Here is a 56,979-nt window from a genome sequence, read left to right on the forward strand (position 1 = left end):
ACCAGGAAGAAGCGCTGACGATGAGCGACCGCGTCGGCATTCTGCGAGACGGCAAGCTGGTGCAGGAAGGCCCGCCCGAGGAGATGTACAATCGGCCGAAGAGTGAGTTTGCCGCCACCTTCCTCGGCGATGCCAACATTTTTCGTGGCGAGAGCACAGGCAACGGCATCCGGCTGCCGGACGGCACGGCGATTTTCGCTGGATCTGGCGCCAACCTTGCCCCTGGTGCAAAGGCCAGTTGCGCCGTACGGCCCGAACGGATCCGCATCTTCACCGATGCTGCGGCTTCGGATACGGCCAATGCGAACGTGCTGCGGGGGGAAGTGTCGAAACGCATCTTTGCCGGCAATAGCAGCACCTACTTCGTCGAACGTGGCGGACAGATGCTGAAAGTCATCGTGCAGAACACCGGTGCTGACAAGCTGGCGGAAGGTCAGGATGTCGTGCTGCGTTGGTCGCCGGAAAGCACGGTCTCGATCGTGTCGGGGTAGCAGGCCAAAGATGCACCACTGACCGACTCAGATGGGGAGTGTGGATGGCATGGCTTTTGTGATGGCAAAAAGATTGCAGCATTCCTGGTTGAGGTCGGCGCCTCAATTTCCCTGAGCGATAGGATCGGTCGGTGTATTTGGATGGTGTCAATCCGGCGCCCTCTTCTCTCCCGGATCGTGCATGGTACCCCGAAAACCGTTCTGCATTGCTCCCAACGGCCTGACGATCCTGTGCAGCACTGGGCCAGACCGCTAGCGCCTCTGCGCTAGGTAATTTCCCGTAGGGACATAACCGAATTTCGCGGCCTGCGGATTCGCGCGATTGCCGTGTCACGGACCAACCGGGAAAACAGCCATGCACGCCCAATCGACCTCCAGAATTTCGCTGCCGTCACACTCTTTGCAGTCGAGCCTGCCTGCCCGCGTTCGATCCGACACCGCTACAGCCGGTCAGCTTCTTTCCCTCCGGTTCGGAGATCTATGCCCAAGGTGAAAAGGCCGGAGCCTTCTATCAGGTCGAGTTTGGCGGCGTCCGTATTTACCGCCTGCTTGCGGACGGTCGCAGGCAGATAAGCGTCTTCCATCTGGCGGGAGAGACATTCGGCTTCGAAGCCGACACCACCCATCATTTCTTCGCCGAAGCCATCAATGCCACGGGTGTGCGCGTCATCCGCTTTGCCACTGGTGCAAATATCAGCCGATGGCGGAATTGTTACTTTGTCGACTTCAGCAATGTGTTAGAATCGTTTTTCGGAAAAAGTGGCCTTGTGGCATCAATTTTCATGGAATAGGATCATTTTTCATAGTTTCGGCGGAACTGACCAAAATTCGATAAAAGGATTCGCTTTTCATGCCTGCGGCGCAACAGCACCAATTTTCAGGTCCTGTTACTGTTTTTCAGGAAATCCGCCTTCCTGAAAGGGCCACCCCGGCCGGGTACAGCGCCCTGATAGGAGCCTACAGGCTCGCCGTGCCCTTGCCCCGCACGTTGTTCGCTACTGGCGAGCATCATCGCATTACCGAACGGGATGGCTGGCGGATCATGACTCCCCGCCATGCCCCAAATCCTACCCTCGAAGGTCACCTGACCTTCGCGCTCAAGTACGAGGGACTGGACCTTGCCGTCCTCAAGCGGCTGTTCCAAGTGACCGGTCCCGCGCCGATCGAGGCGCTGGTCCGTGAAAGTCGGACCGGCAGTTATGCCCGCCGCATCTGGTTTTTATATGAATGGCTGAGGGGCGCGCGTATCGATCTGCCGGACGCGGATGCCGGAAGATACGTTCCGGTTGTCGATCCTGAGCTGCAGTGGCCCGGACACGAGAAGACCGCTTCGCGCTACCGTGTAAGGGACAATCTCCCCGGCACGCGTGAGTTCTGCCCTCTGGTGTTCCGCACCAAGATTCTCGAAAAATTCATCGGCCTCGGACTATCGAGGCGCGCGGAGGCAATCGTAGCGGACGTGCCGCGCGACGTCCTTGCTCGGACCGCCGCCTTTCTTTTGCTCAAAGACTCGCGATCAAGTTACGCGATCGAGGGCGAGCGGCCGCCGCAAGATCGCATCCAACGCTGGGGCCGCGCGATCGGCGAAGCCGGCGGCCGGCCAATAGATCGCGATGAGCTGCTGCGTCTGCAAAGAATTGTACTCGGCGACGCCCGTTTCGTCAGACTGGGCTTCCGAAAAGAAGGAGGATTCGTCGGTGGGCATGACCGAGACAACCGCATGCCCCTGCCCGATCACATCAGCGCTCGGCCCGAGGACCTGCCGCAGCTAATTGATGGAATGGTGGCCTTCGATCAAGGCGCGGCGCAAAACCTTGATGCAGTTATAGCCGCCGCAATTCTCGCCTTCGGCTTTGTCTACATCCACCCGTTCGAGGACGGAAACGGCCGCATTCACCGCTACCTAATCCACCACGTTCTTGCCATGCACGGTTTCAATCCGCCGGGAGTGGTCTTTCCCGTCTCAGCGGCGATCCAGGACAAGATCAACGAGTACAGGGGCGTGCTCGAGAGCTATTCGCAACGCCTTCTGCCGTTGGTTGAATGGGAACCGACGCCCGAATTCAACGTCCGGGTTCTGAATGACACCGGTGATTTCTACCGTTTCTTCGATGCAACCCCACACGCCGAATTCCTCTATGCCTGCGTTCAGCGGACGATCGAACGGGACCTTCCGGAGGAAACCGCTTTTTTGCAGCGCTATGACCAATTTCGGCGGCAGGTGGACGCCTCTATCGACATGCCCGAGCGGCTGACGGACCTGCTCTTCCGTTTCCTTCACCAGAATGGTGGCCATCTGTCCAATCGCGCACGCGAAAAGGAATTCGCCGCGCTGACCAATGAGGAGGCAGGGAGAATCGAGGCCATCTACGCGCAAACCTTTGGTGGCAAGTGAAGGCGTAACCTTCACAAGGATCTTCAAGCCCACGGTTGCGATCCTTATCCCGGCCTTCATCACAACTCTTGGTTTGTCGAGTTTTTTCCGCACGGTCTGACCGACCGCCGATCACGGCCTCGGCCCAAATGCGCTTGACAAATCGATGCCGGCCCGTTCAACCTGAGGCATTCACCAGGGGGGTCCCGGCAAGGGGCTGAGATACTGCTGGCTTTCGCGGCGCAGTGACCCGTTGAACCTGATCCAGTTCATACTGGCGTAGGGACGGTGCAAGCGCTTTGCGGGAGTTTACGCCCGAGGTCCTGTTTCGGCAGGTCAACCAAAGCGTCTTTTCATCCTTCCGGCACAGAACTGGGTCTCCAATGCATGAGCAAAGGAGCCTCAAGATGAATGCCCTCACCCCAGCCGTCTCAACGGGACCGCTGCCTGCCTCACGGAAAATTCACAAGCCCGGCACCATCCACCCACAGATTAGGGTGCCGATGCGCGAAGTCTCCGTCCATCCGACGGCCGGCGAGCCGCCCGTCACCGTCTACGATCCGTCCGGCCCCTATACCCACCCGGCTGTCGAAACCAGCATCGAAAAAGGCCTAGCCCGGCTTCGCCACGAATGGATTTTGGCGCGCGGTGATGTCGAGGCCTGTGACGGGCGCCATGTCCGGCCGGAGGACAACGGGTTCGCTACGGGCGAACGCCTGACGCCAGAATTTCCCATTCGCAACCGGCCACTCAGGGCCAGGGCCGGCAAGGCGGTGACACAGCTTGCCTATGCGCGCGCCGGCATCATCACGCCCGAAATGGAGTTCGTCGCCATCCGCGAGAACCTTGGTCGTGAGATCCTGCATGGCAAGCTTGAGCGTGACGGCGAGGCTTTCGGCGCGACGCTGCCCGATTTCGTGACGCCGGAATTCGTCCGAGAGGAGGTGGCGCGCGGACGCGCAATCATTCCCGCCAACATCAACCATCCCGAGAGCGAGCCGATGATCATCGGTCGCAATTTCCTGGTCAAGATCAACGCCAATATCGGTAACTCCGCCGTCACCTCGTCCATGGCCGAAGAGGTCGAAAAGATGGTGTGGGCGATCCGCTGGGGCGCCGATACGGTGATGGACCTGTCGACCGGCCGCAACATCCACAACATCCGCGACTGGATCCTGCGCAACTCGCCGGTGCCGATCGGCACGGTGCCGCTCTACCAGGCGCTCGAGAAGGTTGGCGGCATTGCCGAGGATCTGACCTGGGAGGTCTACCGCGACACGCTGATCGAGCAGGCCGAACAGGGCGTCGACTATTTCACCATCCATGCGGGCGTGCGGCTGCACTACATCCCGCTGACCGTTGACCGGGTCACTGGCATCGTCTCGCGCGGTGGCTCGATCATGGCCAAATGGTGCCTGCATCATCACCGGGAAAGCTTCCTCTACGAACATTTCGCCGAGATCTGCGACATTTGCCGCGGCTATGACGTGTCCTTTTCGCTGGGCGACGGCCTTCGTCCCGGCTCGATCGCCGACGCCAATGACGCAGCACAATTCGCCGAGCTGGAGACGCTCGGCGAGCTGACACAGATCGCCTGGGCGAAGGATTGCCAGGTAATGATCGAAGGCCCCGGCCACGTGCCGATGCACAAGATCAAGGAGAACATGGACAAGCAGCTCGCCGTCTGCGGCGAGGCGCCGTTCTATACGCTTGGGCCGCTGACGACCGACATCGCGCCGGGCTACGACCACATCACCTCCGGCATCGGCGCGGCGATGATCGGTTGGTTCGGCACCGCCATGCTCTGCTACGTCACGCCCAAGGAGCATCTCGGCCTTCCCGATCGCAACGACGTCAAGACGGGCGTCATCACCTACAAGATAGCCGCCCATGCCGCCGACCTGGCAAAAGGTCATCCGGCGGCGAAAGTCAGGGATGATGCCCTTTCCCGCGCGCGCTTCGAATTCCGCTGGGAGGACCAGTTCAACCTGTCGCTCGACCCCGAAACCGCGCGTTCCTTCCACGACGAGACGTTGCCGAAGGAGGCGTACAAGCTGGCGCATTTCTGCTCGATGTGCGGGCCGAAATTCTGCTCGATGCGTATCTCCCACGACATCCGCGCCGAGGCGCAGAAGGAGGGCATGGCGGCGATGGCGGCGAAATACCGCGAGGGCGGCAATCTCTACATACCGGCTGACGAGACCGGCGCACCGGCCATGCCACAGGCGCGTGCGCCATCATGAGGGTGCTGGTCAAAGGGGCCGGCGTTGCCGGCCTCACCGCCGCCTTCGAGCTCGCCGCACGCGGCGCGGCGACCACCGTTGCCGAGACAAGGCCTGCCATCGAGGGCAATGCGTCGTGGTTCGCCGGTGGTATGCTCGCGCCATGGTGCGAGCGTGAAAGCGCCGAGCAGCCGGTGCTGGATCTCGGACGCGACGCCGCCGACTGGTGGGATGCGGTGCTACCGGGTCAGGTGATACGTGCCGGAACGTTGGTCGTGGCCGCGCTGCGTGATACTGGCGAGCTCGACCGGTTCGCCAGCCGCACGTCGGGATATCGGCGGGTCGCCGAAGATGAAATTTCGCTCCTGGAACCCGACCTCGCCGGCCGCTTCTGGCGCGGATTGCTCTTCCCCGATGAGGCTCATCTCGACCCGCGCCAGGCGATGGTAGCACTTCACGACAAGCTCGCGGCCATGGGCGTCGAATTCCGCTTCGGCGCCGACGCCCGGCACTTTTCCGGTTTCGATCGGCAGATCGACTGCACTGGAATCGCAGCAGCCGATGACAGGCTGCGCGGCGTTCGCGGCGAAATGCTGCTCCTGCGCACGCCTGATATCTCGCTGTCGCGCCCGGTCAGGCTGCTGCATCCGCGCTTTCCGCTTTATGCGGTGCCGCGTGCCGACACGCAGTTCATGATCGGCGCGACTATGGTTGAAAGCCAGTCCTCCGGACCGGTGACGGCGCGTTCGATGATGGAACTGCTCGGTGCCGCCTATGCCCTCCACCCGGCTTTTGGCGAGGCCGGGATCGTTGAAACAGGTGTCGGCATCCGTCCAGCCTTTCCCGACAATCTGCCGCGCGTGGAGGCACTTGGAACTGCCGTCGCGATCAATGGACTCTATCGCCATGGTTTTCTTCTCGCCCCTGCCATGGCGCGCCAGGCTGCCGACCTCGTTTTCAATCAAGACGCAACCAAGGAACTTGCTCATGAAACTGATGGTCAACGGCGAAGCGCATGAGGTTGCCGCCGCCACGCTGGCCGAACTGCTTGCCGCGCTCGACTATGAGGGCGATTGGCTGGCGACGGCGGTCAACAGCGACCTCGTGCACAAAGCCAAGCGGGCGGAATTCCAGTTGAGCGACGGCGACCGGATCGAAATCCTCTCGCCCATGCAAGGCGGTTAGACCATGTTAGAGCTTTATGGAACCGAGCTTCCGTCGCGCCTGCTTCTCGGTACCGCTCAATATCCTTCGCCGGCCATCCTTGCCGAGGCCGTCAAGGCGTCGGGAACCTCGGTGGTGACCGTCTCGCTGCGCCGTGAGATGGCAGGCGGCAGGGCTGGCGAAAAATTCTGGTCGTTGATCCGCTCGCTCGGCGTCAGAATCCTGCCCAACACTGCTGGCTGTCACTCCGTCAAGGAAGCGGTCACGACCGCGAAAATGGCGCGCGAGGTCTTCGGCACCAGCTGGATCAAGCTCGAAGTGATCGGCAATCACGACACGCTGCAGCCGGACGTGTTCGGCCTGGTCAAAGCCGCGCGCATCCTGTGCGAGGACGGTTTTGATGTATTCCCTTATACCACCGATGACCTTGTCGTCGCCGAGCGGCTGCTGGAGGCGGGCTGCAAGGTCTTGATGCCATGGTGCGCGCCGATCGGTTCGGCGCTGGGGCCGGTCAACATCACAGCGCTGCGCTCGATGCGCGGCCATTTCCCTGGCGTCCCGCTGATTGTGGATGCGGGGCTGGGACGACCTTCGCACGCGGCCACCGTCATGGAACTTGGCTTTGACGCGGTCCTCCTGAACACGGCGGTCGCCAGGGCGGCTGATCCGGTCGGCATGGCGCGTGCGTTCGGCAAGGCGGTCGACGCCGGCCGTGAGGCTCTCAGTTCGGGAATGCTCGAACCGCGCGACGTCGCCGTGCCATCGACACCGACAATCGGCAGAGCAGTTTTTTCATGACGCTCGATCCCTTCTACCTAATCGTTGACAGCGCTGCCTGGATCGAGCGGTTGGTGCCGCTTGGCGTCAAGCTGGTGCAACTCCGCATCAAGACCATGGATGAGGCCGTGTTGCGCGCGGAGATCCGCAAGGCGAAGGCCTTGTGCGCTCGATACCGGTGCCAGCTCATCATCAATGATTACTTGCGGCTGGCGATCGAGGAAGGCTGCGATTTCGTGCACCTTGGCCAAGAGGATTTGCTGACCGCCGACCTCTCGCGGATACGGGCAGCCGGAGTGAGGCTCGGACTGAGCACTCATGATCATATCGAACTGGAAACGGCGACGGCCGCCGAGCCCGACTATATCGCGCTTGGCCCCATCTACCCGACCATCCTCAAGAAGATGAAATGGGCGCCGCAAGGACTCGAAGCGATCAGCGAGTGGAAGCGCCGGGTGGCGCCGATCCCATTGGTCGCTATCGGGGGCCTCAACCCTGACCGTCTCGACGGTGTTTTCGAGGCTGGCGCGGACAGCGCGGCCGTGGTCACCGACATCACGCTCAACGACGACCCCGAAACGCGCACGCGAGAATGGATCGAAAGGACAGAGAAATGGCGCTGAGGCGAGAAGCGCATGTGCTCCTTGTCAGTGGATCGGACTCCAGCGGTGGGGCTGGAATTGCACGCGATATCGAGACGATCTCCTCCCTTGGTGTGCGCACCTGCCTGGCTGTCACCGCGCTGACGGTGCAAACGCACGAAACCGTCATGGCAGTCCATCCTTCTCAGCCCGGTCTCGTGGCCGATCAGATGCGCGCTGCGCTGCAGGCCAACAATGTGACGGCCATCAAGATCGGCATGCTCGCAACCGCTGAGATCGTGGCTGGCGTTGCCGCCGTGCTGCGCGAAAATCCGCAGGTGCCGGCAGTGCTCGACCCGGTTCTGGTCTCCACTTCAGGTCGAGCGCTACTCGAAACGGACGCCATCGCCGCCATGAAACGTGATCTGATGCCGTTTTGCCGTCTCGTCACACCCAATCTTTTCGAGCTGGCGCTCCTTGTTGGCGCTGAACCGGCGGCGAATGAGAGCGATGTGGTGAGACAGGCACGGAAATTGCTGGCAGCCGGCGCACAGGCCCTGCTGATCAAGGGCGGCCACGCGGCGGGACCCCGATCGACCGATATTCTGTTGCACTTTGATCAAGAACCAATCCGCTTTGACACACCGCGACTTTCCGTATCGATGCGCGGGACGGGCTGCATGCTGGCCAGCGCGATTGCGGCGCATCTGGCGAACGCGAGCCCACTCGAAAACAGCGTGCGCAAAGGCAAGCTGTTTGTGTTCGAGCAGCTTCAGAAGAAGGCAGCCGAATGACCGCGGCATCTCCCGGCCCAGTCAAGCTTAAGTCCGCGTCGCTAGCCGCGAGATTCTCGACGATACGGCTGCCGCTCACATCCTTCGATCATGCGCACGCGCGGTTCGCTGTCGAGAGTGACGCCAGACTCCTCCGGGGCGAGTAAGTTCGTTCGCTGGCGCAGATCGATAGTGCCAATATAGAAAACAATCGTCGCACATGACGGTCGCACCTCGATACGGCTTGATCTGAGCGACGGTCGAGGGCGCTCAAAGCCGCGAGGCCTCGTTTCCGGCCTAAACTCCAATCCACCGCGCCGCTCGCGCGTGCAACGTCCCCGATGTAAATACGGCTCGGTATTTTTCACGTCAATTAATAAATTTACGCATGCAATAATTTTTGTCCACGCGTTGATAATTTGCAAAGCGTCCTGTAAAATTTCAACTTGCAGTCGCGCGCCGGCTCACCGTAGGGAATCATCGGGGACAACGCATGGACCAGGCCGAAATCCATGCTGCGAGGTTTGAATGGCGATGACGCACAAGACGATGGAGGATTTCGCCCGTTCGTGCGGCGTGTCCCGGCCCACGCTCTCCAAGTATTTCGACGATCCGACCAGCGTCAAGCCGGCGACGCGCAAGCGCATCGAGGAAGCGCTGCGCTCGTCCGATTACCAGCCTAATCTGTTTGCGCGGAACCTCAACCGCAAGCGCACGCGCAGCATTGGCATTGTCGTGCCGACTGTGACCGATCCGTTCTATTCGGAGATGGTCAGCCGCATCGAGCTTCGGCTGCGCGACGAAGGCTACTGGCCGATCGTCATCTCCTCGCACGGCTCGACCGAACTCGAAGTCGAGGCGACGCGGACCATCCTGTCGCTCAAGGTCTCGGGCGCGCTCGTCGCGCCGCTCGGGCGGCGCTCCGACCATCGGACGCTCGAGAAGCTGACGCAGGCGATCCCGATCGTCTATTTCGACACTTACCTCGAGGGCAACACGCCCTTCGTCGGCAACAACAACACGCAGAGCGTCGCGACCGTCGTCGACTATCTCTGCCGCTCGGGCGACGCGCCGGTTTATTTCGACATCCCGCACGTCAACCACAATTCACCCGAACGGCTGAGCAGCTATGTCGCCTCGATGAAGCGGCTCGGGCATGAGCCCATCGTGATCGGCAACACCAAGGACTACACTTGGGATTTCGAGCGCATCGGCTACGAGCAGACGGAAAGAATGCTTAGCAATGGCGACCTGCCGGGCAAGACCATCCTGTGCAACAATGACCGTCTGGCCTTCGGCCTGATGGCCGCAGCCTTTGCCCGGGGACTCAAGATCGGCCGCAAGCCCGACTGCGACCTGCGCGTCGCCGCGCATGACGACCATCCGCTTAGCCGCTACGCATGCCCAGGCCTCACCACCATGGCACAGGACTTCGCGTCGATGGCCGGCCGCAGCGTCGAGACGCTGCTTGCCCTGCTCAATGAAGACGAGACGGCGGTCGCGCCCAAGGTCAAACTCGACGCGACGCTAGTGATGCGTCAGTCGGCTTGATCTTCGCGAAAGCGCGATCGAAGCCTTGCCATGCGGCAACCGCCGCCTCGACCGCCTGCCGTGATGCCGGCCCCTGACGGCCCATCGAGACGAAGCCGTGGATCTGGCCCGGCCAGCGCCTGAGCACGACCGGCACACCGGCGTCCTGTAGGCGCCCGGCATAGGCTTCGCCCTCGTCGGCGAGGATGTCATGACCGGCGATGGCGATGAAGGCGGGCGCCACTCCCACAAGGCTTTCGGCTTTGAGCGGCGAGACGCGCCAATCGCCGACATCGGCGGCGTCGCGGACATAGTGGTCGCGGAACCAGGCCATGGTCGTGGCGGTCAGGCCAAAACCTTCGGCAAAACGACGATAGCTGTCCGCCGTCTGCGCGGCATAGGTGTTGGGGTAGAGCAGCAGTTGCGCCGTCAGCGGATGTTTGTCCCCACGCGCAATGAGGCTGAGCACAGTGGCCAGATTGCCGCCGGCGCTGTCGCCTGCGACGGCGATGCGTTTCGGGTTGATGCCGAGATCGGCGGCATGATCCTGCATGAAGGACAGCACGGCGCGGCAGTCTTCCACCGCGGCCGGAAACTTGTGCTCCGGCGCCAGCCGGTAATCCGGCGACACGACGACGCAAGCCGCGACATTGGCGAACCAGCGGCAGATCTCGTCATGCGATTCGAGATTGCCGATTACCCAGCCGCCGCCATGCAGATAGAGCAGCGCCGGAGCATCCGCATTAGGCGCGCCCTGCCCGCGATAGATCCTCAGCGTCAGCGGCCCACCGGGTCCGGCGATTGTGCGCTCGGTGACTGAGCCCACCGGCTCGCGACCGCCTTGTAGATCGGGAAGACCGTCTACATAGGCACGGCGCGCCTGTTCCGGCGTGCCAGCCTCGAAGGGCGGCCTGTTCGCCCGGCGGCCGAGATCGAGAACATGTCGCGCCTGCCGGTCGAGCGCGGACGGGGACGGCGTTGCCATCAGTGGCGTTGTCGTCATCGGCGGACCTCCCGTCAGGCCAGCAGGCTCGCCGCTTCGTCCTCGCCGAGCAGCGGCGGCTGGTCGACCGTGCCGTTGACGGCAACCGAGCCGCGGCTTTCGCCCGAGGCCAGGATGGCTTCCATGATCTCAAGTACATGCAGCGCCAATTCACCGGACGCGCGGGGCTTGCGTCCCTCGACCAACGCTCGCGCCAGATCGGCGACGCCGAGCATGCGGTAGTTGGCACGGTCGGGCGCCGCATAGGGCCAGTTGCGCGCGCCGTAGAGTTGGCTCTCACTCTCGTGATCTTTCCAGTCGGCGCCGCGCGCCGAGAGCGAAACGGTGCCGCCGAAGGTGTCGGGATCGGGCAGCCCCAGCGAGCCCTCGGTGCCGTGCAGTTCGATCGGATGGTTGGAGTGTTTGAAGACGTCCCAGGAGGCGCCGAAGGTGACCGTGGCGCCGGAGCGGAATTCGAGCAGCGACACGATGTTGGTCGGTGTGCCGACCTTGAAGGTGGTGTTCTTGTAAGGCCCGTCGGCGGTGATCAGACGCTCCTCCTGGCCGCGCGTCGCCATCGCCATGACGCGGGCGACCGGGCCCAGCAGGTTGACCAGCATGGTCAGATAGTAAGGACCCATGTCGAAGACCGGGCCACCGCCAGGCTGGTAGTAGAATTGCGGGTTGGGATGCCAGTGCTCCATGCCGCGCCCCATCATGAAAGCGGTGCCGGTCACGGCGCGGCCGATCGCGCCCTCATCTATCAGCCGGCGCGCCCGCCGTCCGGCGGCGCCGAGGAAGGTGTCGGGGGCCGACCCGAGCAGCAGCCCGCGCTTTGCTGCCTCCGCCACCAGCCGGCGGCCATCGGCGACGGACGTCGCCAGCGGCTTTTCGGTGAAGACGTGCTTGCCCGCTGAAAGCGCCGAAAGCGAAATGTCCAAATGCGCCGCCGGTATCGTCAAATTGAGGACAAGGTCGATGTCCGGATCGGCCAGCAGCGCGTCGACCCCGAGCGCGCGGATGCCATATTCCTTGGCACGGAGCGCCGCCATGTCGGCTGAAATGTCGGCACAGGCGCGCAACTCGACCCCGCCGAACAGGCCCGCATTGCGCAGATAGGTCATCGAGATGTTGCCGCATCCGATGATGCCGATGCCGAGCTTTGTCTTTGATGTCCCGTGCATTTCAGATCTACCTCCCCAAGCGGTCATGGCCTGGCTGCACTCTTGCGCCAGCAATGGATCACAGTCGAAAGCCGCTATACAACATTTTAATTCTTGACGCGCGTAAAATTTTTATAGAGCATATGAAAATGATGGCGCAGCAGGATTTTGAAAACAAACGATTGGGGAATTTTGAACTCATGAGCCTAGGAACCAAGGTGCGTCTTGCGCGCCTCTTCTCGCATCCATCGGGGAACCTTTTTGGCGGCGCGGTCGACCACTTCGTCGGTTATGGCGACGTGCGCAAAGGCGGACTTGCCGACCTGCCGGGTGCGCTTGCCCGCGTCATGGCGGGCAAACCCGACTACGTCAGCATCCAGCCTGGCACCGCGCGCCATCTGTGGCCGCAATATGCGGGCAAGGCTTCCCTGGTGATTCAGGCGGGCTGCTTCACTCCGGACGATCGCATCAGCGAGTTGATAGCAACACCCGAGGATGCGGTGCGCGCGGGGGCCGATGCGTTGGCCGTGGCCATTCCGGTGCGCGGCGCGACCGAGGGCAAATACATACGCTGGCTGACCGATTCGGTGAATGCAGCGGCCCGCTACGGCATGCCTGTGGTCGCGCATATCTACCCTCGCGATTTCACCGACGGGGCAACGATAGTCTTCACCCCCGACGAGATCGCCTACGCGGCGCGCATCGGCTACGAATCCGGCGTCGACGTGATCAAGATCGGCTACACGGGCGATTTCGAGTCGTTCCGAGAGACCGTCCGGACCTGCCCGGTGCCGGTTGTGATCGCGGGTGGTCCGAAAACCGATACGCTGCTCGGCGCGCTTAAGCAGACGGCGGACGCCATCCGTGCCGGCGCACGCGGTGCCGTGGTAGGCCGCAATCTCTGGGGACATGGCGATCCGGAGAAGGCTGCGCTTGCCTTTCGGGGCGTCATCCATGACGGCCTTTCGGCGCAAGACGCCCTGGCGAAGGCGGGTGCCTGAACGATGCCCACCGTCCCTTCAATCCTCGGCTTCGGCGCTATTGCGATCGACGACATCGTCTATGTCGATCAGCCGTTGTCGGCGGGCAAGGGGAAGGTTCTGCATAGTACCCGGTCTTTCGGGGGAAATGTCGCGACGGCGCTAGCCGCCGTCGCGCGGCTCGGCGGAAGCGCCGGGTTCGTCGGATGGCTGGGCAGCGCCGCTGACGACGCCGTGCTGCGCGATCTCGTTGCGAGCGGTGTTGAAACCGAATTCGCGCCGCGCCACCCGGACGCGCGCCCGGTGCGCTCGCGCATTACCGTCGGCTCGGACGGGGAACGGTTCATCGCGTATGACGACGACGCGATGCTGGGCACCGCGTCGGACTTCCCGGACGAGGTCCTCAGCCGCGCGACTGTCCTGATCGTCGATAGCTACGCGATCCGGTCGCTGGATGTCGTTGCTCGGGCTCGCGATCTCGGCCTTGCGATCCTCGGCGATATCGAATGGAGCTGCGGCCCAGCCACGGAGCGGCTGATCGCGCTCTGCGACCATCTCATTCTTCCCCTCGGCTTTGGGCGGACTGCCACAGGGCGCCGATCGCCCGCCGAGATGCTCGATGCATTGTGGTCGCCGTCGCGGTCCGCCGTGGTTCTGACCGATGGCGACAGGGGCGTGTACTATCGCGGGCGTCAAGAGACAGGTCTCTGGCATCTGCCCCCGCACCGGGTTGTGGTCGTCGACTCGACCGGCGCGGGTGACTGCTTTCATGGCGCCTACGCGCATGCGTTGATGCGCGGAGCCGACACCGCAGGCCGGGTGGCATTCGCGGCCGCGGCGGCGGCCCTCTCGATAACGGGACGTGGCGGGCGCGAGGCGCTTCCGACCGACGACCAGGTCACGGAACTCCTGGCATCGACGAACGCGCCGTCAGCAGTCGAACTAAAAAATGCGTATGTCGATACTGGAACGTAGCCTGAAACTATCCGAGGAAACATTTCGCCGGTGAACATAGGCCGAGGAAATTATAAGAATCATTGGCTTATGCTTGTGGAGGGAGGAAGATGGCAGAAGTCATTCTTGAGAAGATCTGCAAAACCTACGGGAACAATTTTCGCGCAATCGACCAATTGAACCTATCGGTCGAGGACGGCGAGTTCTTGATTCTCGTCGGGCCGTCCGGCTGCGGCAAATCCACCGCGTTGCGAATGATCGCGGGATTGGAGGACATCACCAGCGGCAGCCTTCGGATCGGCGGAGTCGACGTCGTCGACATGCCGCCCAAGGACCGCGACATCGCGATGGTCTTCCAGAGCTACGCGCTCTACCCGCACATGACGGTGTTCGAAAACATCGCCTTTTCGATGCGGCTGGCAGGCAAGCCGAAGGCCGAGCGCAAGAAGCGCGTCGACGAGATCGCCAAAACCCTTCAGTTGACGTCTTTGCTGGACAGCAAACCCGCGAACCTGTCAGGCGGACAGCGTCAACGGGTTGCCATGGGCCGCGCCATGGTGCGCGAGCCGGCCGCCTTTCTCATGGACGAACCGCTTTCCAACCTGGATGCAAAACTGCGCGTGCAAATGCGTGCCGAAATCACCAGCCTGCAAAAGCAACTCGGCGTCACGACCATATACGTGACCCACGACCAAATCGAAGCGATGACGATGGGCGACAGGGTCGCGGTGTTGAAAGGTGGCGTGCTGCAGCAGGTCGACACACCCAAGAGACTCTATGAATCGCCGGTGAACGCCTTCGTTGCCGGCTTCATCGGCTCTCCTTCGATGAACCTTTTCGAAGCGACCCTGAAGGGCAGCGAGCTCGTTTTTCGCGACTTCGCCATCCGGCTGCAGGATGCAGCCTTCGTACGCAGGCCGGGCTTGCGGTCCTATGCGGGGCGCAAGATCGTGTTCGGGATACGACCGGAGGATCTTTATGACAGCAGCCTCGAATCCGGCCGCAAGTATCAGACTATACCCGCAAAGGTGACTTCGATCGAAGAGCTCGGCTCTGAACATATCGTCCACCTGAACATCGACGCGGTCCGGGTGGACTCCGGCGATCCGGACGCGGTGGACGATTTTGGCCTGGCATCGAACGCGGTGGCGAGATTCGAGCCGGCCAGCGTCGTCCACTCCGGCTCGGAGATCCGGTTGGCCCTGGATGATTCCAAGTTCCATTTCTTCGATCCCGAGACGCATCTGGTGATCTGAAGATCTGCGGCAGACCGCAGGCGGGAGCGAGGCGCCTGCGAAAGATACTCGCAAGAAGGTTTCTGAATAAACCAGATGATCGACCGCATTGTGCGGTCGATCTTGAAGAAGGAGGAGAAAATGATGTTTCGGATACAACCCGCGATGCTGAAGGTAGCCGCGGCCGCATGGTTGCTTGGCGCAACCAGCGCCATGGCGGACACGACCCTAGAATTCACCCAGTGGTGGGAGCCCGAATTGCCGGCCGGCTCGCTCAGGGCAATCATGAATGACTTCGAGGCTGCAAACCCCGGAATCAAGGTGACGCTGGTCAGCGGCCCCTATGCGACCACGCGAGACCAGATCTCGGTTGGTGCTGCAACTGGAACGCTTAGCGACGTCGTCGGTCTCGACGGCGCCTGGGTGAACAATCTGAACGCGCAGAATGCGCTGGCCGACATGAACCCGATGATGAATGCGAGCGGGTTCGACAAGACCCAGGTCGCGGATATCATCAAGGTGGACGGTAAGGCGGTGATGTTTCCCGTGGCTTCGTTCGTCTATCCGGTTTTCGTGAATTTGGACCTCGCCGCCCAGGCAGGCGTGACCAAGCTGCCGTCGACCCGCGCGGAGTTTCTCGAAGCCGCCAAGAAGATGACCCATGCCGACAATAACCAGTATGGCTGGGTGCTACCCCTGTCGCTGCAAACGCCGTCCGGTGTCCAGAACGACATGATGTCGTGGGTCTGGGCATCGGGTCAATCGATGATGGCGGACGGCAAGCCGGCTCTCGAGGGCAAGCCGGTGGTGGATATGCTCACCTTCGTCAAATCGCTGAACGACGCCGGCGTCATCTCGCCCGGCATCGCCACCAAGACCGAACAGGAAAAGGTCGAGGAATTCGTCAACGATCGGGTCGGGATGATGATCGACTCGCTTGCGCACGTGAACCTCATTCGCAAACGCAATCCCAAACTGAACTTCGATCTCATCCCGGTCCCGGTCGTGGAGAACTACAACGGCAAGCGCGGCCTTCCCTACGCCTCCTGGGGCATAGGCATCTCTGCCGCCTCGAAACATCAGGAGGAAGCCTGGAAGCTCGTCCAATATCTGATGGGTGAAAAGGTGAACGCCAAGCTCGTGTCGCTGGCAAACGCCTTCCCCGGCAACGTCAACGCCAAGCCCGATTTCGTGACCTCCGACAAGGCTTTCGGCAAGGCTTTCGAAATCTTCAAGACCGGTTATCTTGCCAATGAGTTCACAGGCCTGCCGGTGGCGGAAGACCTGATGACCCAGTTCGACGTGGAGGCCCAGAAGATGCTCACCGGCGAGCAGTCTCCGGAACAAGCCGCGGCCAACGCTCAAAAGGGCTGGATGGCGAAATTCTGATCGGCCTGTTTCCTCGTTTTCGATCCTCGACCGGGGGCCTGACTTCGGGCAGGCCTCCCGGCAACAACGGATCGGCAAGGTGAGACGGACCTGTTTCCGAAGCCCCTTCTCTTGAAGGCGTATCCCAAGGTTGTCATATGACCCGGCAGAAGCGCTCTCGCCATAGACTGAAACGAGCGGTCGCACCCTATCTCTACCTGTCGCCTTCGCTCCTCATAATCGGCCTGCTGATGCTGCTGCCGATGGTGACGGTGATTGGCTATTCGTTCCAGAACAGCGCAGTGCTGCGTCGCGACCCGTCCTTTGCCGGACTGAAACACTACCAGGCGATCTTTAACGATCCCGTGTTCTGGGCTTCGCTGTGGCATACGCTCTACTTCACATGCATGAGTGTGGTTTTCCACATGACCATCGGCATGATCTTCGCGCTCATGCTGAACAGCGACCGCATCAATCCCACGCTGCGCAATATCCTGCGCGTGCTCTACATTCTGCCCTGGCTGTTCACCGCGGTGATTATCGCCGTGATCTGGCGCCTGCTGCTCGAGCCGAATGGTGTCGTCAACAGCGTTCTCATGCAGATGGGCATCATCGGTTCCAAAGTCGAGTGGTTTTCCTCGCCTGAGACCGCGCTGCACGCCGTCACCTTCGCCAATATCTGGGCGGGCTATCCGCTCTTCATGGTCAGCCTGCTCGCGGGTTTGCAGGGCATTCCCAAGGATTTCTACGAGGCCGCCGATATAGACGGGGCAAAAGCCTACCAGAAGCTGATCTTCATCACCATCCCGCAGCTGATGCCGATCATCATCAGCATCTCGCTGCTGGATTTCATCTGGACCATGCAGGTCTTTCCATTGATCTGGATAACGACGGGCGGCGGTCCGATCTACTCGACCGAGGTCCTCAGCACCTACACGTACAAGCTGGCGTTTTCGAGCTACAACCTGTCGCAGGCATCTGCAAGCGCCGTGGTCATCCTGCTGATCTCTCTCGGCCTGACGCTGTTCTACATCCGCTATCAAAAGGCTCGGTAGTCACCATGAGGAAAAGGCACTCGCCGAAAGACAAGCTGATCACCGCCGCGCTCCATGTCGCGCTTGCCGCAGGGCTCTTTTTCGCGGCCTTCCCGATCTACTGGATGCTGAGCAGCTCGTTCAAGTCGAATACCGAAATCTTTGCCCTGCCACCAACCGTCCTGCCGAAGGCCTTCACGCTGGAAGCGTATGCGGCCATCCTTGGCGACCCGGTAAAGCTGCGCTTCTTCTTCAACAGCTACTTCGTGGCCGGAGCGGTGACAGTGTTGACGGTGCTGATCGCCTTGCTGGCGGCCTATGGGTTCAGCCGTTTCAATTTCCGCGGCAAGGGCAGCCTCAACACGCTCATCATCAGCACGCAGACGATCCCGCCGATCACGCTTTTGATCCCCTTCTTCGGGCTTGTCGTCTCGTATGGCATCTTCGACACCTACGTCGCACTGATCCTGACTTACCTGGTGTTTACGCTGCCCTACGCGATCCTGCTGATGACGGGATATCTGAACACCTTGCCCCGCGATCTCGATGAAGCGGTGGCTGTCGACGGCGGCAGCAGCTGGACGGCACTCTGGCGGGTGATCGTCCCGATTTCACTGCCTGGTATCGTGGCGACGTCGGTCTACACCTTCCTGTTGTGCTGGAACGAATTTCTGTTTGCGCTGACGCTGACGAAGTCAGCGTCCATGCGCACCGTCCCGATCGGCATCCAGCTGTTGATGGGGCAGCACGCCTTCGAATGGAACCAGATGATGGCGATGAGCGTGCTCGGCTCGCTACCGCTCTTGCTCATCTACCTCGTTGCCCAGAGATTCTTCCTCGCCGGCATGACCGCGGGCTCGGTCAAGTAGCATGTCCCTCCCACGGAGAACTGATGGAGTAGGCCGCGCATCGAAATCGATGGATTGGACCTTCTCTGCTGACAGCCGATATTGCCGCGGCCTCGGGCGTCGTCACAGCGCCGCTGATCGTGCCGATGCTGTTCTTACAGCGCCACATCATCGAAGGCCTACGCAGGTAGAATCAAGGAATGAAAGGATGAACGTGAAAGACCTCAAAGTCGGCTGCCAGACCTTCACCTGGGAAATGCTCGGAGACCGCTTTGCCGGCGGCCCCGACGACCTGCTCAAAGCGATCGCCGATGGCGGCTATGCCGGTATCGAGATCACCGACACGATGATCGGCCGCTATGCCGGCAAGCCGGCGGAGTTCGCTGCGGCGCTGAAGAGATCCAGCCTGACGCTGGTCTCCTTCGCCTTCGGTTCGGACAGCGGCTTCACACTCAAGGAGAAGATCGGCGCCGACCTCGAGACCGCCAAGCGCTGGATCGATTTCGCCGCCGCCTTTCCGGGCGCGATGGTGTCCATGGGCTCGGCCACCGTCGTGTCGGACGGTCCGCGCGACGACAAGTTCGCCATTGCGGCCGAGGTCTACAACAAGGCTGGTGAACTCGGCCGCAAGGCCGGCGTCCAGGTCGCGGTGCATCCGAGCTCGCACCACAACACGCGGCTCTACGATCGCGCCGATTACGACCGCATCTTCGGGCTGCTCGATGCCTCGCTGGTCGGCTGGGTGCCGGACACCGGCCACATCCTGCGCGGCCACAGGGACATGGCCGACACGCTCACCACCTATCGCAATCGCATCTGCTACGTGCACCTTAAGGATGTCGATGCGAGCGGCACCTGGGCGATGCTCGGCAAGGGCGTCTGCGACACGGCGAAGGTGATCGAGATCGCCAGTGCGGCACCCAACTTCAATGGCTGGCTGGTGCTGGAGGAAGAGTCCGAGACCGCCGCCGCCGATCCGGCCGGCGCGGTCAAGACCAACCGCCAGACCATGCGCGGCTACGGAGCCTGAGACGATGATCCGCAAGAAAGACCGTCGCCTTCGTGTCGGTGTGCTCGGCTGCGGGCCGATCGCGCAGTTCGCGCATCTGGCGTCCTGCGTGAAGGCGAGCAATGCCGATCTCTACGCGATCTGCGACGCAGCACCCGATCTGCTCGCGCGTATGGGCGCGACCTACGAGGCGCAGAAGATGTATGGCGACTATGACGCGATGCTCGCCGACCCTGCGCTGGAAGCGGTGATCGTCGCCACCTCCGACGCCTATCACGTCCCGATGTCGATCAAGGCTCTGGAAGCCGGCAAGCACGTGCTGTGTGAAAAGCCGATCGGCGTCTCGGTCGAGGAAGGTGAAAAGCTGGCCGATGCGGTCAGGCGTTCCGGCAAGGTGCTGCAGGTCGGGCATATGAAGCGCTTCGATCCGGCGCTCGAGGCAGCGCGCGATTTCGTACGCGACAAGATGGGCGAGATCCTCGCGCTGAAGGCCTGGTACTGTGACTCAACCCATCGCTATACCAACACCGACGCGGTGCAGCCGCTGCCCGTCACCAGCAAGCTGGCGCGCAAGCCGGCCGGCAACCCGAAGGCGGATCCCAGACAGTATTTCATGCTGGCGCATGGCTCGCACCTCGTCGATACGGCGCGCTTCCTGTGCGGCGAGATCACCGCCGTGCGCGCCCGCCTCAACGAGAAATTCGGCGCTTATTGCTGGTTCGTCGAAACGGAGTTCGCCAATGGCGCGCTCGGCCATCTCGACCTCACCGTCGCCGTGCGCATGGACTGGCACGAGGGTTTTCAGCTCTATGGCGAGAACGGCTCGGTGGTCGCGAAGACCTTCAATCCCTGGTACTTCCGGGCGAGTGAAGTGGACATTTTCCACGAGAAGGACGCCACCTCGCGAAAGCCGCTCGGCGCTGACGGCCATTTCTTTCGCCGCCAGCTCGAAGGCCTCGCTGAGACGGTGCTCGACGGCAAGCCGATGCGCGGCGCCAATGTCGACGACGGGCTCGCATCAATCCGCGCCATGGTGGCGATCGCGCGCTCGGTCGAAAGCGGCGAACGCGTCGAGATCGCCAGCGTGACGGGAGCGGTCTGATGCAGATCGGGGTGTTCGCCAAGACCTTCCCGGGCAGCGAGCCTGCCGGCGTGCTGGCGTCTGTCCGTGACGCAGGTTTTGCGGTCACCCAATTCAATCTCGCCTGCGCCGGCCTGCCGTCGATGCCGGATGATGTTCCCGCAGCGGCGATCCGGGCAATCGATGCCGCAGTCGACAGCTCCGGCGTCGGTCTCGTGGCGCTGTCCGGCACCTACAACATGGCGCATCCGGACAAGCAGGTACGCGACGATGGCTTGCGCCGGCTGGCGGTGGTGATCGAAGCCGCCGCAAGGCTTTACACGCCACTCGTCACGCTCTGTACCGGAACGCGCAATCGTGACGACCAATGGGCGCACCATCCGGACAATGCCGATCCCTCGGCATGGACCGACATGGCGGTCGAGATGGAAAAGGCGCTCGAACTCGCCGAGCGTTACGGTGTCGATCTTGGCATCGAGCCTGAACAGGCCAACATCGTCACCTCCGCCCGTAACGCGATGCGGCTCATCGCCGAGATGGGTTCGAAGCGGCTGCGCATCGTGCTCGATCCGGCAAACCTGTTCGAACAGGCGGATGCCGCGCAGGCGCGCGCCATGGTTGCGGCTGCAGTCGAGCGCACGGCGAGCCATGTCGCCATGGCCCATGCCAAGGACCGTTTCGCCGACGGCCGCTTCGCCATCGCCGGGCAAGGCGTCGTCGACTTCGCCGACTTCATCGCCCGGCTGAAGGCAACAGGTTTCGACGGGCCGTTGGTGACGCATGGGCTTTCGGCCGGGGAAGCGCCCGGCGTCGCCCGTTTCCTCAAGGGGCTGCTGTGATGGCGCGCCCGACGATCCTGCTCCGCGATGGCGCCGCGCTTCGGGTTTCCGATACGGGCGACGGGCTGGCGGTCGTCTTCCAGCACGGGCTGGGTAGCGGCGAGGCGCAGGTTGCGCAGACCTTCCCCACCGGCTTTCGTCGCATCACGCTGGAATGCCGCGGCCATGGCGGCTCCGGCATTGGCGAGCGACGGCCATTTTCGTTCGAGATGTTCGCCGACGATGTGCTCGCGGCCGCCGACCAGGCCGGCCTCGACCGCTTCGTTGCCGGCGGCGTCTCGATGGGTGCCGCGATCGCGCTCCGCCTCGCCTGCCGCCATCCCGACCGCGTCGCCGCGCTGGTGCTGGTGCGGCCGGCGTGGACGTTCACGGCAGCACCGGTGAACATGCAGCCTATAACCGAGGTCGCCGAACTCATCCTCGACCGTGGCGCCGACAGGGCGCGGAGTATCTTCGCGCAATCCGAGACGGCGACGCGGCTTTACCGCGAGGCGCCCGACAACCTGTCCTCGCTGTTCGGCTATTTCGACCGACCGGACGCCCACGCCTTCGCGCAGGTGCTCGCCAACATCGCCGCCGACGGGCCCGGGGTTTCCGAGCGCGACGCCGCCGCCCTGCGCATCCCGACGCTGGCCATTGGCAACGCCAGCGACGCGGTCCACCCGCTGTCGGCCGCCTATATGCTCGCCGCAGTCATCCCCAATGGGATCTTCGCCGAGATCACCCCCAAGGCGCTCGACAGCGCCAGGCATTTCACCGAGTTAGACGCCGAGATCTCGGCCTTCCTTCACGCCCACTCGAACGTCCGGAGTCTCATTCCGTCATGATCAGCAAATCTCTCTCAGGCCCCGCCGCGATAGCCGCTCTGCCGCGCAACCGGCTGCTCGGCGAATTCTCGCTGTGGTCGGCCGATCTCGCCAATATGGAGCGCGACCTGAAGCGCATTGAGGCCCATGCCGATCTACATCACATCGACGTCGCCGACGCCCGCTTCACCCCCGGCTTCCTGTTCTTCCCGGATCTGGTGGCGCGCATCGCCAAGCTGACGGCAAAGCCGATCCATGTGCATCTGATGGTCGAGGCCGAAATCGTCGAGGCACAGACGCGGCAGTTCATCGAGGCCGGCGCCGACCTCATCACCATCCATGCCGAGAATGGCGAGGCGGGCTTGCGCGCCGTCAAGCTGGCGCATGAGCTCGGCGCCGAGGCCGGCGTCGTGCTCAGGCTGGAGACGCCGGTCGCGGCAATCGTGCCTTTCCTGCCCGAGGTCACCTTCGTCACGCTTCTCGGCACCTCGATCGGCGTCAAGGGCCAGAGCCTGTCCGAGCAGGCCTGCCCGCGTCTCATCGAGGCGCGCGCGCTGATCAGGAAAGCCGGCCGCGAGGCCGACATCGTGCTCGCCGCCGATGGCGGCATCCGCCATGAGACGGTGCCGCTGCTGCGCGCCGCCGGCGCCGACACCGTGGTGCTGGGCTCGCTCGCCTTCGGTGACCCTGACCTTGCGCAACGCATCGCCTGGCTGCACGGGCTGAAAGCAGCCGCCTGATGAGCACGCTTGCGCTTGCCTTCGATCTCGGCGGCACGGAGCTGCGCGGCGCGCTGGTCGAGCGCGGTGGCGACGTCGTCGCCCGCGTCTCGGCGCCGACGCTTGCCGGCGCAGGATCGAAGGCGGTGATCGGCCAAATCATCACGCTAGCGGACACGTTGCTCAAGGAGCACCCACAAGCGAAAGTCACCGGTATCGGCATGTGTGCGCCCGGTCCGCTCGACCCCAAGGCGGGCATCGTCATCGGGCCGCCGACACTGGCCGGCTGGCACAATGTGCCGCTGATCGACATCCTCAGCCGGCAGTTCGGCCTACCGGTGCGGCTGGAGAACGACGCCAATGCGGCGGCGCTTGGCGAATGGCGCTTCGGCGCCGGCCGCGGCACCGGATCGCTGGTATTCGTGACCGTGTCGACCGGCATTGGCGGCGGCGTCATCGCCGACGGCCACGTTTATCACGGCAGACGCGGGCTGGCGGCCGAGATCGGCCACATGACCATCACCGGCGAAGGCGACCGCTGCTTCTGCGGCGCCGTCGGCTGCTTCGAGGCGGTCGCCTCCGGTACGGCGCTCGGACGCCGGGCGACACGGCTGACGGTGCCGGGCGACGGCTCGCTGCTCCGGCGGCTTTCCAACAATGGCGACGTCTCGGCGCGACACGTCGTCGAGGCCGCGCGGGCGGGTGATGTGGCGGCTCGCGGACTGGTCGAGGCCGAGGCGCAGTGGCTGGGCATCGGCTTCACCAACCTCCTGCATCTCTACTCGCCCGACCTGATCGTCATGGGCGGCGGCCTTTCCAACGGCTTCGACCTCTTGGCACCGACCATCAGGGCGACCATCGAGCAGCGCGCCATGCAAGCCTATCGCGACGTGCCGATCGTTCCGGCCGAACTTGGCGACCGGGCGGGCCTGGTCGGCGCGGCGAGCCTGATCCTATGGGAGGGCGAGCCCGGCACGGCGCTGGCGATGGTGCAGAACGACGAGACGACGACCGGCGCCAGGGAGGCAAGCCAAGGCTGAGCTCAAGCTGCGCGGCGCGCGCAAATCCTATGGAGCCGCCGAGATCATCAAGGGTATCGGACCTCGACGTCCAGGACCGCGAAGTCGTCGTCTTCGTCGGCCCGTCCGGCTGCGGTAAGTCCACGCTGCTGCGCATGATCGCCATCGGGACTAGGCAGCGTCGTGATGTTCGACCAGCGCTTTCGGATTATCGAACAGTACTTCCGTTGGAACCCCGCCGAAGCGAAGGAAGGCTCCTTCCATCCACCTTGGTCACGAGCTCCTGCTAAACGGCACCCCTTGACGAGAGCGGTCAATCCCGCGTCTCGGCCGCGGCGGCGCTATGCTGATGCTCCTTAGGCCGCCCCATTGAACCGGACTCGGGATCACGAACTGCCTCCGTTAATGAATGAACGCTGTCCGTCTTACGGACATTTCATCGTCACCCCGGTGTGCTCAAGCGATACAGGCCATCGCCTGTCATTCAAGGGATTATCGGCTTCGAAAAACAGTGAAGCTTCATCCGTCCTTGCATCCGCTTCGCTCAGGCTCAGCACACGTCAGCAGGTTCTTCACAATCTACGCAAAGAGCGAGGGCGTGTGGCTCAAGCCGGCTTGGCTCGAGGGCCGGAAGTGATCGCGGTGTTCGAGACCAAGCTGACGCGAAGCCCAACGTCGGCTATGTTGCCAATGACGCGGAGCTGGCGCTGGACGCCAGATCCCACGGCGACGGCGCTTATCGCGATGTTCTCTGCCTCATGCACCACTGAGCTGCGCTCCCCGGCGTCCCTATCGACGCGACGGGCAGCAAAACATCATATGGAGCAGGCCCGCTACGTAGCCGGGCACTTGATCCCCTCGATCGCGCTGTGCCCGCTCCCGGCGATCTCGTCGAGCGTGCCGGACGCGAGTGCTCGCAGGTCTTTACCCATCGTGCCGAAGAACTGAGCGGGGGTGCGAGTGGCAGGATTTTAACCTGCGACCCCATCGTCCCGAACGATGTGCGCTACCAGGCAAAGCCGCAGGTTTCTGGGCTCTTTCGTCACGCTCGCTCCGCAATGATTGCATTTCCTTTCGGGCTTTGTGTGGGGAACCTGTGGTGCCACCGCGCCGACTTCACGTTTTCATCGTCACCTATCCCGAGCGAGGTTTTCGTCGCCTTGGCGCAACGTGCTTCTTCGCGATCTTCTCGGCGGCGTCTGCCTGGAAGTCGGGATGATGGTGGCCATAAGTATCGATCAGAACATCCACGGTGATGCCGAGAAAGCCCGCCGCCTGCCACATGTCGGCGCCGGCCCGCATCAGCCAGGTCGCAGCGGTGTGGCGAAGCGTGTGCGAAGTGACGTCGGGACCGAGGCCGGCTGCGTCGCGAGCTCTCCTGAAGCTCTTCTTGACCGACCCCACCGGCTTTCCATTCCACTCCACCACAAAGTCTTGCGATATCTTACGACCAGTATTTGCGCTCTTGCCGCGCGCCTTGGTCCTGATATCGAGATCTGTGCACGCCCAGCGGCGGAGATGCGCCAACAGCCTGTCGGGCAAGCGCACAGGCGGCTGGCGTTTTTTGGTCTTCTTTGCGCTAGCGGCGCGGCGGTAAAAGATGCCGCGGTCGAGGTCCACATAACCATGCCCTTTGGTTGGACGGATGGCGGCACCGCAGACTGCGGCAGAGCGCGTCCCTGTATAAAGCGCGACAAGCATGAAGCGGGCGAGGTGTCGTCCGGTACGCCGGTCGCTCTCCCGGGCCTTCCATTTCTGCTTCATACGCCACGCGGCCCAGATGAGGGCGGCCGCCTCGCTGCGCGTCAACCAGCGCTCGCGCGCACCGGCCTTGTCAGGCAGGACAATCGTCGGTGCGGCAGTCGTGTGGCCTTCCCTGCGGTAGTAGTTGATGGCCGCACGAAGATCCTCGAGTTGGCGGCGCGCAGCGGCTTCGGTGGGACAGAACGCGACGTAGTCGCGGCAAAGCTTGCCGTTGAGAGCCGCGAGCGTCTTTTCCCCGAAGAAATCGAGGATCTTGTCCAGCCGAGCCGCCGTCTCTTCCGGCGCGGCATGCTTCGGTGCAACCTCTCTCAGGTAAACGCTGACGACATCGGCTATCAAGACATCTTCGGCACCGCGCGCTCGGTGGTACTTGCTGGCGATGTAGGCCGCGAGCGCCTTTTCAGCTTCAGGTCCTGGATGGCCCTTTTCGCCGCTGCCAGCGCTGATGAACGTTGTTCGATCGCGGATAAACCATCCAGCTTTGTTTCGGAGTGTTCCGTCCTTTTTCCAGCTTTCGCCGCGCCAGACGAGGCGTGGCCCTTTCGACGCCCGCGGCATAGTTCCCTCATTCTGGTGATCGCCAGCAAGGTGACGTACTCCTTTCCTGCGATTAGCTCGGTTTCAAGTCGGCCGGCGTCACGTTCCTTGCGTAGGCCTGCTGCGCACATCGAGCCATCGGGAAAGGCAATTCGTGCTGCAATCGCGACGCGCAGGGGCGTGGTCTCGTCGAATTGGGCGGGGATTTTCAAAACGGAGCCCTCAGCCAATCTCTATGGTCCGATAGTTTCGCTCGGAAACAGACGGATCGCGGTTCGCATTGAGCACACTTTTCTGTCTCGCCATTCCGGATGCCCTGCCGCACGATCTTTTCTCTGAATATACGGCCGCGAAAAGCGCCGACTGGAGGGCCTGCGGCAAAGATGCTCCTTTGACCTGCTAATCGGAACGGTTGCGCTGACGCGCACTCCACGAGCCTTTCGGCTGGCTCCCCACTTCCGTGGCCGGTGGAACCGCTCCTGACTGGCTTCGGCTGTCTGTGCGGCTTCCGTTTTCATGGACTCACTGCCGGGTCGCTTGGGCCTACTCCCGTGCGCCCGGCTTAGTGGGTTCTGCTGATCGCCTCACGCTGCGGTTTCGAACGGTGTCTTCCACCTCGGAGTTGGTCGGCAACCGAAATCTTCATTTGAGTTCATAAAGTTGGAGGGCCGCGCTTGGCGCACTGACGGGTTGAAGGCTGGGAGAGAGGCTCCCGGCGCCCGGCGCGGAGACTCGCAATGACCAAGCATCGGCACCAAGCTGCCCCGACGCGGGCCAGCTTATATGAGGACATCACCAGCAAGATCATCGGCGAGCTGGAGGCCGGTCGGCTGCCCTGGGTTCAGCCATGGGGAATGGCAGCTGCGAAGGCGCCGCTCGCCATGCCGAAGAACGCCGCCACCGACCGGCAATACTCTGGAATCAATGTCCTGATCCTCTGGGGTTCGGTGATCGAGCAGGGCTTTTCAGGACAGAGCTGGCTGACCTTCCGCCAGACGCTCGCGCTTGGCGGTAGCGTCCGCAAGGGTGAGCATGGAACGACAGTCGTCTACGCCCATCGGTTCGTGCCCGACGACGAGAAAAAGCGTACCCGCGAAACCGGCGAGCAAGCCCGATCGATCCCATTCCTCAAACGCTTCACGGTGTTCAACGCCGCGCAGTGCGACGGGCTGCCCGACGATGTTGCGATGGCCACGCACCCGCCCCTACCCGGCCTGATCGAGCCGAAGGTCGAGAGGCTGATCAAGCAGACGGGGATCGATTTCCGGGTTGGTGGCAGCCGCGCCTTCTACGCTCCGGCCCACGATTATGTGCGGGTCCCGCCACCCCAAGCCTACTTCGAGCCGATCAATTGGCATCGGACCGCCCTGCATGAACTCGGGCACGCCACCGGTCATGCCTCACGCCTCAACCGGGATTTGTCTGGTTCCTTCGGCACCAAGAAGTATGCCTTCGAAGAGCTGGTTGCCGAGATATGTGCGGCTTTCTGTTGCGCCTCGCTGGGCATCACGCCGACCGTGCGTCACGCCGACTATATCGGCTCGTGGCTGGAGGTGCTGCGCGAGGATAACCGTGCGATCGTTCGCGCCGCCTCTCTGGCAAGCAGGGCTGCGGATTATCTCTTGGGTTTCTTGCCGGACAAAGTGGCCGCTGACGACGATCGGCGGGAGGCAGCGTAATGGCCGCCCGCTTCCAGTTCGGCGTCTTCCTGCGGATGCGTTCATGACCGAAGTCTGCCTCGATGCCGGACCCCGCTGCGGCGAAGTCGTTGCAGAGCGCCAGGACCGACCTGCTGCTCCGCGACAAGTGTCGCGTGGCTGCCGAGCACATCAGAGGGCGAGGAGTGACGGAATTCTCATGACGGGTTTGGAGGTCGAGAGAGAGGCTCTCGGCCGCCCGTCGCGGAGTACATCCCGATGGCTACTGCCGTTCAGAAGATCACCCTGTCGTCCTCGCGCGACATTCCCTTCAACAAGCTGGTGCTCTCCCAGTCCAATGTCCGGCGCGTCAAGGTCGGCATCTCGATCGAGGATCTTGCGGCCTCGATCGCCCGCCGCGGCTTGATCCAGAGCCTCAGCGTCTTGCCCGTCGTCGACAGCGACGGTAACGAGACTGGCATGTTTGAGGTACCTGCCGGAGGCCGGCGCTTCCGCGCGCTTGAGCTGCTGGTGAAGCAAAAGCGCCTCGCCAAGACCGCCCTCGTGCCCTGTGTCGTGCGCGCCCGTCACAGCGCGATCGTTGCCGAGGAGGTGTCGCTCGCCGAGAACATTGAGCGAGCGCCGCTGCACCCGCTCGATCAGTTTCGCGCCTTCCAGGACATGCGCCAAAAAGGCATGAGCGAGGAGGAGATTGCCGCAGCCTTCTTCGTGCCGGTCAACGTTGTTAAGCAACGGCTTAGGCTGGCTTCTGTCTCCCCAGTGCTGCTCGATGTGTATGCCGATGACGGGATGACGCTGGAGCAACTCATGGCTTTCACGGTCTCTGAAGACCGCGCTCGCCAGGAGCATATCTGGGAGGCAATCAGGGATGCCTGGTCGAAAGAGCCCTATCAAATCCGGCGCATGCTGACCGAAACGACGGTGCGCGCCTCCGACAAGCGCGCCGTCTTCGTGGGGACCGACGCCTATGAGGCCGCGGGTGGTATCGTCATGCACGACCTGTTCCAGTCGGATGACGGCGGCTGGCTGCAGGATGCAGCGCTGCTGGACCGCCTGGTCACAGAGAAGCTCAAGGCGGTTGCCCAGGAAGTTGCAGCCGAGGGTTGGAAGTGGGTCGAGGTCGCTATCAGCTTCCCCTACGACGCAACGCGTGGGCTGTATCAGCTGCAGAATGATCCGCTCGATCTCTCTGCCGAGGAGCAGGCTACCATCGATGCCCTCAACGCCGAACATGCCAAGCTTGAAACCGAATATGAGGGTGCTGACGAGCTGCCCGAAGACGTCGATCAGCGACTCGGTGAAATCGAGACCGCGCTCGCCAATTTCGACAAGCGCCCAAGGCGATTCGATCCGGCCGACATCGCCGTCGCCGGCGCGTTCGTCAGCATCGACACTGACGGCTCACTCTCGATCGACCGCGGCTTTCTCCGGCCTGAGGACGTGCCGCTGATGTCATTTGACGGCGCGAATGAATCGAAAAGCGACGGCGGGCCCGGGGCTGCCGACAGCTCGTCGGTGCACCGTGCCGTTGTCACCATTGGCGGCCAGGCTGTCGAGTGCGAGGAAGACGAGGACGATGCGGTCAAGCCCGTGCCGGACCGACTGATGACAGAGTTGACCGCACACCGGACACTGGCGTTGCGCGATGCGGTTGCCGGCAACCCTCACGTCGCCATGACAGCGCTCTTGCACAAGCTGGTCACTGACACGTTCCAGCACCGCACCACGAACGGTTGCCTGGAGGCCTCGATCCGTCACGTCTTCTTCCCTCTGCAGGCAGGTGACCTGAAGGACAGCCCCTCGGCGAAATCGGTGGCCGAACGCCATGAGGCCTGGAAATCGGACCTGCCGACCGAGGACGATGCACTTTGGGACTGGATCGCCTCACTTGATGAGACCAGCCGCGCGGCGTTGCTCGCCCATTGCGTCAGCTACGGCGTGAACGCGCTCCACGAGAAAGGCGACCGCTATGGCGGCGCTGTCTCGGCACACGGCGTTCGGCAGCGGATCGCGCAAGCTGATCGACTGGCACGCGCGGTCGGTCTCGATATGGTTGACGCCGGCTGGACACCGACAGTCGAAAACTATCTCGGCCGCATCACCAAGTCCCGCATTCTCGAGGCGGTGCGAGAGGCGAAGGGCGAACAGGCCGCGCAGCTGATCGAACATCTGAAAAAGGGAGATATGGCGAAGGAAGCCGAGCGCTTGCTGACCGATAGTGGCTGGCTGCCCGAGCCGCTGCGCCTGGTCGACCTCGACGGCAGCGCTGGCGCTGATAACGGCGCCGGCACCGACGGCTATGGGGAAGAGCTGCCCGAATTCCTCTCAGACGACGATGCGCAGATTGAAGATAGCGAACCGCACATGGCCGCTGAATAGATCGCCTCGCGCGGAGCGGCTTCGGCCCGCTCCGCGCCCTTTCCTACCCCTGCCGGACGCTCACTTTCTCACACACGGGCAAAGCCAATTGCCCGCTTCTGCCGCGTCCTTCTCGCTCGGCGGCTGCTGCCCCGCCGTCCCCACTGCGTGCCAAGATATCGCCCCCGGGCTGCCAACCGCGTTGCCGCTGTCGTCGTTGGGCTGACGGCGGGTAGCGGCGCAGCGCCTGGATCGAAGAAGGATCGTTATCGGCAGGACCGCAGTCCAGAGGGGAGAGGCCGGCCAGGGCGGATTTGAGCCGGATTGGTCGAGAGAGAGGGCCGCCCGGTTCATTCCCGTTCCGCTCTCCTCGAGGTTTTCTCCATGTTTGATGTTTCTTCGAAGACTGCCGCTCCGGCAGTGCCGCTTCCCCTTGTCTCATCCTCCCTGGCTGTCGAACCAGCTGCCGCCATCCACAGCGCAGCGCAGTTTCTTCTGCCCCATCTCGAACGCGGTCAGCGCGTCGACGCCTCGAGCCTTCGCTCCGCCATGGAAGCTGCCTTCAGTGCCTCCGATGCGTCCGGCGCATGGGACTGGAAATCAGCCTATGACGCTTGCGAAGTCGCGACGGTGCTGTTCCTGCGCAAATACGGAAAGTCGCTTCTCCGCAAAGCCGGTACTCCGGCCGCCGCACTGCCGATGCTGGGCAAGATCGCCGGCCTGTTCCCAACTCACACGCGCCGCTCCGAAGAGACCGAAGCGCTTCAGCAGTTCAGCACCCCCATTCCGCTCGGTCTGGCGGCCGTGACTGCTGCGGCAATCACCCCTGCCGATCGCGTGCTGGAGCCCTCCGCCGGCACCGGGTTACTTGCTATTCTGGCCGAGATCAGCGGCGGCACACTGCTGCTCAACGAACTGGCCGAGGCCCGCGCCGGACTTCTCTCATTGCTCTTTCCGGCCATCCCCGTCACTCGCTTCAACGCAGCGCAGATCGATGATTATCTCGATCCCGGCATTGCACCAAGCGTCGTGCTGATGAACCCGCCGTTCTCGGTGCTTGCTAACGTCAGCGGCCGCGTGTCCGACGCTGCCTATCGTCACGTCGTCTCTGCGCTGGCCCGGCTCGCCGAGGGCGGGCGGCTTGTCGCAATCACTGGCGCAAATTTTTCCCCAGAGCTGCCTATCAGGCGCGAGTCCTTCGTCAGGCTCCAGGAGCGCGCTCGCGTCGTGTTCACCGCCGCGATCGACGGCGCCGTCTACGCCAGGCATGGCACCACCGTCGAGACCCGGCTGACCGTCATCGACAAACTGCCGGCCGACAATCCAGGCATCTTTCCAGCATCAGCCGGCACGGCGCCCGATGTCGCCACACTGATCGCCAGGATTGGCGAGCACGTTCCCGCACGGCTGCCGGTCAGCGCTTCGGCTTTTGCGCCCGCCGTCAAGGCACTGGGGCCCACAGCGCGCACGGTGCGCGGTGATCTCGCCAGATCCGCCGCTTCCTCTCCGGTGCGCAGCCTTGCCGAGCCGGAAGGCACCGCGCTTGCTTACGAGACATTGGACTGGACGCCTGCCGAAAGTAGGCGCATCACCGATGGCATCTATGAGGAATACGGGTTGCAGGCGATCCGCATTCCGGGCGCCCATCCGCATCCGACCAAGCTGGTCCAATCGGCGGCGATGGCATCCGTTGCCCCGCCGAAGCCGAGCTACCGGCCGATTCTTCCTGCCAAGGTTGTCAGCGACGGCCTCTTGTCCGACGCGCAGCTAGAAACAGTCATCTATGCCGGCGAGGCCCATTCGGAGTTCCTCGCCGGTTCCTGGACGGTGGACGACACCTTCGACCTTGTCTCTGCCGCGCGCGACGATGCCGCGCACTCCGTGCGATTCCGCCGGGGCTTCATGCTCGGCGACGGGACGGGCGCCGGCAAGGGCCGCCAGTCGGCAGGCATCATCCTGGATAGTTGGATGCAGGGCCGCCGCAAGGCGGTGTGGATCTCCAAATCCGACAAGCTGATCGAAGACGCCCAGCGCGACTGGTCTGCTCTCGGCATGGAGCGCCTGCTGGTCACGCCGCTGTCGCGGTTCCCCCAGGGCAAGGCCATCCGCCTCGATCAAGGGGTCCTATTCACGACCTACGCCACGCTGCGCTCCGACGAACGCGGTGAGAAGGTCTCGCGCGCGCGGCAGATCGTCGAATGGTTGGGCACCGACTTCGACGGAGTGATCATTTTCGACGAGAGCCACGCCATGCAGAACGCCGCAGGCGGCAAGGGAGAACGCGGCGACGTCGCCGCCTCACAGCAGGGACGCGCCGGGCTCCGCCTCCAAAACGCCCTGCCGAACGCCCGCGTCGTCTATGTCTCGGCGACGGGCGCAACCACCGTCCACAACCTCGCCTACGCGCAGCGTTTGGGCCTGTGGGGTGGCGACGATTTGCCCTTCGCGACCAGGGCCGAATTTGTCGAGACTATCGAGGCTGGCGGCGTTGCCGCCATGGAAGTGCTGGCCCGAGACCTTCGCGCACTCGGTCTCTATACGGCCCGATCGCTCTCTTACGACGGTGTCGAATACGAGCTGGTCGAGCACCAGCTTACCCCCGAGCAGACCCGCATTTACGACGCCTATGCCGGAGCGTTTAGTGTCATTCATAATAATCTCGACGCCGCGATGCGGGCCGCCAACATCACAGGCGAGACCGGCACACTGAACCGTCAGGCAAAGTCGGCTGCACGTTCGGCTTTCGAGAGCACGAAACAGCGCTTCTTCGGCCATTTGCTCACCGGCATGAAGACGCCGACCCTGATACGCTCGATCGAGCGCGATCTCCATCAAGGCCATGCCGCCGTCATCCAGATCGTCTCGACCGGCGAGGCACTGATGGAACGGCGCCTCGCTGAAATTCCAACCGAGGAATGGAACGACGTTCGCGTCGACATCACGCCGCGCGAATATGTCCTCTCGTATCTGCAGCATTCGTTCCCGGTGCAACTCTATGAGCCGTTCACCGACAGCGAAGGCAATTTGTCGTCACGTCCGGTCTATCGCGACGGCCAGCCCGTGGAGAGCCGCGAAGCGGTCGCCCGCCGCGATCGCCTCATCGAGCAACTCGCTTCACTGGCCCCCGTCCCGGGGGCTCTCGATCAGATCGTACAGCGCTTCGGTACCGACCTCGTAGCGGAAGTGACAGGCCGGTCGCGCCGCATCGTGCGCAAGACCAGCACTCGAGGCATCGATCGCCTTATCGTCGAAAACCGCGCCGGATCGGCCAATCTCGCCGAGGCACAGGCATTCACGGATGACTGCAAGCGCATATTGGTGTTTTCCGACGCCGGTGGCACTGGCCGCAGCTATCACGCTGATCTCACTGCGAAGAACCGCCGCCTTCGAGTTCACTATCTGCTCGAGCCGGGCTGGAGGGCCGATGCCGCCATCCAGGGCTTGGGACGCACCAACCGCACGAACCAGGCGCAGCCGCCGCTGTTCCGGCCGGTTGCAACCGATGTGAAGGCTGAGAAGCGCTTTCTCTCGACGATAGCCCGGCGCCTCGACACATTGGGCGCCATTACGCGCGGCCAGCGCCAGACCGGCGGACAGGGCCTATTTCGCCCTGAGGACAATCTGGAGTCGCACTATGCCCGCGACGCGCTGCGGCAGCTCTACCTGCTGCTGGTTCGCGGCAAGGTGGACGGCTGCTCACTCCAGATGTTCGAGGAGGCGACCGGCCTCACGCTGACGGATTCCACCGGCATCAAGGACGAGCTGCCGCCGATCACGACCTTCCTCAATCGGCTGCTGGCGCTCACCATCGCGCTTCAAACCGTCCTGTTTACGGCCTTCGAGCAATTGCTAAATGCGAAAATCGAGGGCGCCATCGCCTCCGGCGCCTACGACATCGGCTTGGAAACACTGCGTGCGGAGAGCTTCGTCGTCACCGAGCGACGCGTCATCCATGTCCATGCCGCCACCGGTGCGGAAACGCGACTGCTGACCATCGCCCAGCGCAAGCGCAATCGACCCGTTTCACTTGCCGATGCCCTTGCCCAGCTTCACGATCGCCGCGCGAAGCTCCTGGTCAACAACCGATCCGGCCGCGCCGCCGTACAGGTGCCAGCGCCCGCGCTGATGCTGGACAACGGCGAGATCGAATGGCGCGTCCGGCTGATCCGGCCGATGGAGCACTATCAGGCCTCATTGAAGATGATGGCGGAGAGCCACTGGGTTGAGGCTGAGCAGGCTGCATTCGCTGACGCCTGGAGTGTCGAGACGGCTGACGTGCCGGAATTCACGGACAGCACTATCCATGTCGTTGTCGGCATGCTGCTGCCGATCTGGAAGCGTCTGCCCAGGGAATTCTCACGTGTGTACCGGCTCCAGACTGACGATGGCGAGCGCATCATCGGTCGTCAGGTCCCGCCAGCATGGATCGCGGGCGCACTTGCAACAAGCTCGCCTTCGATCACAGCCAGTGATGCTTTCGTTGCGCTACTGGGCGGTCGAACGATCCTCGACCTCGCCGATGGTCTGCAGCTTCGGCGCAGCCGCATCATGGGCGTCAGCCGAATCGAGCTGACGGGCTTCAACGACACAATGCGTGACCGTCTTTCGGCATACGGCCTCTTCCGAGAGATCATCTCCTGGAAGCTGCGCATGTTCGTGCCCGCCGACTCATCTGGACCCGCAATTCTGGGCAAGTTGCTGAAGGGTTATCCAGTCCAGCGCATCGACACGCGGGAGGACGCGTGATGGCCCGCCACGGTGCGTCAGAACTGGCGCACCGCCTCGGCCAGCAGGCTGAGGCGGTTTGTCGCTATTATCTTTCGAACGGGCATCGTGAGGGCCGCTACTGGCTTGTCGGCGATGTGCAAAACACGCCGGGCCGCTCAATGTTCGTGCGTCTCGTCGGGTCAGCGAACGGAAAAGGAGCCGCCGGCAAGTGGGCCGATGCGGCGACTGGCGAGCATGGCGACCTTCTAGACGTCATCCGCGAAAGCCGCGGCTTCAGCAACTTCAAGGACGTCGCGAATGAAGCAATGACGTTTCTCGGCTTGCCGCATCCCGAACCAGAGCAGACTTCTCCCCGACCGAAATCGGTAGACACGCCATCCGGATCATCTGAAGCAGCGCGTCGGCTGTTTGCGATGTCGCAGCCGATTGCGGGTACAGTCGTAGAGGCGTATCTGCGCAACCGCAGTATTACCGCTTTGCACGGGACCGAAAGCCTGCGTTTTCACCCGCACTGCTACTACCGGCCCGACGAACACGTGCCGACCGAGACCTGGCCGGCGATGATCGCTTCCGTCACCGATCTCGACGGCCATTTGACTGGCGCACATCGCACCTGGCTTGATCCTTCCGGCAGGGGCAAGGCACCGGTCGGTACGCCGAAGCGCGCGATGGGCGATCTTCTCGGTCACGCGGTTCGCTTTGGCCTGCCGGGCGACGTCATGGCGGGCGGCGAAGGCATCGAGACCGTCTTGTCGCTTCGGTGCATCCTGCCCGATATGGCTATGGCAGCGGCACTCTCGGCAGCCCATCTCGCTGCCATGCTGTTCCCCCTCACGCTGAGACGGCTCTACATCGTGCGCGATGCCGATCCCGCCGGCGACGGCGCACGTGACACCTTGATCAAAAGAGCGAATGCTGCCGGGATTGAGGCGATTGTGCTCTCGCCGACACTTGGAGACTTCAACGAAGATCTCTGTACGCTTGGCGTGGATCATCTTCGAGCACGCGCGCGTGTCCAGCTCGCGCCGCAGGACATCGCCCGTTTCATGGCAGTGGCGGGATAATTTGGAACGAACAACCTGTCCGCTGTCGCTTGCATCGCTCGGATGCCCCCGAAGTCGGAGAGAACCGCGCCTGCGGGCCTTCGAGAGGGCGATCGGCCAGCAAACGAGCCAGACCCGCAATGTCTTCGGCCGACTATTTTCCGGCGCGCTCCCAAGGGAGCGCTTTCCATCGCGAAGCAAAATAGCCGGCCCTCCCCCTCCTCCGCTGACACTCCGGCCCTTCGCTTCGCTGCGGGTGCAGGTCCGTCCCGTCCGCCGGCTTCCGTCGCCATGAAGGCCGCGAGGGTCGCGGTCCAACCGGCGGAGCATCCAATGAGCGAGCATAACGACTACGAACCACAGCACTCGTCTTCACCCATCGACCAAGTCCTCACCGAACTCCAGCTCTATGGCTACCGGCCCTTCGCAGATGAGCCTGATCCTCGACCGCTTCCAGAGGGCCACTGCGTCGCCGGCGCGATCGCCGACATCTTCGACGCCCTCATCGTGGCACTGCAAGACACTCGCCTCGAGCCCGATCTCGACGATCTTCTATGGTCGACCGTCAACATCTTTCACCGCGCCGCAGATCGGATCGAGCGCGAGCTCGACCACAACGAGCAGGCGCAACGCCGCAGCCAGTGTGAGCAGGACGGCAGCGAAGTGAAATCCGTCGAGCTGGAACGCCTGACGGCCGAAGGGCAGACGCTGATCGAACGCCAAAGCGCCTTCGAACTGATGCGTGATCAGGCCGCGGAGCACTACGAGCGCCACACCGGATCCAGTTGGCGACCGCGCAGCGGATCGATGGTCAACCACCGCAACCTGACCTCTGCGCTGATCGACAGCCGCGACTTTCTCAGCGCCAAGAAACGCGCCTCGCAGGAAGTCCTTCTGCCACCTGGCCCGAAAATCGCCTTCACCGCTGGGTTCGACTTCAATGACCACCAGCTGATCTGGGCCAAGCTCGACCAGGTCCACGCCCGGCATCCCGACATGGTCTTGATGCACGGGAAATCGCCGAAGGGTGGCGAAAAGATCGCCTCCTGCTGGGCAGACCATCGCAAGGTACCCCAAATCGGCTTTGCCCCTGATTGGACAAAGCATGCCAAAGCCGCCCCGTTCAAGCGCAATGACGCAATGCTGGAGTTGCTGCCGATAGGCGTCATCGTCTTTCCCGGGACCGGAATTCAGGACAATCTTGCTGACAAGGCAAAAAAGCTCGGCATCCCAGTCCTCGACTTCCGCCCCAAGGGAGGCGGCGCGTAAGCGCTGCCCGCCCCTACCCTTTTTTCGATTGTACGATACGGCCGCGGTCGGGCAGCTCGGCGCCGCCCGTCTTATGCGATACTCAAGTCCGCGCCCTGGCAAAGGCGCGCGACGCCGTCACGCTTGCCGTCAACGTTTCAGCTGCGTCGCAGCTGGCATCACAGCTGCGAATAACGACGCCTCTTCAACCGAACAGGGGCCGGATCTGGGCGAACTCACCGAACAACCGGCGTGGGCAGGATGCTTGTTCTTGAGCGGCCGTCGCATTGTTAGCGTTGTCGCTGACACGGCATCGCGCGACGCACAGTTCGAATCCACCACGGCGTGCCGTCTCGTTCCAGAGATAGCAGATATCCGGTGATGCACGTCAGCCGTGACTTGAACCGTGTCTTAAGCGCGGTGCTGACAACAGCTTGCGACTCGCAATGCCTGTACAGAGGAGCATCGACGCCGCTGATCGTCGTAGCCGGGATTTCGCCAGCGACGGTATCGCCAGGTTCTCCGTTGATGTCTCTATCTGGTGGGCCGCTCCAAACGGCCTCTTTAATGGGCTGATCTGGCCGAAGGTCGGCTGCGCCTCGATCGCCTAAGCCGCAATGGCGCCGATCGACTTTCTTCCCCTGCCGGCTGCGCCGTCATTCCTCGCCAAACAACAAAGTCGCCTGGCTGCCATCCTCCGCTGGCGCTGCGGTCGCAAGCGATGCGGCGTCGATCGCCTCCGGCCCGCCGATCGCCATCGAGGCCGCAACGGTGCGGGCTCGAAACAGAGTTCAAGGAGAAAACTCATGGCGATAATCGGAACCTTCAAGAGGGCCGGCAACAATGAGTTCACCGGCGAAATCGTGACCCTCTCGCTCCAGACCAAGAACGTCCGGGTCGTGCCCGAGACCAACCGCTCTGGCGACAGCGCCCCCAGCCACCGTGTCTTCGTCGGGCAGGTCGAGATCGGCGCCGCATGGTCCAAGCGCTCCAACGACGGCCGCGACTATCTCGGCATGAAGCTGGACGATCCGAGCTTCACTGCTCCGATCTACGCCAACCTCTTCAACGATGAGGAAGGCGAAGGCTTCAGCCTCATCTGGTCCCGCCCCAACGGGCGCCGCAACGCCGAGTAAGGCCCCGACCAAGGCTCCGCCCGGACGAACAGGGCGGGGCCGATCTCCTTTCACCCGACAAGTTGAGCGCAGTCGCTGCGCAACGAGCTCCGTCGGACTGTGGGGCGACTACCGATCGTGTTCGCGACTGGAGACTTCATTCCTGCATGTTGCCTCGCCGATCATCGAAAATTCGCGGTGCTTCCCGCGTCAACTCACGGTGCCGATTTTCTGATCAACTCGCATGGGTCGACATTCAGCGCAGTGGCGATCCTCCCAAGAACACTGATGCTGGCCGAGACCCGAGCGCGCTCGATCGATCCCACGTAACGCATGCTCAGTCCAGAGCGGGCGGCCAGTTCCTCCTGCGTCACGTTCTGGTCATGGCGCAGACGACGCATGTTGGCCGCCATGATCTCCTTGAGATTCATGACGGATTAGGGATCAGAAAGGGAACTATCGTTCTAGGAATGATCGTTCCTATTCGCTATGATTGGTGCTCGATCTAAAGGACGGCTCCTTCGAGATCGCGATCGAAATATGAACGGTCAAATACATGCTTAAACCGCTGCTCGATCCTGATGTCGCCGACATTGCGCCGGATGCCCCGGTCCTGACCGGCTATGACGAGGAGCGTCTGCTCACCTACATTCGCCTGCTTGACGCGGCAGCGGAAGATGCCGATTGGCAAGAGGTGGCCAGGATCGTCTTGCATATAGACCCGGAGCAGGAGCCGGAACGAGCATTCCGGTCCTGGGAGACCCATCTTGCCCGCGCCCGATGGATGACAACCAGCGGCTACCGATATCTTCTCGCCGGCGGCGCTCCGCACTGAGGCGACCGGCGCTCCACTTTGCTGAATCGGCATAATGTTTTGCCGACTCTCCAACTATCCAACTTCCTTATCCCCCTGAATGTTGACGCCGACGCCTCACATCCGGGTACGCGGAGAGGACAGGAACAGTGCAAGGCGATTGGACCGATCCGGCGGCGTATGAACATATGTGCAGCTACCAGGCTACGGAGTTCGCTGCCGAGTATCTGATCCGGAATGACGAATTCGTGGCAGAGTGCAGCCAGCTTGCATCGCAATCCGCTGGTTCTGGAGAACCTGCCGGTCAGCCCGATCTCGCCGCCCGTTGGGGCGCGCGATTTCAAAACTGCCGCTGCCGGACTTCCGAAAGCTGACAATATCATCTGGACGGAACAGGCCTCGCCGCGCGTGCTCCGGGTCATGCGGGTACCTGCATCCCACCAGACAGTTCAACCTTCCAGCCTTGGCGGAGCCAGCGTTTGGCCGCAGAACGAAGGCCTTCACATTATTTGGTCTACCTTAATTGGGAAAAGTCATCTCGTCGCTGACGACCGCGCCGGTGAATTCAACGCTATCCTTCTGCCACTCGACGCTGCATTCGAGACGCGGCTCGATGCAGCGCGCCGGTTCTGGCGCGCACTGAACGGCCGGGCAGCCGGTCCATCCTACGGCGCACTGCCGCAACAGACCAAGACCAGGCATATCCTCAATTTACGCGCACATGATGGTCACCGCACGGGTGCAACCTATCGTCAGCTCGCGGAGGTGCTGTTCTCGCAAGAGCCGATTGTGCCGCGAGATTGGCGTGATCATCATCTCCGCCACAAGGTCCGAGCTATCTTACGCCGTGCAGCTTTTTTAGTCGCCGGCGGCTATCGCGATCTTCTCTTCTACCCCCACAACCGCAGCGAAAAGTCCGGCCGCCGAAGTCCTTCTTCGGGGTAGCAAAAACGCACCCCCCAATCTTTGCCCTCCCTCGCCTTTCCTCATTTCGACCATGGTCCACTTCGCGCGTCCCGGCAGGCCAGGACGACAGCAGAACCGAATGGAGATCGAGCGATGTCGAAGGGTCCCGCGGACGCGCCCCAAAAGTATTTGCGCACGAAGGAGGCAGCACCCATCGTCGGGCTCTGCGCCCGCACACTCGAAAAGCACCGGACCTACGGCACCGGCCCAAAATACCGAAAGGTCGGCGGGCGCGTTCTCTACGACATCAACGACCTGCACGCTTGGATAGATCTGGGCGCACGCACCTCCACCAGCGATGCCAACGCGACCTATGTTCCGCCGGCAAAACCCCATGCAGCCCGCGCGCCCGCCTATGTCGGCAGGCGCGACCGCAGCTCCTGATCTGTGGCGCACCGAAATGCAGTATCGCGAGACCGTTCAGCAGCAATTTGCGCTGCCTCATGTCCCCTCATCCGGCTTCCCTCCACCCGGCACGCGGGACGTTGTGGCCTGGCAGCTCGTCTTGATGGTGAAATCCGGCCGCCTGACACCGATCCACTCTCATGCGGGCGAAGAATCGACCTGCGTTGAGGCGGCAAGTGTGCACGGCATGGCAACGATTTGGAACGCTGCCATCCTGGTCTGGGCTGCGTCGCAAACCATCCACGCGCAAGCCAGGAGATTGCAACCGCGCCGCCTGGTAGCGGCGAAACAGCAGCAAGCCCTGACCTTCATGTCGCTGCGTAAACGGCGGCATGTCCACAGCCGGATAGCCGCACGCGAGCAGCCGAGTCCATACACGGCCCAGCGTCGTAAAACTTGCCTGCTGCGCCCCGGGATCGAGTCATGAGCAAGCGCACAAAGATCATCGCCACGATGGTTGGCGGCGTAGTGCTCGCCGCGGCGCCGGCATGGATTAGCCATCCGCCGCTGTCCATCTGGAACGCATCGGCGAGCATCCCCGTCGGGCTCTATCGCGTCCAGCCGGCCGACAAAATCGGTATTGCCAATATCGCCGTCATCATGCCGCCCGAGCCATTGGCGGCCTTCATGGCAAGACGCGGGTATCTGCCGAACAATGTGCCGCTCCTGAAGCGTATTTTGGCACTCGGGGGCGCAACCGTCTGTCGCCAAGGCACAACGATCATCGTCAACGGCAAAACGTATGGACATGCGCGCGAGCGTGACAGTCGCGGCCGACCCCTGCCCATCTGGCAGGGCTGCCGCGACATTGCCGAGGCCGACGTCTTCCTTATGAACCCGGGTGCAGCCGACAGTTTTGACAGCCGCTATTTCGGCCCGCTCCCGCTCTCATCAATCGTTGGCCGCGCGGTTCCCGTCTGGACCACGGAGCCCACCACTCCGGTGCTGGATGTCACCAACGATCCCCTTTCTAGCGAGCCGTGACGGCTCGGCTGAACGCGCACTAACACTCATGAAAGGAGCACTGCAATGACCCAGATCGGAACCTTCACGCGCAATGATGACGGCTTCTTCGGCAATCTCTCCACGCTAACAATCGAGGCGAAGATTGCCATTCTGCCTGCCGAGAAATCAAAAACCGAAAACGCGCCCGACTATCTGATCTATTGCGAAGGGATGGCGGTCGGTGCGGCTTGGGACCGCGCCGGAGACAAGGCTGGGGATTACCTCTCCGTCTCAATTGACGACCCGTCCTTTACGCAGCCGATCCGCGCCAAGCTGTTCCGGTCCGATGCAGAGAACAGCGTCTGGAGCCTGCACTGGAACCGATCCTCGAAGCGCGACGGGCGAGGCTGAACAGATGCTTCTGGAGCCCTTCGACGAATCTTTCTCGCCAACCCTTTTGATCCATTGCGTGCCGGTCAAACCCTTCGACCCGATCGCCCGCGAGGCAGCCCAGAGGGGGCCGGATACTTGCTTGTGGCTCCGGACACAGATTTCATCACAGTTTTGGCAAAGCCGGTTCGATCGGCGAGCCCCTGCCCTTAACGGAAGCGAACACCGTCGCAGGCCGGCGGCGCATCGGTTCTGCGGTCTGCGGGATGCAGCCCACAGAGGCATGACGACGTTTGCCGCATGTGTCATGCTCGGCTTCGTGGCACCCGAAACTGGTGCAGCGGCTTCCTCTGCTGGTGAACGGCCGGCGCACTCCGAGTCGACGATCTTGTCGGCTGGCCCGTGGTCGCGGCATATCCGGGAAGCGTCAAAACGCTTCGCGATTCCAGAGCGGTTGCTGCGCGGCGTCATGCATGTTGAGAGCGTCGGCGATGTTCGTGCGCTTTCAAGCAAGGGCGCAATGGGCTTGATGCAGATCATGCCGGCGACGTGGGAAGAACTGCGCATCAAATACCGTTTGGGTGACGATCCCTATCAACCGCGTGACAACATTCTTGCAGGGGCAGCATATCTTCGCGAAATGCTCGACAGCTTCGGGCGCAGCGGCTTTCTTGCCGCTTACAATGCCGGTCCTGGTCGGTACACGGAACATCTCTCAACCGGCCGGCCGCTGCCACGCGAGACGGTCGACTACGTCAGGAAACTCGCGCCGCTGCTCGATGGTGCAGTTCTCAGTCCGCGGCGCGCGCGGCAAAGAAGGGGCAGAGCCAGCTCACTCCGTGCAACGATCTTTGCGCATCCCCATGACATTCGGAACGCCGCTGCATCGGATGGCAATGGTTATGCCGAGACGATCTTTGCGGCGATTCATTCGTCCGCGATGCGGTCGCCAATGGGCCATCCTGTTGCGGACCTGACCGCGATCGAGCCACGGCCGGGTGAAACCGATTTCCAATCGAACCACGCTGTTTCCGGCCTATTCGCTCAACCCTCTTTAGCCATATCGCGATGATCGCCACGTTCCTCCTCAATTCCATTCCGGCCTGTTCCGTCGCGGAAATTGCGGCGGAAGGGTTGTCCGCAGATGAGGACAGAGAGAGTGGCAGGATAAAGGGCCGCGAGGTGCGGCTCGGTTGGGCCGATTGTTTTCCTTACAATTTTCGGCGGATTTCGCGATGTGCTGCCACAATCAGCGATGTGCGCTATTCCCATTTTTTCAGTCTTTCAATGGAAACCGCACCTCGTGGCCGCCTAGCATGAAGCGTGACGATAGCTTTCGCGTCCGCCCCGGTCGTATCCGCTCCCGCGCCGGCCAGCGCGCACGACCCTTCATCTTCCAGGCTCTTGCGGCCACACAGCGCGCCGGCGGTCACCTTACACGCGAGGGTCGGATCACCTCCCCGCGAGCTTCAACGTTTGGCCGCGGCAGGTCAGCGAGCATCCGCGCCAGTCGCCTCATCTGTGACCGCTCACGTGTCGCCGTCGTCAAGACCCGTGTGGTGCGGCAGTTCAGAGGGTCTGCGCCACTCGCCACCCATCTCAAATATCTTCGCCGCGAAGGTGTTACACGGGATGGTGAGAAGGCGAGGATGTTCGGCCCTGACACTAAAGAGGCAGATCATGACGCCTTCTGCGATCGCTGCAAGGACGATCGGCATCACTTCCGTTTCATCGTTTCACCGGACGACGCAATGGAGCTCGGCGAGCTCAAGAACTTCACTCGTGACCTGATGGTCGACATCGAGCGCGACCTCGGCACGAGGCTTGACTGGGTAGCCGTCGATCACTGGAACACCAAACATCCGCACGTTCACATCCTCGTTCGCGGCGTTGCCGACGATGGCGAGAGTCTTGTCATCTCGCGCGACTACATCCGCCAGGGCATGCGCGATCGGGCGAGCGACATTCTCACCCAGACGCTTGGGCTCCGCACCGACCTCGACATCCGCCAGGCCATCGAGCACCAAGTCGACACTGAGCGCTGGACGCAGCTCGATCGCCAGCTTGTTCGTGACGCCGACCGTCATGGTATCATTGATCTCGCGCCACACCCTGATCGCCATCCCGACCAGTTCCTGGGGCTCAAAGTCGGCCGGCTGCGGCAACTGGAACGCCTGGGTCTCGCGAACGAGATCCGTCCCGGCCAATGGATGGTGGTCGAAGAGGCCGAGGCCACTTTGCGCGCCCTCGGTGAACGCGGCGACATCATCAAGCGCATGCACCGCAGTCTCACCGTGCATGGGCTAGAAAAGGGGACAGCCGACTACGTGCTGGCCGCCGAAAAAATTGATGCGCCCGTGATCGGCCGACTGCTCGAACGCGGCCTTGATGACGAACGGCGCGGCGCGGCCTATGCCATCGTCGATGGCATCGATGGACGCACGCACCACATTCGCTTCCATGATCCTGATGCGGCAGGAGATTCCGACCCGGGCTCGGTCGTGGAGTTGTGTCGCGATGCGAGTGCAAATGGCGGTGGCCGGGTCACGCTCGCCGTCCGCTCCGACCTCTCAATCGAACAGCAGGTCCATGCTTCCGGCGCGACTTGGCTCGATCGCCAACTCGTTGCACGCGAGCCCGCCGAAGTCGGTGACGGCGGCTTTGGCAAGGACGTAAGACAGGCACTGCAAGATCGGGTAGATCACCTTGTCAGCCGCGATCTGGCCAGGCGCGAGGGACAGCGCGTCATTCTTGCCCGCAATCTGATCGATACACTACACGATCATGAGGTGGAATCGCTTGGTGCCCGCATCGCCGCCGAGACGGGCCTGTCATTCACGAAAGGTGCCAACGGCAATCATGTGGCTGGGATTTACCGGCGGCGTTTCTTGCTGGCTTCAGGCCGGCTCGCGATGATCGATAATGGACTCGAATTCAAGCTGGTGCCCTGGTCGCCGTCGCTCGAAAAGCGATTGGGTAATCAAGTTACCGGGGTCGTGTGCTCAGATACGGGGGGCGTGGATTGGAGCCTGGGAAAGAAGCGCGGCATCGGCTTATGATGGTTACACGCGTATGCTCTATCCTGATGCTGGGAAGCCGGCACGGTCCGTCGCACATCCTCTGTTTGTACCTGCACGGTGAAGCGCCAAATGGGCTCGTAAAAAACAGGGACGTTGCGAATCCTCAATCAGTCCGCGGTCAGCACGACCTTGACACTCTGAGCGCGGTCGGCGCCAAGTCGGAAGGCATCGGGGGCGGAGGAAAGCGTGCGCTCCGCCGTCACCAGCTTCAGGACGTCCACCTCCCGCGACACAATGAGGTCGACTGCGCGACCGAACTCGCTGCCGAAACGGAAGGTGCCTTTGAGGTCGATCTCCTTGGCCATCACCGCATTGGCGGGCAGCGGGATCTGGCCACCGGGAAGATTGCCGACCTGGACCACCGTGCCGCCGCGCCGGACGCTGGCGATTGCCGCGGCAAGGCCTGCGGCAGTGCCTGAAATCTCGAACGCCACATCGAGCGAACCGCCGGCCGCGAGCGACTGGATCTCGGCGTCCCCGCTGGCAAGGTCGATCGTCCTGTCGGCGCCCAACCTGCGGGCGAAGGCGAGCGGCGCGGCGGCGATATCGACGACGGTCAGTTCAGCGCAGCCGGCAAGCCTGGCCGCGAGCATGGTCAAGAGGCCAATGGGACCGGCACCGAACAGGACGACGTTGCGGCCCCTGATATCGCCGGCCCGCGCGACGGCGTGCAGGCTGACCGCCAGCGGCTCGGCAAGTGCGGCCGCCTGGTAGGCCACATCAGATGGAACCTTGAAACATTGCGCGGGCGTGACGTCGAACAGACTGGCGAAGCCGCCCTGCATATGCGGCGTCTTCGATGCCGAGCCCATGAAGTAGATATTTTCGCAAAGATTGGCGCGGCCTTCCAGGCATCGCGCGCAATGCCCGCACCAGCGTGACGGATTGACCGCGATGTGGTCGCCGACGCCCAGGCCGGGTGCCGCGCCGTTGATCTCGACGATTTCGCCGGAGATTTCATGGCCGAGGACAAGCGGCGAGGTCACAACGAAGTCGCCGGTGCGGGCATGGCGGAAATAATGCAGGTCGGAGCCGCAGATGCCCCCGGCCCCGAAGCGCACACGCACCATGCCTGGTGCCAGCGGTTCGAGCGGATGCTCCACGACGCGCAGGTCCTGCGGGCCGAACAGCGTCGCGGCAATCACCTGGCCACTCACCGGATCAAGCCCATCTCGGTCGGCAGCCAAAGCGTGATGGCGGGTATGAAGGTGATCAGAAGCAGCGCCACGATAAGCGGCACCAGCCACGGCAGGATCGCCATGGTGGTGCGCTCGACCGAGAGCTTGGCGACGCGTGACAGCACGAACAGCACCATACCGAGCGGCGGGTGCAAAAGCCCGATCATCAGATTGAGCGTCATAATCAGCCCGAAATGCACCGGGTTGATGCCGTAGACGGCGGCGACCGGCAGCAGGATCGGCACCAGAATCGTGATCGCGGCGATCGTATCGAGGAAGCAGCCGACCACCAGCATCAGGATGTTGACCAGGATCAGGAAGACCCACTTGTTTTCGGTGAGCGCGAAAATGAAGTTCGAAAACAACTGTGCCGCCTGGCTGACGGTAAGCAGCCAGGCGAAGATCGATGCGGCGGTAACGATGAACAGTACGGAGGCGGTCGTCTCGATCGTGTCAAAGCTGGCCTTTGCAAGCAAACGCAGCGTCATCGTGCGGTAGCGCACCAGCCCGAGGAAAAGCGACCAGATCACAGCCGCCATTGCCGCCTCGGTCGGCGTGAACCAGCCCATCGTCATGCCGCCGATCAGGATGACCGGCGTCATCAGCGCCATGACCGCGGAGAAATCGAAATACCAGTCCGCGGCGATTAGCAGCAGCAGCGCGATCCCGACCGCGACGTTGATCGACAGGCCAAGCTGCACAAGCACGTAACAGCCAATCGGAAAGGCAGCCACCACCAGCACCTCGCCCGCCGCTTCGGCGAGCCGCCGAAGCTCGAAAGGCGTGTCGGAGCCCCAGCCGCGATTGTAGGCAAAGATGGCAACCGTAATCATCATCAGCATGGTCATGACCACGCCGGGCAGGATGCCGGCCATGAACAGCGCACCGATCGAGACATTGGCCATCATGCCGTAGATGACGAAGGGCAGCGAGGGCGGAAAGATCGGCCCGAGAGTGGCGGAAGCGGCGGTGACGCCAACCGCGGCGTCGATCGGATAGCCGTGGTCCTTCATCGCCTTGATCTCGATGGTGCCGATACCGGCGGCGTCGGCGAGCGCGGTACCCGACATGCCGGAAAAGATCACCGATCCGATGATGTTGACCTGCGCCAGGCCGCCTTTCATCCAGCCGACCAGGGCAAGGGCGAAGGAATAGATGCGCCCGGTGACGCCGGCGATGTTCATGAGGTTGCCGGCCAGGATGAAGAAGGGCACGGCGAGCAGCGGGAAGCTCTCGACCCCGGCGATCATGCGCTGGGCCGCGATGATGTCGGGCGCGACGCCGTAGATGACGAGGTAAAGGATCGACGCGGCCGCCATCGAAACGGCGACCGGCACGCCGATGAGCATCAGGACAAGAAAGCCCCCGACCAGAAGCAGCATCGCTCAGACCCCCGCCGTCTCGAACGCACCAGGACGCTCGAGCACCGAATAGCCGCGCCGGCAATTGCCGATAAAGACCTGGATCGAGCGCAGAAGCATCAGCACGAAGCCGGCCAATACGGCGTAGAAGAACCAGCGCCGCGGCAGGTTGACGGTGACCATGCGCTCATGCGCCACGATCGTGACGTAGCGCCACATCAGCCAGGATCCGTAGGCGAAGAATGCGATGCGGATGATATCGACGGCAAGCGCCAGCCAGCGGCCGACACGCTCCGGTAGATAGTGGTAAAGCACGTCGACGTGGATATGGCGCGAAAGGCGCACGCACATGGCGGCGCCGAGAAAGACAACGACGACGAGCGCGTTGATGGCGATCTCCTCGGTCCACGCAAAGCTGTTGTTCAGCGCATAACGGGTGAAGAACTGCAGGAAGACACAGACGACCATGCCCCAGAACACGGCAAGCGTGACCCAGTCCTCGATACCGTGGTCCGACAGGTCGACGCGTATCGGCACTTCCTCGAAGGCATGCGCAATCTCTTCGACGGTGATCTCGGTGTGGTGTTCCTCGGCCATTGGCGCGCACTCCCGAAGCTGGTGGATCGTCAAGGATTGGAAGGCCGTCCGGCGCAATTTGAGGCCGGACGGATGGGCAGGTTAAAGCGGCGAATCCGATTGCCGCTCTATCCTCTTGATTGAGCATCCAGTGTCCGATGCTCTACTTGATAGCGCGGATCGCTTCCCAATCGGCCTTGTTGTACCCGAACTCCTCGAAGGTGACCTTCTCCAATACATTCTTCTCGAAGTCGGCACGGTCGACATCCGTTACGGTGATGCCGCGGTCCTTGAATACCTGCACCAGTTCCTTTTCGCGGGCGACGATCTTCGCCGTGGCGCGGGCGGCAGCCTCCTGCATCACCTCGGTAAAGATCTTCTTGTCCTCGTCGGACAGCGAGGCCCAGCGCGAGGCCGATATGATGGTGTTGAGATGATCGACGATATGGCCAGTTAGCACGATATTCTTCTGCACCTCGTAGAATTTCTTCGCCTCGATGGTGGTCAGCGGGTTCTCCTGGGCCTCGACCGTGCCGTTCTGCAGAGCCAGATAGACCTCGGCGAAGGCAATCGGCGCCGTGTTGGCCCCGCAGGCACGCGGCATGGCCAGATAGGCCGGCACGTCGGGAACGCGCATCTTCAAGCCCTGCATGTCGGAGCACTTGGCGATCGGCCGGTTCGAGGTGGTCTGCCGCGTCCCGTAATAGGTGGTGGCGACGATGTGATTGCCGGTCTTGTCCTCATAGCCCTTGGTCAGGGCCTTGTAGACGTCGCTTTTGGTGTATTTCAGCAGATGGTCGGCATCGCGGAAAGTGTACGGGAAATAGGTGACGCCGATCGGTGGATATTCGCGCGCCGCGAAGCTCGATCCGGAAATGATGATATCGACGGTGCCGAGCATCAGGCCCTGGTTGATGTCGGCTTCCTTGCCAAGCTGCGAGGCCGGATAGACGTCGATGGCGTAGCGGCCCTGGGTGCGCTTCTTGATTTCGTCGGCAGCCCACACGGATTCGGTGTGGAAGGGCTCCGTCGTCTCGTAGACATGTGCCCATTTCAGGACCGTTTCCGCCGAGGCCGACGCCATGGGTATGGCAATTGCGGCGATCGCACCGAGCAGAACTGCGTATTTTCTCAGCATCTAATTCCTCCCTGGTTGAATTTGACGGCCGGATCTCCCCCAGGCCAACTGCTATTCCGCAACCTCCTTGGCTGCGGCTCTCTCATCGAAATTGCGTGAGAATCTGATTTGCGACTGGCGCAGATGCTGCTGCATGGCGGCCTTGGCCCGCTCGGGGTCGCGCGCGGCAATTGCATCGCGCACGGCACGATGTTCCCTTGCCGCGACCTGCCAGGAATCGCTGGTCTCGAAATAGATCGACAGGCGTTCGAAGTACGGGTTCATGCGCTGGTCGAAAAGCTCGCCGATGAAGCGCACCAGCACCGCGTTCTCGAGAATGCCGGCGACCGCGGTATGGAATTCCCGGTCGAGCGCAATGGTCATCTTGTTGGGGTGACGCATGGCCTCCATCCGGCGCAGTACGTCGTCGAGTCGTTCGATATCTGCAGGCCGGACATGGAGGGCCGCTTCGGCGGCGATCGCGCCTTCGACGAATTCGCGCGCGCGCAACAGCTCGAACGGGCCTTCCTCGACTTCGGGTTCGGAGGCGGCGGCGCTCGGCGGATCGGTGACGTAGATACCCGAGCCGACGCGGATGCGTATGCGGCCTTCGACCTCCAACGCTATCAGCGCTTCACGGACCGTCGGGCGGGAAATTCCGAGCTGGTCGGCCAGATCCCGCTCGGTCGGCAGACGGTCGCCGACGGAAAACTCGCCGGCATCGATCAACTGCCTGAGCTGATCGGCGACCTGTCGGTATAGCCGGCGAGGTTCAACAGCCTGGATCGGCATGCGCGTCTAATTCCCCTCCCCGGCGCCCTGGTACATTGGTCTGACCCATTGACCGCAGCCTAAACTGACGACCAAGAGAGTCAAGCTGGATAAACAGACAGACGAAGAAGGCGCCCTGCCCCATCTAGCCGGTGCACGTATGTGGCGGGGCCCGCGCAGCGGAAGGCGGCGCATTGCGACGCATTGCATGCGTCAGCGTCGTCCTCCTCGAATGACCAGGACGTTTCCGGCGGCGACGAGGACGAGCCCGATGATCGCGTACGCAGTCCAGGCATAGCCTTCCAGCGCCGTGGAGATCAAAAGCGCAAAGACGGGAAATATGACGGTCGCATAGCCGGCGCGGGCGCCGCCAATGCGTCCGAGCAGCGTCAGGTAGGCGGCGAAAGCCACGACCGTCGATATGACGGCGAGGAAGACCAGCGAGCCGATATAAGAGGCGGTCGTCGCGAACACGAACCGCTCACCTAGCAGGAAGGCCAGGAACGCCGACCAGCAAGTGCCATAAAGCATGCCCCAGGCGCTCGTTGAAACGAGCGGCAGTCCGCGGCGCTGGTTTGCGACGGAGACGAGATTGCCGGCGCAGAAGCTCAGCGTGCCGCAGAGGCACAGAAGAAGGCCCACCAACGTGCCGCCGGAAAGCCCCTTCGCGGCAATTTCGGGGAAGAACATCAGCGCTATGCCGGCGAAGCCGATGACGCCGCCGGCGAGAATGCGCGGCGCCGGGCGCTCGCCGATGACCAAGGCACCGAGCAGCATGTTGATGACCGAGGCGAGCGAGAAGACGACCGAGAGCAAGCCGCTGACGAGATAGCCGGCGCCATAATAGAAAAACAGGAAGTTCGACGAGAAGATGAGGATGCCAAGCACAGCAAAGCGCAGATGATCGGTGATCGGAAAGCGGAGCCGCCGACCGGAAAAAGCCGCCCAGGCAAACATCAGCAGCGTGGCGATGGCGAAGCGCCAGACCAGATTGACCTCGTTCGACACGCCGCTGCCGACCTGAAGTTCGATCGCGAACCACGATGCGCTCCAGGCAATGACCGTCAGCGCGTAAAGCCCGTAGTCGACGGGTTCGAAGGGGCGGTCGCGCGTCGTCATGCGCATTTCCACGTTAGCCGGTTCCGCGGCGCCGTTTGGTTCTCTTGTTACTGACATGCTGGCGAGCCTCTTCCGCTCACAAGACGCTTACGGGCCGACTGTCCGCCTTCGCCGCTTCTGAACCCAGAAGACGAGACCGAGCAACAGCAGGGCTGGAATCACGAACCAATAGCGCGACGGCCGCTCCGCGGGCACTAGCACCTGGTTGATTTCGTCGCCGGGCTGCAGGCCGAATTTGGCCGCCTGGCTGCCCAGTCGCACGAGGCCGACCGTCACGCTGTCGCCGAGCGCGCTGATGTCCAGCCCCACAGCCTTCAGGCGTTCGGCCGATGAATTTGCGGGCCCGAGTTGTAGCCGAACCAGCTTCGATATTTCATCGCCGTTGAGGTTCAGTGTCGTCAGGCGCAGGCGAACCGCTCCGCCTTCGGCTGTCTCGTCGACGATACGGCTGAGTTCGGAGGCAGGCACTGCCCGATAAGGTTCGCTCACCTGATCGAGCAACAATCCCGGTCTGAACAAGATGAAACAGGCCAGAAGCAACGCAATCGTCTCGTACCAGCGGTTGCGCACGAGCAGCCAATTCTGCGTCGCTGCTACAAACGAGACCATGGCCAGCGTCGATGTCACGACCATCGCAACGAAGTCGAACGGCCCTTCGAGATCGATCATCAGCAGTCCGGTGTTGAAGATGAAGATGAATGGCAAGAGGCCGGTACGGATCTCGTACTTGAAGCCCTGAATCCCGGTCTTCACCGGATCGGCGCCTGAAATTGCCGCAGCAGCATAAGCCGCCAGCCCCACCGGCGGCGTCACGTCCGCCATTAGCCCGAAATAGAAAACGAACATGTGGACGGCGACCAGCGGCACGGCAAGATCGTTCTGCGCCGCCAAATCGACGATGACCGGCGCCATCAAGGTGGCGACGACGACATAGCTCGCGGTGGTCGGCATGCCCATGCCGAGAATGATGCAGATCACCGCGGTGAACAAAAGCATGACGATGAAGCTGCCGCCCGAGATGAATTCGACGAGCTCGGTCATCACCAGCCCGATGCCGGTGAGCAGAACCGTGCCGACGATGATGCCCGCCGTCGCAGTGGCAATGCCGACCGTCGTCATGTTGCGCGCAGCGGCGGACAGGCCACCGACCAGATCGTCGAAACCGTGAAGCCAATGCCGTGCCAGCGCTCGGTCCTTGCGGAAAAAGGCGGTGAGCGGCCGTTGCGTGACGATCAGCGCCATCAGGGCGACAACGCCCCAGAATGCCGAGAGGCCGGGCGACAGCTCCTCCACCATCAGGCACCAGATCAGCAGGATCACCGGCAGCAGAAAATGCAATCCGGTGCGCGCCGTCTCGCCGAAGTGCGGAATCCTGACGATCTCGCCCTCCAGATCCTCGAGCGGCAGGTCGGGATAGCGCGCCCGGTAGGCGACAAGGCCGATGTAAACGGCGATCAGCGCGGCAGTGATCATCCAGGTCGCGGCCGCGCCGAAAACGATCTTCGTCCAGCCAATGCCGTAATAGACAAGCCCTGCGAGGACGATGAAGCCGCATATGCCCATCAGCCCGCGCAGCGCACCCTGAAATGCGGAGTGCGTGCGGCGTGACGGCAGGCCCTTCATCCCTGTCTTCATCGCCTCGATATCGACGATGTAGAACAACGAGCCGTAGGTCAGCAGCGCCGGATAGAAGGCGTGCTTGACCACCTCGGCATAGGAGATGCCGACATATTCCGCGATCAGGAACGCGGCGGCGCCCATCACCGGAGGCATCAGCTGACCATTGACGCCGGCCGCGCATTCGATGGCACCCGCCTTCACCGCAGAATATCCGACCCGCCGCATCAGCGGGATGGTGAAGGTTCCGGTGGTCACGACATTGGCGATCGACGAGCCGGAAATCATGCCGGTCAGGCCGGAAGCCACGACACCGGCCTTGGCCGGACCGCCGCGGTATTTGCCGAGCAGCGAGAAGGCAAGCTGGATGAAAAAGCCGCCGGCGCCGGCGCGCTCCAGCAATGTTCCGAACAGAACGAACATGAAGACGACATTGGTGGACACACCGAGGGCGACACCGAACACCCCCTCGGACGTCAGCCACATCTGCGAGGCTGCGCGCGATAACGTCGCGCCCTTGTGGCCGAGCAGGCCAGGAAGGTGAGGCCCGGCGAAAATATAGATCAGCATGATCGCCGCGATGACAGTGATGGCAGGCCCGACGGCGCGACGGGCGGCCTCGAGCAGGATGAGGACGCCGGCGATCGATACGACCAGGTCAGCTGTAGTGGGAAGACCCGGCCGGTGGGCGATATCGCTATACAAGACCAGCAGATAGAGGGCGGACGCCGCCCCGGCGATGCCTAGCACCCAGTCGGGTAGCGGCACCCGGCTGCGCGATGAGGTCTTGAAGGCCGGAAACGTCAGCATCGCCAGAAACAGGGCGAAGGCCAGATGGATGGAGCGGGCGATGCCGTCGCTGACAACGCCGAAATTGAGCATGAACGGAAGGGGCGAGGCATACCAAAGCTGGAACAGCGACCATGCAAGCGATACGCCGAGGATCAGCTTCGCGGTGCGGCCGGTCGGCTTGCGCCCACCGGCGTCGGCTTCCGCGACGATCTCGCTGAGCTTGTCGATGTCGATAACGGGTTGGTCAGGCGCTGCCGCCCGCTGGCTTTGATCTGTCATCGTTCCCCACATTTATTTGCGATGCGAGGCGCCCTTGGCGCCTCGCATTGAAAGCCTCAGAGCCAGCCCTTCTCCTTGTAATAGCGCTCCGCGCCCGGATGCATTGGCGCCGACAGACCTGTCTTGATCATCTCCTTGGGATCGAGATTGGCGAAAGCCGGATGCAGTTTCTTGAAGTCGTCGAAATTTTCGAAGACCGACTTCACCAGCTCGTAGACCACCTCATCGGGCGTGCTGGCATTCGTCACCACGGTGGCGCGGACGCCGAATGTCTTCACGTCGTCCGGGTTGTTGGCGTACATGCCACCCTTGATGGTGGCGACTGAATAGTACGGATGAGCTGCCAACAGCGCGTCCACTGCCGGACCGGTCAGCGGGATGAGCTTGGCGCCGCAGGCCGTGGTCGGATCCTGGATCGCGGCGGAAGGATGACCAACGCCGTAGAAGAAACCGTCGATCTTGTTGTCGCACAGCGCGCTGCCCTGCTCGTCCGCCTTCAGTTCCGCGGCAAGCGAGAAATCGCCGAGCGTCCAGCCCATCTGCTTCAGCAACTCCTCCATCGACGAGCGGGTGCCTGACCCGGGATTGCCGACGTTGAAGCGTTTGCCTTTGAAGTCCTCGAATTTGGTGACGCCGGCATCGGGCCGCGCCAGCACGGTAAACGGCTCGGGATGGACGGAGAAGACGGCCCGCAGATCCTTGAACGGCTTGCCTTCGAAATTTCCGGTCCCCTCATAGGCCTGGTACTGGACGTCCGATTGGGTCAAGCCGAAATCGAGGTCGCCGGTCTGGATGGAGTTGACGTTGAAGACCGAACCGCCGGTCGACTCGGTCGAGCATCGGATGCCGGTTTTCTGCCGGTCCTTGTTCATCAGCCGGCAAATGGCGCCGCCGACGGCATAGTAGACGCCGGTGACCCCGCCGGTGCCGACCGTGACGAAGCGCTGCTCGGCTCCGACGGACGGCAGCGCCAGCAGCATGCAAGCCGCCGCGCCGATCAGGATTCTCATCGAACTGTACATGGTTGCTACCTCTCTGGTGGGTGTCCCGGCCCATCGCCGATGACGCGTTGGAACTGATTGAGGCGGTCCGCGTCGTGCGGGTCAGGCCGCTGAAGCGATCGCAGCGTCGATCGCCTCACCGAGCCGTTCGACGATCCGATCGATATCCTGTCTGGAAATGATGAAAGGCGGCGCCACAAGCACATGAACGCCCCGCACACCGTCAATCGTCCCGGCCATCGGATAAATCATCAGGCCGCGGGCCATTGCTTCGCGCTTGATGCGAGCGTTGAGTTCAAATCTCTGGTCGAACGGTTCCTTGCTGGCGCGATCGACCACCAGTTCGATTCCCCTGAACAGACCTCGTCCGCGAATGTCGCCGACGTGATGGTGATTATCAAAGCGCTGGTGCAGGCGCTCGTCGAGCTGCGCGCCCATTGCACTGACGTTGTCGAGCAGGCGGTCGCGCCGGATGACCTCCTGCACGGCGAGGCCGGCCGCCGCCGCCATTGGATGCCCCATATAGGTATGTCCATGCTGGAAAAAGCCCGAGCCCTGGGCAAAGGCTTCGAAGATATGCCGGCCAAGCAGCACCGCGCCGATCGGCTGGTAGCCACCGCCGAGCCCCTTGGCGATGGTCAGCAGGTCGGGAGCGATGCCGTCCTGCTCGCACGCATGCAGCGTGCCGGTACGGCCCATGCCGCACATCACTTCGTCGAGAATGAGCAGCACGCCGTAGCGGTCGCAGATCGCGCGAATGTGCTTGAAATAATCGGCGACCGACGGCACGGCGCCGAGCGTGGCACCCACCACCGGCTCGGCGACAAAGGCGATGACCTCGTCCGGGCCGAGTTCAAGGATCTTGTCTTCGAGCTGCCGAGCGGCGCGCGCCGCATAGGCTTCGTCGCTTTCGCCATGCTTTTGATAGCGATAGGCGTAACAGGGGTCGATATGGTGGGTCTCGATCAGCAACGGCCTGAACTGGGCGCGCCGCCATTCGTTGCCGCCGGTGGCGAGAGCGCCGAGCGTATTGCCGTGATAGCTCTGCCGGCGTGCGATGAGATGGCGACGCTGCGGCTCGCCTTTCTCGACGAAATATTGCCTGGCCATCTTGAGCGCGGCCTCGACCGCCTCCGAGCCGCCGCTGACCAGATAGACGTGGTCCAACCCTTTCGGCGCGCCCTCGACCAGCCGATCCGCCAAGCGCTCCGCCACCTCGGTGGTGAAGAAGCTGGTGTGGGCGTAGGCGATGCGGTCAAGCTGGTTGTGCAGTGCAGCGATCACGTCGGGATGGCTGTGGCCGAGACAGGACACGGCGGCGCCGCCCGACGCATCGATATAGGACTTGCCCTCGGCATCGAACAGTTCGATGCCTTGGCCGCGAGCGGCGACCGGCAGCGTCGAGTGGATGGTTCGATGAAGAATGTGTGTCATCGGTCCCTCATGGGCATTTTCTTCGGCGGACGCTGGTTCAGATGGGTCTTGAGGGCGGCGCCCTGCTCATCGAAACGTCGCAGCGACTCAACAGCGCCCTCGCCTGCCTGCCCTGCGACAAGAGCACCGAGGACCTCAGCAACGATGAAAGCTGGCGTCATGGTGTGGAAAAAGGACGGGCTGCCGGTCGGCACGACGACCAGGTGATCGGCAAGCAGCGCCAAGGGCGCTACCCCGCTGTCGGTGATCGCAATAACCGGTACGCCGCGGCCGGCAGCGTACTCGACAAGCTCGATTGTGAAGCGCGTGTAGGGCAGGACGCTGGCGGCGATCAGCACGTCGTCCCTGGTCGCATGGGCTAGAGCGTCGCCATCGGTTCCGCCGATGCCGTGCAGCAGCACCGACTTCTCGCCGATCAGCGACAGGATGTAATGCAGATGCCAGGCCACTGCGTGGCTCGAGCGCAGGCCGAGGCAATAGACGCGCCTTGCCGCACTGAGCGCCCTGGCCGTCTCGACCAGACGGTCGATCGACCTGCCTTCGGCGAGATGGGCAAGTTGGCTGGAAATCGAATCCAGAATATCGGCCGCCAGCGCGTGGTCGCCCTTGAGCTTTTGGCTGGCGACCTGAAGGCCCGCCTTGCCGGCGAAACCGATTTCGCCGTCCCGGATCGCGGCGGCGTAGATATCGCGTACCGCCTCGTAGCCATCAAGGCCGAGATGCTGGGCCAGCCG

At 62.6% G+C, this 56,979-nt stretch carries 52 protein-coding genes, 1 tRNA gene, 1 pseudogene and 1 riboswitch (1 of these 55 only partly in view); of the genes and pseudogenes, 38 read left to right on the plus strand and 16 right to left on the minus strand.

The features are described from left to right. The 10 genes from NKJ17_RS13350 to NKJ17_RS13395 form a co-directional block, all read left to right on the plus strand. The coding region (locus NKJ17_RS13350) for a TOBE domain-containing protein (RefSeq protein WP_352688742.1) at nt 1–491 on the plus strand (491 nt) is incomplete at its 5' end. 476 nt (nt 492–967) lie between these two features. Then, nucleotides 968–1,282 (plus strand): cyclic nucleotide-binding domain-containing protein, encoded by a 315-nt coding sequence (locus tag NKJ17_RS34035; protein ID WP_502904050.1) that lies wholly within the window; start codon nt 968–970, stop codon nt 1,280–1,282. A gap of 59 nt (nt 1,283–1,341) precedes the next feature. Beyond that, a complete protein-coding gene (locus tag NKJ17_RS13360; protein WP_352509501.1) occupies nt 1,342–2,886 on the plus strand; it encodes a Fic family protein in 1,545 nt (514 codons plus the stop codon). 166 nt (nt 2,887–3,052) lie between these two features. Next, nucleotides 3,053–3,169: riboswitch (TPP riboswitch) on the plus strand. A 103-nt stretch (nt 3,170–3,272) separates the two neighbouring features. Further along, the gene (gene thiC, locus NKJ17_RS13365) at nt 3,273–5,108 is read left to right on the plus strand and encodes a phosphomethylpyrimidine synthase ThiC (protein WP_352509503.1); all 1,836 of its coding nucleotides are present in this window, start codon (nt 3,273–3,275) and stop codon (nt 5,106–5,108) included. After that, nucleotides 5,105–6,106, plus strand: a complete 1,002-nt coding sequence (thiO, locus tag NKJ17_RS13370) for a glycine oxidase ThiO (RefSeq protein WP_352688745.1) — start codon at nt 5,105–5,107, stop codon at nt 6,104–6,106. The genes thiC and thiO overlap by 4 nt, the downstream gene beginning before the upstream one ends. Further along, complete coding sequence (gene thiS / locus NKJ17_RS13375; RefSeq protein ID WP_254818579.1) at nt 6,075–6,272, plus strand: sulfur carrier protein ThiS; 198 nt, start codon at nt 6,075–6,077, stop codon at nt 6,270–6,272. Before thiO ends, thiS begins: the two co-directional genes overlap by 32 nt. A 3-nt stretch (nt 6,273–6,275) precedes the next feature. Next, nucleotides 6,276–7,049: a thiazole synthase gene (locus NKJ17_RS13380; RefSeq protein ID WP_352688748.1), complete on the plus strand. Its 774-nt coding sequence runs from the start codon at nt 6,276–6,278 to the stop codon at nt 7,047–7,049. Continuing rightward, nucleotides 7,046–7,651 carry a thiamine phosphate synthase gene (locus tag NKJ17_RS13385; RefSeq protein ID WP_352688751.1) on the plus strand — a complete coding sequence of 202 codons (606 nt, stop codon included), beginning with the start codon at nt 7,046–7,048 and terminating at the stop codon, nt 7,649–7,651. Before NKJ17_RS13380 ends, NKJ17_RS13385 begins: the two co-directional genes overlap by 4 nt. Further along, a complete protein-coding gene (thiD, locus tag NKJ17_RS13390; protein WP_352688754.1) occupies nt 7,642–8,403 on the plus strand; it encodes a bifunctional hydroxymethylpyrimidine kinase/phosphomethylpyrimidine kinase in 762 nt (253 codons plus the stop codon). Before NKJ17_RS13385 ends, thiD begins: the two co-directional genes overlap by 10 nt. A 507-nt stretch (nt 8,404–8,910) precedes the next feature. Then, nucleotides 8,911–9,933, plus strand: coding sequence for a LacI family DNA-binding transcriptional regulator (locus NKJ17_RS13395; protein ID WP_352509508.1), 1,023 nt, complete (start codon nt 8,911–8,913; stop codon nt 9,931–9,933). On the opposite strand, the gene NKJ17_RS13400 is transcribed toward NKJ17_RS13395, so the two are convergent. After that, a complete protein-coding gene (locus NKJ17_RS13400; protein ID WP_352509509.1) occupies nt 9,893–10,915 on the minus strand; it encodes an alpha/beta hydrolase in 1,023 nt (340 codons plus the stop codon). The genes NKJ17_RS13395 and NKJ17_RS13400 overlap by 41 nt on opposite strands. A gap of 14 nt (nt 10,916–10,929) precedes the next feature. After that, nucleotides 10,930–12,078, minus strand: coding sequence for a Gfo/Idh/MocA family protein (locus NKJ17_RS13405; RefSeq protein ID WP_352509510.1), 1,149 nt, complete (start codon nt 12,076–12,078; stop codon nt 10,930–10,932). A 179-nt stretch (nt 12,079–12,257) separates the two neighbouring features. Between NKJ17_RS13405 and NKJ17_RS13410 the strand changes: the two genes are divergently transcribed. The 13 genes and pseudogenes from NKJ17_RS13410 to NKJ17_RS13470 all read left to right on the plus strand — a co-directional run. Continuing rightward, nucleotides 12,258–13,058 (plus strand): beta/alpha barrel domain-containing protein, encoded by an 801-nt coding sequence (locus NKJ17_RS13410; protein ID WP_254818671.1) that lies wholly within the window; start codon nt 12,258–12,260, stop codon nt 13,056–13,058. A 3-nt stretch (nt 13,059–13,061) separates the two neighbouring features. Further along, nucleotides 13,062–14,012 (plus strand): PfkB family carbohydrate kinase, encoded by a 951-nt coding sequence (locus NKJ17_RS13415; RefSeq protein ID WP_254818572.1) that lies wholly within the window; start codon nt 13,062–13,064, stop codon nt 14,010–14,012. A gap of 89 nt (nt 14,013–14,101) precedes the next feature. Continuing rightward, nucleotides 14,102–15,247, plus strand: coding sequence for an ABC transporter ATP-binding protein (locus NKJ17_RS13420; RefSeq protein ID WP_352509511.1), 1,146 nt, complete (start codon nt 14,102–14,104; stop codon nt 15,245–15,247). Between the two features lie 120 nt (nt 15,248–15,367). Then, nucleotides 15,368–16,615 (plus strand): ABC transporter substrate-binding protein, encoded by a 1,248-nt coding sequence (locus tag NKJ17_RS13425; RefSeq protein WP_352688999.1) that lies wholly within the window; start codon nt 15,368–15,370, stop codon nt 16,613–16,615. A gap of 137 nt (nt 16,616–16,752) precedes the next feature. Then, nucleotides 16,753–17,649, plus strand: coding sequence for a carbohydrate ABC transporter permease (locus NKJ17_RS13430; protein ID WP_254818569.1), 897 nt, complete (start codon nt 16,753–16,755; stop codon nt 17,647–17,649). 5 nt (nt 17,650–17,654) lie between these two features. Then, nucleotides 17,655–18,497 (plus strand): carbohydrate ABC transporter permease, encoded by an 843-nt coding sequence (locus NKJ17_RS13435; protein ID WP_352509513.1) that lies wholly within the window; start codon nt 17,655–17,657, stop codon nt 18,495–18,497. Nucleotides 18,498–18,684: 187 nt separating this feature from the next. After that, nucleotides 18,685–19,506, plus strand: coding sequence for a sugar phosphate isomerase/epimerase family protein (locus NKJ17_RS13440; protein ID WP_352688759.1), 822 nt, complete (start codon nt 18,685–18,687; stop codon nt 19,504–19,506). A gap of 4 nt (nt 19,507–19,510) precedes the next feature. Continuing rightward, entirely contained in the window at nt 19,511–20,587 is a 1,077-nt protein-coding gene (locus NKJ17_RS13445; RefSeq protein ID WP_352509515.1) for a Gfo/Idh/MocA family protein, read from the plus strand. Continuing rightward, complete coding sequence (locus NKJ17_RS13450; RefSeq protein WP_352688762.1) at nt 20,587–21,405, plus strand: sugar phosphate isomerase/epimerase family protein; 819 nt, start codon at nt 20,587–20,589, stop codon at nt 21,403–21,405. Before NKJ17_RS13445 ends, NKJ17_RS13450 begins: the two co-directional genes overlap by 1 nt. Further along, nucleotides 21,405–22,232 carry an alpha/beta fold hydrolase gene (locus NKJ17_RS13455; protein WP_352688765.1) on the plus strand — a complete coding sequence of 276 codons (828 nt, stop codon included), beginning with the start codon at nt 21,405–21,407 and terminating at the stop codon, nt 22,230–22,232. The genes NKJ17_RS13450 and NKJ17_RS13455 overlap by 1 nt, the downstream gene beginning before the upstream one ends. Beyond that, entirely contained in the window at nt 22,229–22,951 is a 723-nt protein-coding gene (locus NKJ17_RS13460) for a ribulose-phosphate 3-epimerase (protein ID WP_254818563.1), read from the plus strand. Before NKJ17_RS13455 ends, NKJ17_RS13460 begins: the two co-directional genes overlap by 4 nt. Next, entirely contained in the window at nt 22,951–23,970 is a 1,020-nt protein-coding gene (locus tag NKJ17_RS13465; RefSeq protein ID WP_352688768.1) for an ROK family protein, read from the plus strand. The genes NKJ17_RS13460 and NKJ17_RS13465 overlap by 1 nt, the downstream gene beginning before the upstream one ends. Nucleotides 23,971–23,977: 7 nt before the next feature. After that, a pseudogene (locus NKJ17_RS13470) lies at nt 23,978–24,113 on the plus strand (ATP-binding cassette domain-containing protein); the annotation flags it as partial. Between the two features lie 791 nt (nt 24,114–24,904). Here the strand turns inward: NKJ17_RS13470 and NKJ17_RS13475 are convergent. From NKJ17_RS13475 to NKJ17_RS13485, 3 genes are all read right to left on the minus strand, one after another. Beyond that, nucleotides 24,905–25,001, minus strand: a tRNA-Pro gene (locus tag NKJ17_RS13475). Nucleotides 25,002–25,083: 82 nt separating this feature from the next. Beyond that, on the minus strand, nt 25,084–26,052 hold the full coding sequence (locus NKJ17_RS13480; protein WP_352688770.1) for a tyrosine-type recombinase/integrase: 969 nt from the start codon (nt 26,050–26,052) through the stop codon (nt 25,084–25,086). After that, entirely contained in the window at nt 26,049–26,480 is a 432-nt protein-coding gene (locus NKJ17_RS13485; RefSeq protein ID WP_352688772.1) for an excisionase, read from the minus strand. Before NKJ17_RS13485 ends, NKJ17_RS13480 begins: the two co-directional genes overlap by 4 nt. A gap of 507 nt (nt 26,481–26,987) precedes the next feature. Here NKJ17_RS13485 and NKJ17_RS13490 point away from each other — a divergent pair. The 6 genes from NKJ17_RS13490 (at nt 26,988) to NKJ17_RS13515 (ending at nt 38,421) form a co-directional block, all read left to right on the plus strand. After that, the gene (locus NKJ17_RS13490; protein WP_352688775.1) at nt 26,988–27,929 is read left to right on the plus strand and encodes an ArdC family protein; all 942 of its coding nucleotides are present in this window, start codon (nt 26,988–26,990) and stop codon (nt 27,927–27,929) included. Between the two features lie 237 nt (nt 27,930–28,166). After that, nucleotides 28,167–30,287, plus strand: coding sequence for a ParB/RepB/Spo0J family partition protein (locus NKJ17_RS13495; RefSeq protein WP_352688778.1), 2,121 nt, complete (start codon nt 28,167–28,169; stop codon nt 30,285–30,287). Between the two features lie 363 nt (nt 30,288–30,650). Beyond that, complete coding sequence (locus NKJ17_RS13500; protein WP_352688781.1) at nt 30,651–35,012, plus strand: strawberry notch-like NTP hydrolase domain-containing protein; 4,362 nt, start codon at nt 30,651–30,653, stop codon at nt 35,010–35,012. Further along, nucleotides 35,012–36,058, plus strand: coding sequence for a DUF7146 domain-containing protein (locus NKJ17_RS13505; protein WP_352688784.1), 1,047 nt, complete (start codon nt 35,012–35,014; stop codon nt 36,056–36,058). Before NKJ17_RS13500 ends, NKJ17_RS13505 begins: the two co-directional genes overlap by 1 nt. A gap of 312 nt (nt 36,059–36,370) precedes the next feature. Then, entirely contained in the window at nt 36,371–37,306 is a 936-nt protein-coding gene (locus NKJ17_RS13510) for a DUF2493 domain-containing protein (RefSeq protein ID WP_352688787.1), read from the plus strand. A 785-nt stretch (nt 37,307–38,091) separates the two neighbouring features. After that, on the plus strand, nt 38,092–38,421 hold the full coding sequence (locus NKJ17_RS13515; protein WP_023717052.1) for a DUF736 domain-containing protein: 330 nt from the start codon (nt 38,092–38,094) through the stop codon (nt 38,419–38,421). 194 nt (nt 38,422–38,615) lie between these two features. Here NKJ17_RS13515 and NKJ17_RS13520 read toward each other — a convergent pair whose 3' ends face one another. Beyond that, on the minus strand, nt 38,616–38,831 hold the full coding sequence (locus tag NKJ17_RS13520) for a helix-turn-helix domain-containing protein (RefSeq protein WP_023674290.1): 216 nt from the start codon (nt 38,829–38,831) through the stop codon (nt 38,616–38,618). A gap of 125 nt (nt 38,832–38,956) precedes the next feature. Here NKJ17_RS13520 and NKJ17_RS13525 point away from each other — a divergent pair, with 125 nt between their 5' ends. The 9 genes from NKJ17_RS13525 to NKJ17_RS13565 all read left to right on the plus strand — a co-directional run bounded on the left by NKJ17_RS13525 (nt 38,957) and on the right by NKJ17_RS13565 (nt 44,979). Next, complete coding sequence (locus NKJ17_RS13525) at nt 38,957–39,235, plus strand: DNA -binding domain-containing protein (protein ID WP_023717050.1); 279 nt, start codon at nt 38,957–38,959, stop codon at nt 39,233–39,235. A gap of 167 nt (nt 39,236–39,402) precedes the next feature. Then, nucleotides 39,403–39,588 (plus strand): transcriptional regulator domain-containing protein, encoded by a 186-nt coding sequence (locus tag NKJ17_RS13530; RefSeq protein ID WP_352483886.1) that lies wholly within the window; start codon nt 39,403–39,405, stop codon nt 39,586–39,588. A 46-nt stretch (nt 39,589–39,634) separates the two neighbouring features. Then, entirely contained in the window at nt 39,635–40,159 is a 525-nt protein-coding gene (locus NKJ17_RS13535) for a DUF2285 domain-containing protein (RefSeq protein ID WP_352508699.1), read from the plus strand. Nucleotides 40,160–40,273: 114 nt separating this feature from the next. After that, nucleotides 40,274–40,564, plus strand: coding sequence for a helix-turn-helix transcriptional regulator (locus tag NKJ17_RS13540; RefSeq protein ID WP_023717048.1), 291 nt, complete (start codon nt 40,274–40,276; stop codon nt 40,562–40,564). Nucleotides 40,565–40,580: 16 nt separating this feature from the next. Beyond that, on the plus strand, nt 40,581–41,012 hold the full coding sequence (locus tag NKJ17_RS13545; RefSeq protein ID WP_352508698.1) for a replication initiator protein A: 432 nt from the start codon (nt 40,581–40,583) through the stop codon (nt 41,010–41,012). Continuing rightward, nucleotides 41,009–41,569 carry a S26 family signal peptidase gene (locus NKJ17_RS13550; protein WP_352688791.1) on the plus strand — a complete coding sequence of 187 codons (561 nt, stop codon included), beginning with the start codon at nt 41,009–41,011 and terminating at the stop codon, nt 41,567–41,569. The genes NKJ17_RS13545 and NKJ17_RS13550 overlap by 4 nt, the downstream gene beginning before the upstream one ends. Before the next feature lie 45 nt (nt 41,570–41,614). Continuing rightward, nucleotides 41,615–41,941, plus strand: coding sequence for a DUF736 domain-containing protein (locus NKJ17_RS13555; RefSeq protein ID WP_352476759.1), 327 nt, complete (start codon nt 41,615–41,617; stop codon nt 41,939–41,941). A gap of 262 nt (nt 41,942–42,203) precedes the next feature. After that, entirely contained in the window at nt 42,204–42,992 is a 789-nt protein-coding gene (locus tag NKJ17_RS13560) for a lytic transglycosylase domain-containing protein (protein WP_352688794.1), read from the plus strand. Nucleotides 42,993–43,236: 244 nt separating this feature from the next. After that, a complete protein-coding gene (locus NKJ17_RS13565) occupies nt 43,237–44,979 on the plus strand; it encodes a relaxase/mobilization nuclease domain-containing protein (protein ID WP_352508695.1) in 1,743 nt (580 codons plus the stop codon). A 128-nt stretch (nt 44,980–45,107) separates the two neighbouring features. On the opposite strand, the gene NKJ17_RS13570 is transcribed toward NKJ17_RS13565, so the two are convergent. The 10 genes from NKJ17_RS13570 to NKJ17_RS13615 all read right to left on the minus strand — a co-directional run. Next, nucleotides 45,108–46,157 carry an L-idonate 5-dehydrogenase gene (locus NKJ17_RS13570; protein ID WP_352688797.1) on the minus strand — a complete coding sequence of 350 codons (1,050 nt, stop codon included), beginning with the start codon at nt 46,155–46,157 and terminating at the stop codon, nt 45,108–45,110. Then, nucleotides 46,154–47,560, minus strand: a complete 1,407-nt coding sequence (locus NKJ17_RS13575) for a TRAP transporter large permease (protein WP_254818544.1) — start codon at nt 47,558–47,560, stop codon at nt 46,154–46,156. Before NKJ17_RS13575 ends, NKJ17_RS13570 begins: the two co-directional genes overlap by 4 nt. Before the next feature lie 3 nt (nt 47,561–47,563). After that, the gene (locus tag NKJ17_RS13580; protein WP_352688799.1) at nt 47,564–48,136 is read right to left on the minus strand and encodes a TRAP transporter small permease; all 573 of its coding nucleotides are present in this window, start codon (nt 48,134–48,136) and stop codon (nt 47,564–47,566) included. Nucleotides 48,137–48,278: 142 nt separating this feature from the next. Next, complete coding sequence (locus NKJ17_RS13585) at nt 48,279–49,253, minus strand: sialic acid TRAP transporter substrate-binding protein SiaP (protein ID WP_502894239.1); 975 nt, start codon at nt 49,251–49,253, stop codon at nt 48,279–48,281. A gap of 51 nt (nt 49,254–49,304) precedes the next feature. Continuing rightward, entirely contained in the window at nt 49,305–50,024 is a 720-nt protein-coding gene (locus NKJ17_RS13590; protein ID WP_254818542.1) for a FadR/GntR family transcriptional regulator, read from the minus strand. A gap of 192 nt (nt 50,025–50,216) precedes the next feature. Continuing rightward, nucleotides 50,217–51,122 (minus strand): DMT family transporter, encoded by a 906-nt coding sequence (locus NKJ17_RS13595; RefSeq protein WP_352688802.1) that lies wholly within the window; start codon nt 51,120–51,122, stop codon nt 50,217–50,219. An 87-nt stretch (nt 51,123–51,209) separates the two neighbouring features. After that, nucleotides 51,210–53,810, minus strand: a complete 2,601-nt coding sequence (locus tag NKJ17_RS13600; protein ID WP_352688805.1) for a TRAP transporter permease — start codon at nt 53,808–53,810, stop codon at nt 51,210–51,212. A 56-nt stretch (nt 53,811–53,866) separates the two neighbouring features. Beyond that, entirely contained in the window at nt 53,867–54,820 is a 954-nt protein-coding gene (locus NKJ17_RS13605) for a TAXI family TRAP transporter solute-binding subunit (protein WP_352689003.1), read from the minus strand. A gap of 93 nt (nt 54,821–54,913) precedes the next feature. Continuing rightward, nucleotides 54,914–56,245 carry an aspartate aminotransferase family protein gene (locus NKJ17_RS13610; protein WP_352688808.1) on the minus strand — a complete coding sequence of 444 codons (1,332 nt, stop codon included), beginning with the start codon at nt 56,243–56,245 and terminating at the stop codon, nt 54,914–54,916. Next, nucleotides 56,242–56,979, minus strand: the 3' portion of a protein-coding gene (locus NKJ17_RS13615) for a MurR/RpiR family transcriptional regulator (protein WP_352688811.1). Its footprint extends 165 nt past the window's final position; only the last 738 of its 903 coding nucleotides appear in the window; its start codon lies off the right edge, out of view — the gene reads right to left on this strand; its stop codon occupies nt 56,242–56,244. The genes NKJ17_RS13610 and NKJ17_RS13615 overlap by 4 nt, the downstream gene beginning before the upstream one ends.

It is taken from the genome of Mesorhizobium sp. M0208, from assembly GCF_040322015.1.
Lineage (GTDB): Bacteria > Pseudomonadota > Alphaproteobacteria > Rhizobiales > Rhizobiaceae > Mesorhizobium.

Excerpts from the sequence above, each read along its gene's own strand:
- NKJ17_RS13560 (WP_352688794.1), top strand. The coding sequence starts at position 42,204 with ATGACGACGTTTGCCGCATGTGTCATGCTCGGCTTCGTGGCACCCGAA.
- thiC (WP_352509503.1), top strand. The coding sequence starts at position 3,273 with ATGAATGCCCTCACCCCAGCCGTCTCAACGGGACCGCTGCCTGCCTCA.
- NKJ17_RS13495 (WP_352688778.1), top strand. The coding sequence starts at position 28,167 with ATGGCTACTGCCGTTCAGAAGATCACCCTGTCGTCCTCGCGCGACATT.
- thiD (WP_352688754.1), top strand. The coding sequence starts at position 7,642 with ATGGCGCTGAGGCGAGAAGCGCATGTGCTCCTTGTCAGTGGATCGGAC.
- NKJ17_RS13435 (WP_352509513.1), top strand. The coding sequence starts at position 17,655 with ATGAGGAAAAGGCACTCGCCGAAAGACAAGCTGATCACCGCCGCGCTC.
- NKJ17_RS13530 (WP_352483886.1), top strand. The coding sequence starts at position 39,403 with ATGTGCAGCTACCAGGCTACGGAGTTCGCTGCCGAGTATCTGATCCGG.
- NKJ17_RS13395 (WP_352509508.1), top strand. The coding sequence starts at position 8,911 with ATGGCGATGACGCACAAGACGATGGAGGATTTCGCCCGTTCGTGCGGC.
- NKJ17_RS13515 (WP_023717052.1), top strand. The coding sequence starts at position 38,092 with ATGGCGATAATCGGAACCTTCAAGAGGGCCGGCAACAATGAGTTCACC.
- NKJ17_RS13385 (WP_352688751.1), top strand. The coding sequence starts at position 7,046 with ATGACGCTCGATCCCTTCTACCTAATCGTTGACAGCGCTGCCTGGATC.
- NKJ17_RS13420 (WP_352509511.1), top strand. The coding sequence starts at position 14,102 with ATGGCAGAAGTCATTCTTGAGAAGATCTGCAAAACCTACGGGAACAAT.
- NKJ17_RS13445 (WP_352509515.1), top strand. The coding sequence starts at position 19,511 with ATGATCCGCAAGAAAGACCGTCGCCTTCGTGTCGGTGTGCTCGGCTGC.
- NKJ17_RS13380 (WP_352688748.1), top strand. The coding sequence starts at position 6,276 with ATGTTAGAGCTTTATGGAACCGAGCTTCCGTCGCGCCTGCTTCTCGGT.
- NKJ17_RS13565 (WP_352508695.1), top strand. The coding sequence starts at position 43,237 with ATGAAGCGTGACGATAGCTTTCGCGTCCGCCCCGGTCGTATCCGCTCC.
- NKJ17_RS13580 (WP_352688799.1), bottom strand. The coding sequence starts at position 48,136 with ATGGCCGAGGAACACCACACCGAGATCACCGTCGAAGAGATTGCGCAT.
- NKJ17_RS13585 (WP_502894239.1), bottom strand. The coding sequence starts at position 49,253 with ATGCTGAGAAAATACGCAGTTCTGCTCGGTGCGATCGCCGCAATTGCC.
- NKJ17_RS13410 (WP_254818671.1), top strand. The coding sequence starts at position 12,258 with ATGAGCCTAGGAACCAAGGTGCGTCTTGCGCGCCTCTTCTCGCATCCA.
- NKJ17_RS13465 (WP_352688768.1), top strand. The coding sequence starts at position 22,951 with ATGAGCACGCTTGCGCTTGCCTTCGATCTCGGCGGCACGGAGCTGCGC.
- NKJ17_RS13520 (WP_023674290.1), bottom strand. The coding sequence starts at position 38,831 with ATGAATCTCAAGGAGATCATGGCGGCCAACATGCGTCGTCTGCGCCAT.
- NKJ17_RS13430 (WP_254818569.1), top strand. The coding sequence starts at position 16,753 with ATGACCCGGCAGAAGCGCTCTCGCCATAGACTGAAACGAGCGGTCGCA.
- NKJ17_RS13540 (WP_023717048.1), top strand. The coding sequence starts at position 40,274 with ATGTCGAAGGGTCCCGCGGACGCGCCCCAAAAGTATTTGCGCACGAAG.
- NKJ17_RS13450 (WP_352688762.1), top strand. The coding sequence starts at position 20,587 with ATGCAGATCGGGGTGTTCGCCAAGACCTTCCCGGGCAGCGAGCCTGCC.
- NKJ17_RS13610 (WP_352688808.1), bottom strand. The coding sequence starts at position 56,245 with ATGACACACATTCTTCATCGAACCATCCACTCGACGCTGCCGGTCGCC.
- NKJ17_RS13360 (WP_352509501.1), top strand. The coding sequence starts at position 1,342 with ATGCCTGCGGCGCAACAGCACCAATTTTCAGGTCCTGTTACTGTTTTT.
- NKJ17_RS13605 (WP_352689003.1), bottom strand. The coding sequence starts at position 54,820 with ATGAGAATCCTGATCGGCGCGGCGGCTTGCATGCTGCTGGCGCTGCCG.
- NKJ17_RS13505 (WP_352688784.1), top strand. The coding sequence starts at position 35,012 with ATGGCCCGCCACGGTGCGTCAGAACTGGCGCACCGCCTCGGCCAGCAG.
- NKJ17_RS13415 (WP_254818572.1), top strand. The coding sequence starts at position 13,062 with ATGCCCACCGTCCCTTCAATCCTCGGCTTCGGCGCTATTGCGATCGAC.
- NKJ17_RS13425 (WP_352688999.1), top strand. The coding sequence starts at position 15,368 with ATGATGTTTCGGATACAACCCGCGATGCTGAAGGTAGCCGCGGCCGCA.
- NKJ17_RS13405 (WP_352509510.1), bottom strand. The coding sequence starts at position 12,078 with ATGCACGGGACATCAAAGACAAAGCTCGGCATCGGCATCATCGGATGC.
- NKJ17_RS13440 (WP_352688759.1), top strand. The coding sequence starts at position 18,685 with ATGAACGTGAAAGACCTCAAAGTCGGCTGCCAGACCTTCACCTGGGAA.
- thiS (WP_254818579.1), top strand. The coding sequence starts at position 6,075 with ATGAAACTGATGGTCAACGGCGAAGCGCATGAGGTTGCCGCCGCCACG.
- NKJ17_RS13500 (WP_352688781.1), top strand. The coding sequence starts at position 30,651 with ATGTTTGATGTTTCTTCGAAGACTGCCGCTCCGGCAGTGCCGCTTCCC.
- NKJ17_RS13595 (WP_352688802.1), bottom strand. The coding sequence starts at position 51,122 with ATGACGACGCGCGACCGCCCCTTCGAACCCGTCGACTACGGGCTTTAC.
- NKJ17_RS13550 (WP_352688791.1), top strand. The coding sequence starts at position 41,009 with ATGAGCAAGCGCACAAAGATCATCGCCACGATGGTTGGCGGCGTAGTG.
- NKJ17_RS13545 (WP_352508698.1), top strand. The coding sequence starts at position 40,581 with ATGCAGTATCGCGAGACCGTTCAGCAGCAATTTGCGCTGCCTCATGTC.
- NKJ17_RS13590 (WP_254818542.1), bottom strand. The coding sequence starts at position 50,024 with ATGCCGATCCAGGCTGTTGAACCTCGCCGGCTATACCGACAGGTCGCC.
- NKJ17_RS13575 (WP_254818544.1), bottom strand. The coding sequence starts at position 47,560 with ATGCTGCTTCTGGTCGGGGGCTTTCTTGTCCTGATGCTCATCGGCGTG.
- NKJ17_RS13555 (WP_352476759.1), top strand. The coding sequence starts at position 41,615 with ATGACCCAGATCGGAACCTTCACGCGCAATGATGACGGCTTCTTCGGC.
- NKJ17_RS13510 (WP_352688787.1), top strand. The coding sequence starts at position 36,371 with ATGAGCGAGCATAACGACTACGAACCACAGCACTCGTCTTCACCCATC.
- NKJ17_RS13490 (WP_352688775.1), top strand. The coding sequence starts at position 26,988 with ATGACCAAGCATCGGCACCAAGCTGCCCCGACGCGGGCCAGCTTATAT.
- NKJ17_RS13525 (WP_023717050.1), top strand. The coding sequence starts at position 38,957 with ATGCTTAAACCGCTGCTCGATCCTGATGTCGCCGACATTGCGCCGGAT.
- NKJ17_RS13400 (WP_352509509.1), bottom strand. The coding sequence starts at position 10,915 with ATGACGACAACGCCACTGATGGCAACGCCGTCCCCGTCCGCGCTCGAC.
- NKJ17_RS13460 (WP_254818563.1), top strand. The coding sequence starts at position 22,229 with ATGATCAGCAAATCTCTCTCAGGCCCCGCCGCGATAGCCGCTCTGCCG.
- NKJ17_RS13600 (WP_352688805.1), bottom strand. The coding sequence starts at position 53,810 with ATGACAGATCAAAGCCAGCGGGCGGCAGCGCCTGACCAACCCGTTATC.
- NKJ17_RS13535 (WP_352508699.1), top strand. The coding sequence starts at position 39,635 with ATGCGGGTACCTGCATCCCACCAGACAGTTCAACCTTCCAGCCTTGGC.
- thiO (WP_352688745.1), top strand. The coding sequence starts at position 5,105 with ATGAGGGTGCTGGTCAAAGGGGCCGGCGTTGCCGGCCTCACCGCCGCC.
- NKJ17_RS13455 (WP_352688765.1), top strand. The coding sequence starts at position 21,405 with ATGGCGCGCCCGACGATCCTGCTCCGCGATGGCGCCGCGCTTCGGGTT.